Below are 56,846 nucleotides of genomic sequence, written 5' to 3'. Positions count from 1 at the left end.
GCTGGCGCACCGGCATCTGCAATATGGTCATGAAGGTGAGGAACTGGGCCAGCGTGCCGACGCTGATCTGACCCGCGATCACCTTCTGTCCGCCGAACCACAGCACCAGGCCCATGGCGGCGAGGAAGGAAAAATTCATGGCGCTGGTGTTCGAGACGCGGATGTCGACGCGCTCATTGGCTAGGTCCAATGCGTCCCGTTTGGCACGGTCGAATTTTGCCAGCTCATGCCGTTGAGCCGCGAAGGCGCGCACGACACGGATGCCGCCGAGATTCTCGTCCATCACCCGGCTCAGCACTGACAGCCGCTCCTGCAGCGTCAGCCAGGTGCTGCGCAGTCGGAGCTGCGTCACTGACGAGCGCCAGGCAACAAATGGCACGAAGCTGAGGCTCAACAATCCGAGCACGAGATCGGTGCTGATCAACAGATAGGCGCCGACACCGATCAGGACGCCAAGCAGCACCACGCGCAGGATACCGGTCGAAAAGAACATGCGCACGCCGTCGAGGTCGAGCAGCCCGAGGGTGATGAGATCGCCGGTATGGACCTTGTCGTGGAAGGAAAAGCTCAGCCGCTGGATCTTCTCGTAGAAGGCGAGCCGCAGCTCATAGCCTGTCCGGTGGCCGACGGCTTCGCCATAGTAATTCTGCGCCATGGTGAAGAGGCCGCGCAGGATGCTGACGACCAACAGCGTCAGCGCCGTATTCCACAGCGCCCGCTCGGCCGCGGTGCCGGCGCCCGCCGCCATCACCCCTTGCGCCTGGTCGATGGCGCGCCCCAGGAGACGCGGAATGAAAAGCTGCAGCGTCGCCGCGATAAAGGTCGAGATGAGGGTGATGGCAACCTGCCAGGGATGGCGCAGCGTCATGCGCACGATGCGCAGCAAGGTGCTGAGGCCCTTGCCCCAGGAGGCTTCCGCCACATGGGCAAATGATTTGCCGCGCTTGGCAGCGCTGGTCGCATCAGTGTGCAAGGAAATACCAGACCAATCCGGACATTAGCCCGAACGAATGTAGCAGACTCAATCAGATAGCGCGATTTTACGCGCGTCCGACCTGCCCGTTCAAGGGACCAATGGCGGCATCGCACTGTACCTGAAACCGGCAAGATCGTGTCGCAACTCGCCGCTGGTCTGCCGCCGGTGATCGATCTCGCGCCGTTCCCGGCGGATAGGTTCTGATTATTCAAAGCCTGCCGGACCAGCAGGACTCCGCTCTTGCACGAAGGAAACCGACGTGATCGCAAATGCCGACACCCGCGCCGTTGAACCGGTCGATACGCAACGCGCCTACACCGTGCTGGTCTGCGATCTGATCGGCCTGCGCTTCGACGCCGACGGAAAGCCCGACCCGTGGGAGGTGCGTGCGCATATCGAAGCCAAGGGCGGCCGCTTTCATACGGCTGCGCTTGGCGACAAGGCCGCTCTCGAATCTGGCCGCGTGCATTTCTTCTATCAGCCGGACCTCAGCACCCGCGAAGAGCTGATCGAAGTCGCCGGCGATGGACGCTATGATGCCGTCATTGCCGCCGCGACCTTCCTGCCCGCCGAAACCGTCTTTCCGCTCGCCGGCGTCCGCATCGGCGCCGGCACCGGCAATATGGGTTCGCACTCCTGGGGCGGCGGCAGCGGCGAAGGCGGTACGGCCGTGCTGATGAATACGCCCGGCATCAACAGCCGCGCCACGGCGCAGATGGTGATGAAGGCGATCCTGAAAGTGCTGCCGGATCTCCCGGTGGACTTGCTTCACAACCGGGTGGCGCGCGGCGCCTTCGACACCGGCAGGGAGCTGCGCGATTTCCCGACCGAAAAGCTCGAAGGCAAGACGATCGCGATCGTCGGCTACGGCAATATCGGCAGGGAGGTGGCCAAACTTGCCCAGGCCTTCGGCATGCGCGTGGTGATCCACGCACGGCCCCGGCATCGGGACTGGATAGAGGCCGAAGGCTTTGTCTATGCGGCGGACCTCCTCGATGCGGCTGATGGTGCCGATGTGTTGAGTGTTCATGTCGGCCTGGGCAAGCAGGATGCGCAGACCGGCCGCTACGCCAATGCCGGGCTCATCGGCGCGGATGTCCTGTCGCGCGTGAACAAAGGCGCGGTGCTGGTCAACTACGATCGCGGCGAGCTTGTCGACGTTGCGGCCCTCGGCGAAGCCTTGTCCTCGGGCAGGGTGCGTCATGCCGCGATCGATGCCGACCTGTTCAAGGATGCCGCGACCGGTCGCCTTTCCGGACCGATGCTGCCCTATCTCGGCCTCGTCGAGAAGCACAGCGGAAAACTCGAGCTTCTGCCGCATGCGGCAGCCGATACGGATCATCCCTCGCGCGTCGCCGGCGCCAAGCAGGCCGTCGACCAGATCTTCGATGTCATCTGCCGAAAGTCGGTGACGAACGCAAAAGGCAGCGTGCCGCCGGCCTATCTTTCCCTTGGAGCAACCACGCCTCCAGGCATTGGATTGGTGACCTCCGGCCAGCTCTTGAAACTGACCGCTAGCGAATGTTCCGAGCTGGCGGATCTCTGCGATCGGCAAGGCCGGTTGTGGAAGGCTCTCTCCGATAACTCGCCTGCCGAGCGAGGCGCCGTTGTCGCCGAGCAGGGCGAGGACCTTGTCCGGTTGATCGACCGCTTCTGCCTTCTGGCCGAGAACCTCAATCTCAGGGGACCTTTCCAGCGATAAGCCGGAACTCAGTCTCGGGGACCCGCCACCATCCGGGCGACCCGCGTCATGTCCGCGCTCATCTCGCGGTCATCGTCGAGCGGGCTGACGAGCGCACGCACGGCGGCATAGGTGCGCCGTGGTCCTTCGCCCATGCTGTCGACGACGCCGCGCAACTCCACGCCCGTCGCCGCGAAGATCAGCTCCATCGCCACGAGATAGCGCAGGCGTTCCACAATCTCGGCTGTCTTGGCCACCACCCGTGGTGCCATCGACGACTGGTCCTCGATCCCGTCCGATACGGCAAGCGGGCTGAGCGACATCGGGTTGGCCAGATGCCGGATCTCGGCCTCCAGCGCGGCAAGCGGTTTCTGCAATTCGGCGTAGCCCTGGCGGCTGCCGCCCCTGGCCGACAGGAAGCGCGGCAGTTCCGCCACCGTCGGCGACATCAGCTTCATGCAGCGGTTGGCGGTGCCCACGGCGCAATGCGCAAGCGCCTGGCCGAGCTGCTCCCAGGCCAGCGTCATCGCGGTGAGGTCGAAATTGCCGTTCGAGACGACGCGTCCGTCCTCGGGTAGGATCACCGGGTTGTCGCCGGAATGGGCCAGTTCGATCTCCGTTGCCAGCTTCGCCTGTTCGAACGCATGCAACAGGCCGCCCCACACCTGCGGCTCGCAGCGATAGCTGAGCGGATCCTGGAGCCGCCGCGCGGCGTTCTCCCTCCAGAGCCCGCTTCCAGCGAGTTCCGCCCGCAGCCGCGCCCCGATCTCCCGCTGGCCGAACGCCGGTCGCGCCGACAGCGCAGCTTCATCGATGGCGGTGAGTGACGAGCGGAACGCTTCGTGGTTGAGTGCCACCGCGGCCAGCGACCAGTCGATGAGGTGGGCGACATCCTCCAGGCAGAGGCAAGCCGTGCCGGTCGACAGGCTGTTGGCGACGATGATGGCATGGCCATCCTTCTCGCGCAGGTCGAGCCGTTCGAGCCCGGCGAGCGCGAGCGCCTCGGCCGACGGCATGATCCTGCCCTGGAACTCCGTCTCGCCGTCGCCGCGCAGCGCTCGCGCCATGTGGCCGAGATGGGCAAGGTCCGCCGCTCCGATCGATCCCCAGGTCGGGATCACCGGATGGACGCCGGCGGTGAGTGCCGCCACAAGGCCCATCACCACGCGTTCGGAAGTGCCGGTGCCGCCGGCGGCCATTCCCGAAATGCGCGCGGCCATCAGCGCGCGGACCGCCTCGGTGGGAAGGGCCGGGCCGATGCCCATGCTGTGGCTGAGCGGCACGCTGTGTTGGAAGGCGATCAGATCGGCCTGCGCGAGCGGCGTGTCGACGCAGGCGCCGAGGCCGGTGGTGACGCCGTACATCGGCTTGCCGAGTTGCGTCAGCTGCTCGATGAGCGCGCGGCTCGCCCGGATGCGGCGCATCGCCTCCTCGCCCAACATCAGCCGCGCGTTGCGCCGCGCGATCTCGGCGACATCCTCGATGCCAAGCGGCTTGGCGTCGAGCAGTATCATTCGGGCTGTCATGTCTCGCCTGTATCCGTGACCGTATGCCCGGGCCGACGGCGCGGCGGGCGTCGCCGTTTGTGGCGGCTTACCGGCTGGTCTGCAAGCCATTCCGATTGTGGCGGCAGCAGGCGAGGGGAGCTTCAGGCGAAATGCAGGTTTCGGCAGGTCACTTCGCGACGGCGTCGGGCACCACCACCAGCTTGCCGACGAAATCCTTGGCGACGAAATCGGCTTGTGCGCGGTGGAAATCGGAGAGTTTGTAGACGCCGCCGACAAGCGGCCGGATCTTGCCCTGTTCGATGTAGCGAACGATGCGGCGGAAATCGGCGCGCGTGCCCTGGCTCGATCCGTGCAGCTGCAACTGTTTCAGATACATGGTCCTGAGATCGAGCTGGACGACCGGACCTGCGATCGCGCCGGCCGTGGTGTAGCGGCCCTCGGGCCTCAGGATGCGCAGCAGGTCGTTGAAGATCGCGCCGCCAACGAGATCGGCGACCACATCGATCGGCTGGCCGCCGGTCGCCTCGCTCACGGCTTGCGGCAGGTCCGCGACGCCACGGGTGACGACCGCCTCGGCGCCGATGTCGAGCACCGCCTTTTCCTTGCCCTTGCCCACGACAGCAAAGGGAATGGCTCCACGCGCCCGCGCCAGTTGCACGATGCCGGAGCCGACGCCGCCCGACGCGCCGGTGACCAGCACGCGCTCGCCTGCCTTGAGGTTAGCCCGTTCCAGCATCTGTTCGCCGGTGAGATAGGCGCAGCAGAAGGTGGCGAGTTCGACGTCGCTCAAAATAGTGTCGACAACATGCGCGTTCTCGGCCGGCACGGTCTGATACTCGGCATAGCCGCCGTCGCGGCCATGGCCCATATAGTCGATGTCGGCCAGGGAATCGTCGTCGCGGTTGTAGATGGAGAAATCGACCATCACCCGTTCGCCGATTCGATCCGACGAAACGCCTTCGCCGACGGCAACGATGGTGCCGACAGTGTCGGTGCCCTGGATGCGCGGGAAGGTCAGCGTGTTGCCCTGGCGGCGCCAAGTCGAAACGGCGGCCGCGTCCTCTTCCGTGCCATAGGCGCCCTGGCGCACCCAGACATCGGTATTGTTCATGCCGCAAGCGGTGACTTTCACCAGCACTTCACCTGACGCAGGCGCGGGCACTTTCACATCGGTTCGGTAGACGAGCTTTTCCGGTCCGCCGTGCCCGGTGAGCAGCACGGCGGCCATGGTGGCGGGGACGGTTTTGGTCATGGCATTCATCGGTCGTCTCAGAGATTGGCAAATACGCTGTTCACGGCATCGGCGGTCTTGGCCACCACGATGTCGGCTTCCTCGCGGGTCAGGCACAGCGGCGGCGCGAAGCCAAGAATGTCGCCCTGCGGCATGGCGCGGCCGATGACGCCGCTTGCGGCAAGGGCCGTGGCGACCTGCGGCCCGATCTTCTGCGAAGCATCGAAGAAGACACGGTCGTCACGGTCTTTGACGAATTCCACCGCCGCCAGCATGCCGTCGCCGCGCACCTCACCGACGTGTTTGTGACCCCCGACGGCCTTGGCCAGTTCGGCACGGAAATAAGCGCCGGTCTCGCCGGCATTCCGCACCAGGTCCATCTCATCGATCAGTTCAAGATTGGCGACGCCGGCGGCAACGCAGATCGGATGCGCCGAATAAGTCCAGCCATGGCCGAGCGAGCCGAGCTTGTCGGAGCCTTGCACCAGCACCTGCCACATCTTATCGGCCACGATGACGCCCGACAGCGGCGCATAGGCCGAGGTCAGGCCCTTGGCGATGGTGATAAGGTCGGGCTTCATGCCGTAATGGTCGGAGCCGAACATGGTGCCCAGCCGGCCGAAGCCCGTCACCACCTCGTCGGCGACCAGGAGCACATCATACTTCTTCAGCACCGCCTGGATCTTTTCCCAATAGCCGGCGGGCGGCGGCACGATGCCGCCGGTGCCGAGGATCGGCTCGCCGATGAAGGCGGCGACGGTTTCGGGCCCTTCGGCGAGGATCATCTCCTCGAGCTTGTCGGCGCAATGCTGCGAGAACTGCTCCTCGCTCATCGAGCGGTCGGCGCGGCGGAAATAGTAGGGCGCCTCGGTGTGCAGGATCGGCGCGCGCGGCAGGTCGAAGGCATTGTGGAAGAGGTCCAGCCCGGTCAGCGAGCCCGTCATGACGCCCGAGCCGTGATAGCCGCGCCAGCGCGAGATGATCTTCTTCTTCTCCGGCCGCCCCAGCACATTGTTGTAGTACCAGATCAGCTTGATGTTGGTTTCGTTGGCGTCGGAACCGGAGAGGCCGAAATAGACCCTCGACATGCCCTTCGGCGCGCGGTCGATGATCATCTTGGCGAGCGTGATCGACGCCTCGGTGCCGTGCCCGACATAGGCGTGGTAATAGGCCAGGTTCTTCGCCTGAGTCGCGATTGCATCTGATATCTTCTGGCGGCCATAGCCGACATTGACGCAATAGAGGCCGGCGAAGGCATCGATGCTCTTCCTGCCATTGTTGTCCCAGACGGTGACGCCTTCACCGCCGGCCATGATCCGCGTCGGCGATTCACCGCGTGCGTGCGTGCCCATATGTGTTGAGGGATGGAAGAAATGGTCGCGATCCCATGCGGCGAGTTCGTTGGATTGGTCGAGCATTTTTTAACTCCTTGAAAGAGATCCGGGTGCGAGCCTACGCCACATCCAGGCAAAGGTATTTGAGGTCGGTGAAAGCTTCTAGCCCGTGGCGCGAACCTTCGCGGCCGATGCCGGACTGCTTGACGCCACCGAACGGGATCGGCGCGCCGGTGATCTTCACACGGTTGATGGCGACCATGCCGTAGTCGAGCGCGCGGCCCATGCGCTGCTGGAGCGCGCCGTTCTCGGTCACCACATAGGCGACCAGGCCATATTCGGTCGCATTGGCGCGTGCGATGACTTCGTCCTCGCTGTCGAAAGGCGTGACGGCGGCGACCGGACCAAAGGTCTCTTCGCGCATGATCAGCGCGTCGTCGGCGACATCGGCCAGCAGCGTCGGCTGGTAGAAGAGCGGTCCGGCCTGATGGCGCTTGCCGCCGGCGAGGCAACGCGCGCCGAGGACCACGGCGTCGGCGACCTGTTCCTCGACCTTCTTGACGGCGCGCTCATGCATCAGCGGCCCGATGTCGATGTCATCGGCCAAGCCATTGCCGGCCCGCAGCGCCTCGACGCGCTTGGCGAAAGCGGCGCAGAAGCGGTCATAGAGCGGACGCTGGACATAGATGCGGTTGGCCGCAAGGCAGTCCTGGCCTGATGTGGCGAATTTGGCGTCGATGGCAATGGTCACCGCTTTGTCGAGATCGGCATCGGCAAAGACGATCAGCGGCGCGTGACCACCAAGCTCCATCACCAGCCGCTTCATCGTCGGCGCGCTTTGGGCGGCGATCAGCCGGCCGATCTCGGTCGAGCCGGTAAAACTCATGGCGCGCACGCGCGAATCTTCGCACATGCGTCCAACGATCGTCGCGGCCTTGCCGGTGACGATGTTGAAAACGCCGGCCGGCAGTCCGGCGCGTTCGCCGAGTTCGGCCAGCGCCAGCGCCGAAAGTGGTGTCTCAGAAGACGGATGGGCAACGATGGTGCAGCCGGCGGCAAGAGCGGCGGCTGCCTTGCGGGTCAGCATCGCCGAAGGAAAATTCCACGGCGTGACCACGCCGACGACGCCGAGTGGTTCGCGCCGCACCATCATTTCCGCGTTCGGCAGATGGCTGGTGACGCTCTCGGCGTTGAGGCGTTTTGCTTCCTCGGCATACCACTCGATGAAAGAGGCGGCGTAGTCGATTTCGCCAAGCGACTCCTTGAGCGGTTTGCCCTGCTCAAGCGTCATCAGCAAAGCAAGGTCGTCTTTCGCTGCGATGATCAGCTCGAACCATTTTCGCAGAATTTTGGAGCGCTCCTGCGGCAGCAGCGCCCGCCAGGCCGGAAAGGCGCGCGCGGCGGCGTCGATGGCTTTTGTCGTCTGGCCGGCATCGAGCGCTGCGACGAAGGCCACGGTGGTGCCGGTCGCGGGATCGGTGACCTCGAAACTCTCGGCCGCCTCGCTTGCCGTCCAGTGGCCGTCGATATAGGCGAGTTCGCGCAGCAGCCGGCGGTCGGCGAGCCGGTCGAGCGCTTCGTGGCGATGCGAGCGGGCGAAATGCGCGGACATGGTCGAAGCCTCCCGGTTCGGTTTGATGCGGGGAGACTACCCATCACCGGCAGACAGAGAGGCTGTTTGGACGCCTGGCCGTAGAGAGAGTCTCTCTATTGCGGTGAGGGGGCAGTCGATCTCTCCGGTCTAGGTCGACGCCGGCAGCAGGTCCGCTATCGGCAGCGCGATGTCATCCTTCACCGTCTTGATGACGATGTAGGTGAAGTAGCGGTCGATGCCGATCTCGCGATCGAGCAAGCCGTCGACCAGCCGCTGATAGGCGTCGATGTCGCGCGCCATCACCTTCAGCACATAATCGACGCCGCCGCCCACCGACCAGCAGGCGACGATCTCGGGAATGTCGCGGACGACGCGCTCGAAGCGGTCGAAATCGGCCTGGCGATGGCTGGCCAGCGTCACCTCCATCAGTACGGTGGCGACTGGCGCCACAACGCGCATGGCGATCCGGGCATGATAACCCGAGACGATGCCGGCCTTTTCCAGCTTGCGCAGCCGCATCCAGCACGGCGTCGGCGACAGCCCGACCTGCTCGGCCAACGCCAGCTTGGTGATGCGTCCATCACGCTGGATGGCGTCGAGGATTTTGAGGTCGATCGCGTCGAGTTTCGCAGCAGTCATCAGCGCCTACTTTTTCGTCGATCGTACCATGACGGCGCATTATTTCGATTGTCAATTGCACTGATTTCGATCTCTAATAAGTCATGACATTGTGGCACCCAGATCCCGCGCTCATCCGGCGGCCGGCCTATCAATCGTTGGCCGACCAGTTCGCGCGCGCCATCCACGACGGCCGCCTCGCCAACGGCGCGCGGTTGCCGACCCACCGCCGCCTGGCCGACGACCTCAAGCTTTCAGTGCAGACGGTCAGTCGTGCCTATGAGGAACTGATCCGGCGCGGCCTGATTTCGGGCGAGATCGGCCGCGGCAGCTTTGTGCAGACGCAGCGCCGCGAACCGGAGCCGCCTTATCTGCCGGAGCGCCTGGGTGAAGTCATCGACCTGTCGATCCTGAAGCCGGTCTGCGAGCCGATGCACCTGGAGCAGATGAAGCAGGCGCTGGGCTGGCTCGCCGAAAACCTGCCTTCGAGTTCGGCACTGTCGTTCCGGCCAAACATGGTGTTCCCGCGCCACCGTGCCGTGGCGGTCGAATGGCTGAAGCTGTGCGGGCTGGACGCCTCCGCGCAGAACATCAGCCTCACCAATGGCGCCACGGCCGGCATGACGGTGGCGCTGATGAGCGTGGCGCCGCCCGGCTCCACCGTTGCCACCGAGGCGATCGGTCATCATACGCTGGTGCCGCTGGCGCGCTATCTCGGCTTCAATCTTCAAGGCCTGCCGATCGACAGCAATGGCCTGATTCCGGAAGCGCTGGACGAAGCCTGCCGGCTGTCCGACATCCGCGCCGTCTTCGTGCAGCCTTCGGTAATCAATCCCACGGCAACGCTCATGGATGCGGAGCGTCGCGAGCAGATCGCGGCGGTGGCGCGCAAGCACGACATCGCCATCATCGAGAACGACGTGCTGGGTCCCTTGGTCGAGGATCGACCGCCGCCGGTCGCCGCTTTCGCGCCGGAACGGACGCTCTACGTCACCTCCTTCACCAAGATCACCGTGCCCGGCCTGCGCATCGGCTATCTCGCCGCGCCCGACCGCTACGTTGCCGCTGTCGCCAATCGGCATCTAGTCTCGAACTGGATGGCGACACCGCTGGTGGCCGAGATCGCCACCAAATGGGTGACCGACGGCACCGCGATGGAGCTGGTGCGCTGGCAGCGCGCGGCGTTGCGGCGGCGACAGGACATCGCGGGCGAGGTGCTGGCCGGCGTCGACTACCGTGCCCGTCGCGACGGGTTGCATATCTGGCTGCAACTGCCGGCCGACCGTTCCGAGGAAAGCTTTGTCGCCCAGGCTCGGCTGCAAGGCGTGGCCATTGCGCCGGGCACCTCCTTCCGTATTTCGGATACGCCCTGGCATCCGGCGGTGCGCATTTCGCTGGGTTCGACCACCGAGGGGGAACTGCGCGCGGGTCTCGGCGTTGTCACCAAGCTCTTGCTTGGCGATCCGGAGCATCTGCTGCTTGCAATCTGAGCATGCCGCCCAATACACCAAGGCGTTCTGACAAAGGCCTGTCCAAAAAGCCGGCTGGGATTGACCGGAAAATGTGCGCAATCAGAATAATTGTCATGATATTATTTTCCCAATTGACATGATTTGGCGCGTTCCGCATCGTTAGGGCACCAGGCTTCTCCAGCACGGGGAAATTCATTTGTCCGCAACCGCGCCCATCATCAAGATCGACAGCATCTCGAAGAGCTTTGGCAGCTTCAAGGTTCTGGACGGCCTGTCGATGCAGGTCATGCCGCGTGAGAAGCTGGCGCTGATCGGCCCCTCCGGCTCGGGCAAGACGACGATCTTGCGCATCCTGATGACGCTGGAGCGTATCGACGGCGGTCACATCCAGATCGACGGCGAGCAACTCTACCACATGGAGCGCAACGGCCAGCTGCTGCCGGCCGACGAGCGCCACCTGGCGCGAATGCGCCAGAAAACCGGCATGGTCTTCCAGCTGTTCAACCTGTTTCCGCACAAGAGCGTCATCGATAATGTGACCCTAGCGCCGATGCTGACCAAGGGCACGCCGCGCGCCGCGGCGCAGAAGCGGGCGATGGAACTGCTCGAGATGGTCGGCATGGCCGACAAGGCGAAGGCGATGCCGGCGCAGCTGTCAGGCGGTCAGAAGCAGCGCGTGGCGATCGCCCGTGCGCTCGCTTTGCAGCCGAAGATCATGCTGTTCGACGAGGTGACGTCGGCGCTCGACCCGGAACTGGTCGAGGAGGTGCTCAACGTCTTGTGGCGGCTCTGCGCCGAGACCGACATGACCATGCTGCTGGTCACCCATGAGATGGGTTTCGCCCACGACTTCGCCGACCGGGTGCTGTTCTTCGATCGCGGCAGGATAGTCGAGGAAGGCAAGCCCGACGAGATTTTCCGCAATCCCAAGCAGGAGCGCACGCAAGGGTTCCTGAAGAAGATCATCGCGGCCGGACATCGTGTCTGACCGCATGCCAAAGGCGGCGATGCCGTCCCTATGGGCGGTTGAGCCGTCCTAAGATCACGCAAACCAAGACAAGAACAAGGAGTTGGGAACAATGAAGAAACTTGGCACTCTGGCCGGCGTCGCCGGTCTCGCGCTTTCGGCGGTTCTGGCCGCCTCGATCACGGGTTCGGCCGACGACAGCAAGCTTGAACAGCTGAAGTCGCAAGGCTTCGCTCGCTTGGCCATCGCCAATGAGCCGCCCTATACGGCTGTCGCCGCCGACGGCAAGGTTTCGGGTGCCGCGCCCGACGTCGCGCGCGAGATATTCAAGCGGCTGGGCGTTGCCGATGTCGCCGCCTCGATCTCGGAATATGGCGCCATGATTCCCGGCCTGCAGGCCGGCCGCTTCGACGTCGTCACCGCCGGCCTGTTCATGAAGCCGGAGCGTTGCGCCGCGGTTGCCTATTCCGAGCCGGTTCTGTGCGACGCCGAGGCGATGCTGGTGAAGAAGGGCAATCCGAAAGGCTTCAAGAGCTACGAGGACGTCGCCAAGGACACGTCCGCCACCATCGGCGCGCCGGGCGGCGGCACCGAGGAGAAGCTTGCGCTCAACGCCGGCGTGCCACGCGAACGCGTCATCGTCGTGCCGGACGGCCAGAGCGGCCTGAAGATGGTGCAGGACGGCCGCATCGACGCCTATTCGCTGCCTGTCCTTTCGATCAACGACCTGATGAAGAAGGCCGCCGATCCGAACCTCGAAGTCATCGCCCCGGTGCAGGGCGCGCCGGTCTATTGCGACGGCGCGGCCTTCAAGAAGGGCGACGAGGCGTTGCGCGATGCCTTCGACGTCGAACTCGCCAAGATGAAGAAGTCGGGTGAGTTCGCAAAGATCATCGAGCCCTACGGCTTCTCGGCGGCGGCGGCTATGTCGACCACGCGCGACAAGCTCTGCGCGGCGAAATAAGGGCGTCTTTCTTGCCTTCTCCCCGTTCACGGGGAGAAGGTGTCACGAAGTGACGGATGAAGGGCGGCGCCATATTTGGACAAGCTAGCGCTGCCCCTCATCTGCCTGCCGGCATCTTCTCCCCATAAACGGGGAGAAGGAAGCTGAAACCAACGTTGGAAACTTCAACTCAATGACCCAGTGGTCCGGCTATTTCGGCCTGATATTGCAGGGAGCGCTTGTCACCATCGAGCTGACGCTGATGGGGTCGGTGCTCGCCCTGATCATGGCCTTTCTCGCCGGCATGGGGCGCCTGTCGCGCTTCTTCGTGCTGCGGGCCCTGGCCACGGCCTATATCGAGTTCTTCCGCGGCACCTCGATCTTCGTGCAGCTGTTCTTCGCCTATTTCGTGTTGCCGCTGGTGGGTTTCGAACTGACCCCGCTGCAGGCCGGTGTGTTGGCGCTGGGCTTGAACGTGGGCGCCTATGCAGCCGAGGTGGTGCGCGGCGCCGTGCAGTCGATCGGCCGCGAACAGCATGAGGCCTGCGTCGCGCTCAATCTCGGCCGTTGGCAAGGCATGCGCCACGTCATCCTGCCGCAGGCGTTTCTGGTGATGCTGCCGACCTTCGGCAACAATGCCATCGAGCTGCTCAAGGCGACATCGGTGGTCTCGCTGATTTCGCTCGCCGACCTGACGTTCCAGGCACAGGTGGTGCGTGCCCAGACCGGCAACACCATGGTGCCGTTCACCACGATCCTCATCATCTATTTCATCCTGGCGCTGCTCATCTCGTGGGGTGTGCGCTCGCTGGAACACCGCATGGCGCGCGGCCTCGACGGAGTGCGCGTCTGATGGCCAGAGCATTCCTGATGAATTGGGTCCGCTGATGGATTGGGACTGGGACTTCGTCCGGCAGATCCTGCCGACCCTGATCCAGGGGGTGAAGATCACCATCCTGGCGACGCTGCTCGGCTCGGTGCTGGCCGCGATCGTCGGTCTGGGCATCGCGCTGGCGCGCCGCTCGCCCAACAAGGCGCTGTCGCGCACCGTCGGTTGGGTGGCCGAATTCATCCGCGGCACACCGCTCTTGGTGCAGCTCTATTTCATCTTCTACGTCTTGCCCGACATCGGCATTCTCTTGCCGCCGCTGGTCGCCGGCGTCATCGGACTTGGCCTGCACTACGGCACCTACACGGCGGAGGTCTACCGCGCCGGCATCGACAATGTGCCGCGTGGTCAGTGGGAAGCCGCCAAGGCGTGCAATCTCAGCGCGCGGCAGACCTGGTCCCACATCATCATCCCGCAGGCTATTCCGCCGATGATCCCGGCGCTGGCCAACTATTTCATCGCCATGTTCAAGGAGACGCCGCTGCTCTCGGCGATCACCGTGCTGGAGCTGATGAACCAGGCGAAAAGCGTCGCCAACACCTATTATCGCTACCTTGAGCCGATCACGCTGGTCGGCGCCTTCTTCCTTGCCATCAGCCTGATTTCGGTCGTGCTGCTGCGCTGGCTGGAACGCCGCTACGGCAAGATCGAAAGATAAAAGATGAAGCCCTTGTCCGAGATCAAGCTTGTGCCCGACCGGCCAGCGCTCGATGAGCGTCCGCTGGAGCGGCGTGTCGGGCTGATCATCCTGGCCACCGACCACACGACCGAGCCGGATTTTCGCCGCATGGTGGCGAGCGAACGGATCGGCGTCTATGTCGCGCGCATTCCCTACGCCAACCCGACGACGCCTGAGAACCTGCGCAAGATGCAGCCGGCGCTGACGGCGGGCGCTGCCTTGATCCTGCCTGACGAGCCGCTCGACGCCATCTGCTACTCCTGCACGTCGGCCTCGGTGGTGATTGGCGATCGCGAGATCGAGACGGCGATCCAGGCCGCCAAGTCAGGTATACCCGTTGTCACTCCTCCGATGGCTGGCGTGCGCGGGCTGAACGCCTTCGGCGTGCGCCGGATCAGCATCCTCACGCCCTATACCGTGGAAACCTCCAGATCGATGGCGACCTATTTCGCCGAACGTGGCTTCGAAGTCCTAAGCTTCACCTGTCTCGGCTTCGAGGACGACCGCGAGATGGCGCGCATTGCCCCGGCAGCCCTCATCGATCTCGCGCGCCAGGCGACACATCCGCAAGCCGACGCGCTGTTCGTCTCCTGCACGGCACTGCGCGGCGCGCTGGCGGTCACCGGCATGGAACAGGCGATCGGCCGCCCGGTGGTGACCAGCAACCAGGCGACCGCCTGGAATTGTCTGCGCCTTTGCGGTGATGAGACAGCCCATCCTGAATTCGGCCGTCTGATGACGCTGCCCTTGCCGCGCGGTTGACGACCATGGCGCCCGTGACCCTTGGCGATATCCGTGCCGCGCGCGAGCGAATTGCCGGCAAGATCGAGCGCACGTCGATCGTGCTTTCGGCAAGTCTCTCCGAAAGGCTGGGCGTACCGGTTCAACTCAAGCTCGAGCACCGCCAGACCACCGGCAGCTTCAAATTGCGGGGCGCTTCGAACGCCGTCGCTTCGCTCAGCGCAGGGGAGAAGGCGCGCGGCGTCGTCGCGGCATCGACCGGCAATCATGGCCGTGCGCTTGCGCATGCGGCAAAGCTCGAGGGCATGCGTGCTGTGATCTGCATGTCTCGACTGGTACCCAGGAATAAGCTGGACGAAATCCGCCGCCTCGGCGCGGAAATCCGTATCGTCGGCAACAGCCAGGACGATGCCCAGCACGAGGTCGAGCGGCTGGTGGCGGAGGAGGGACTTGTCATGCTGCCGCCCTTCGACCATCGGGCCATCATTGCCGGTCAAGGCACGCTCGGGCTGGAGGTGATGGACCAGGTCCCGGATGCCGCTCTGGTGCTGGTGCAACTCTCCGGAGGTGGGTTGGCCTCGGGTGTAGCGGCGGCCGTCAAAAGTGTCCGTCCCGGAACAAGAGTCGTCGGCGTGTCGATGGCGCGGGGCGCCGCGATGAAGGCCAGCCTCGATGCGGGCCGCCCTGTGCTGGTCGAGGAACTGCCGACGCTGGCGGATTCGCTCGGCGGCGGCATCGGCCTCGACAACCGGCTGACCTTCGCCATGTGCCGCGACCTGCTCGACGATGTCGTCCTGCTCAGCGAGGGCGAAATCGCTGCCGGCATTCGCCACGCCTATGAACAGGAACGCGAGATCGTCGAGGGAGCCGGTGCGGTAGGCATCGCGGCGCTGCTCGCCGGCAAGGTCAAGGCGGAGGGGCCGGTGGTGGTTCTGCTTTCCGGCCGCAACATCGACATGCAACTGCACAGGAAGATTGTCGGCGGGGAAATGCCATCGATTTCGGAGCGCGCCGAATGAGCAGGATGACCATCCTCACCGAAGCTGAACTGCGCGCAATCGTGACGCTCGATCTCGACGCCGTCGCCTGTGTCGAGAACGCTTTTCGTGCGCTCGCCACGCTGCCGGTGGCGATGCCGCCGATCCTGCGGCTCGATATCCCGCAGCATCGCGGCGAGGTTGACGTCAAGACCGCCTATGTGCCTGGTATCGATGGCTTCGCCATCAAGATCAGCCCCGGCTTCTTCGACAATCCCAAACTTGGCCTGCCCAGCGTCAACGGCATGATGGTGCTGCTGTCGTCGAAGACAGGGTTGGTCGAGGCTTTGCTGCTCGACAACGGCTATCTCACCGATGTTCGCACCGCTGCTGCGGGAGCCGTCGCGGCCAAGCATCTGTCGCGGCCGGACTCGTCGGTCGCCTCGATCTTCGGCGCCGGCGTGCAGGCTGGGCTGCAACTGCAAGCGCTGATGCTGGTGCGGCCGATCACGCAGGCCCGCATCTGGGCGCGCGATGCCGCTAAGGCCGAAGTGACCGCGGCCACCTTACGCGAAAGGCTCGGCATTGATGTGCGCGCCGAGACTGACGCAGCCAACGCTGTTGCCGGTGCCGACATCATCGTCACGACCACCCCCTCGACCGAACCACTGATCAAGGCAGGGTTTGTCTCGGCCGGCCAGCACATCACCGCCATGGGTTCGGACGCCGAGCACAAGAACGAGATAGCGCCGGCGATCCTGCGCATGGCCGATCTCTATGTCGCCGATAGCGCGAAACAGACGCGGCGCCTGGGCGAATTGCACCATGCCATCGCGGCGGGCGTGATGGCTGGAGACGCGGAGGTGACCGAGCTCGGCCAGATCATCGCCGGCGCGAGGCATGGCCGGCGCTCGGCCAGCGACATCACCATCGTCGATCTGACCGGCACGGGCGTGCAGGATACGGCGATCGCCACGCTCGCCCGCGACCGTGGGCTGGCCGCGAAAGCCGGAACGATCTTTGAAAGCTGACGCCGGCCGCAGGAGCATGATCCGGAAAATGGCAACCGGTTTTCCCCCGCAGATTATGCTCAATCAAAAAATTCCCTGGAGCCGGATTCAACGGAGTTGAAACCGGGCTCCAGCCCCAACAAACGAGGACCAACAAAATGCTGCCAAACCTGAAATTCTCGCGAAGCGAATATGCGGAACGCCTCGCCAAGACGCGGAAAGCCATGGGGGCGAAAGGCGTCGATCTTTTGATCGTCAGTGATCCCTCCAACATGGCCTGGCTCACCGGCTATGACGGCTGGTCGTTCTACGTCCACCAGGCGGTCATCGTGCCGCCATCGGGCGAGCCGGTCTGGTACGGCCGTGGCCAGGACGCCAATGGCGCCAAGCGTACCGCCTACCTCGCCCATGACAACATCGTCGGCTATGCCGACCACTATGTGCAGTCGACCGAGCGCCACCCGATGGATTTCCTGTCGAGTGTGCTGACCGATCGCGGCTGGGGCAAGCTCACCGTCGGCGTCGAGATGGACAACTACTGGTTCTCCGCCGCCGCCTTCGCCTCGCTGCAGAAGCATCTGCCCAACGCCCGTTTCATCGATGCCACCGCGCTGGTCAACTGGCAGCGCGCGGTGAAGAGCCCAACCGAGATCGACTATATGCGCAAGGCCGCTCGCATCGTCGAGGCGATGCACCAGCGCATCGTCGACAAGATCGAAGTCGGCATGCGTAAGAACGATCTCGTCGCCGAGATCTACGATGCCGGCACGCGCGGCGTCGACGGCATTGGCGGTGACTACCCCGCGATCGTGCCGCTGCTGCCCTCGGGCGCCGACGCCTCGGCGCCGCACCTGACCTGGGACGATAAGCCGATGAAGTCGGGCGAGGGCACTTTCTTCGAGATCGCCGGCTGCTACAACAGGTACCATTGCCCGCTGTCGCGCACCGTCTTCCTCGGCAAGCCGACGCAGGAATTCCTCGATGCCGAGAAGGCAACGCTGGAAGGCATGGAAGCTGGCCTTGCCGCCGCAAAGCCGGGTAATGCCTGCGAGGACATCGCCAATGCCTTCTTCGCCGTGTTGAAGAAATACGGCATCGTCAAGGACAACCGCACCGGCTATTCGATCGGGCTTTCCTATCCACCGGACTGGGGCGAGCGCACGATGAGCCTGCGCCCCGGCGATCGCACCGAACTCAAGCCCGGCATGACCTTCCATTTCATGACCGGCCTGTGGCTGGAGACAATGGGGCTGGAGATCACTGAATCCATCCTGATCACCGAAACCGGTGTGGAGTGCCTGGCCAACGTGCCGCGCAAGCTGGTGGTGAAGGATTGAGCCCGATGTCCAGTCTTCGCCCGTCGCCGGTCACGCCGACCGTCGATTTCGATCGTGACGGCGTCCAGCATGGTTTCCTGCGCCTGCCCTATAGCCGCGACGACTCGGCCTGGGGCTCGGTGATGATCCCGATCTGCGTCATCCGCAACGGCAAGGGGCCGGCGGCGCTGCTGACCGGCGGCAATCATGGCGACGAGTATGAAGGGCCGCTGGCGCTCTACGAACTCGCCCGCACGCTCGATCCCAGCCAGGTCAGCGGCACCGTCATCATCGTGCCGGCGATGAACTATCCTGCTTTTCGGGCCGGCACGCGCACCTCGCCGATCGACAAGGGCAACATGAACCGCAGTTTCCCCGGCCGGCCCGACGGCACGGTGACGCAGAAGATCGCCGATTATTTCCAACGCGAGCTGCTTCCCCACGCCGACATCGTCTTCGACTTCCATTCCGGCGGCAGGACGCTGGATTTCGTACCGTTCTGTGCCGCCCACACTTTGCCCGACAAGGCGCTGGAGCAGAAAGCCTTTGCCGCGGTGGCGGCATTCTCGGCACCATTCTCGATGCGCATGACCGAGATCGATGCGATCGGCATGTATGACACGGCGGCCGAAGAGATGGGCAAGGTCTTCGTCACCACCGAGCTCGGCGGTGGCGGTACGTCGCGAGCCGAGACGGTGCGGATCGCGCGCCGCGGCATCCTCAACGTGCTGCGTCATGCTGGTATCGTCGCCGGGGCGGTCGAGATGGGCAGAACGCAGTGGCTGGACATGCCCTCGGGCGATTGCTTCTGCTTCGCCGAGGATGACGGCATGATCGAAACCATGGTCGATCTCGGCGAACCTGTCGAAGAAGGCGCGGTGGTGGCCCGCATTCATTCCACCGGCCGCACCGGCGTCGCGCCGCGGGAAATCCGGGCCAAAATGTCGGGCATGCTGGCGGCGCGGCATTTCCCTGGCCTGGTCAAGGCCGGCGACTGCGCCGCGGTGGTCGCCGTAAAGGTCGATTGACTGATTTCTCCGCCCGGACCATGCCGGGCGGACCCACTCTTCTGCTCGAGCTGTCGAATCCGGATTATCGCACCCGCTCGCAGAGCGAACACCGCGATCTGCTGACCGCCTGCCGCCGGCGCGATGGCAAGAAGGCGGTGAGCGTTCTGAGACAGCATCTTCGCGAGGGAAGCGACACGCTGGTCAACGCGACGGATGGCGGCGGTTGTCGCGAAAATTCTAAGCCCGAAGGGCAGGGGGCCGCCCGCAAGCGTGGCGCGTGGTTGCCACCGCGCCGGTTCGCTGCCACATATTGCAACATCAATGCTCGACACGAGGATGCCATGTCTCCCGTCAGCCGCCTGCCGGCACGTGCCCTTGCCCCGCGCCGCCATGACGAGATCCTGCGGCGGCTGGGCGCCCAGGGTTCCGTTAGCGTCGCCGAACTGGCTGGGTTCTTCGACGTCTCGCGCGAAACCATCCGCCGCGATTTGAAGCTGCTTTCCGACCAGGGCAGGCTCGGCATCGTGCATGGCGGGGCCGCCCGCTTCGAACCGAGCGAACCCGCGATGAGCCAGCGCAGCCAGGAAAATGCCCAAGGCAAGGCCGCGATCGGCAGGGCGGCCGCCGGGCTGGTCCGGGATGGCATGGTGGTCTTTCTCGATTCCGGCACCACCACTTTGGCCATCGCGCATGCAATGACGGAACTGCGCGATCTGACGATCTGCACGGCCAGCCTGAAGATAGCGCTGCACCTATGCCATGTTCCCGGCATGCGCGTGCACATGCTGGGCGGCGAAGTCGACCCGGGCGAGGAGGCGGCTTCCGGCATCGACACGCTCGATGCGATGGCGCGCTTTCGCGTCGATATGGCCTTTCTGGGTGGCGGAGCGCTGTCTCCGGTCGGCGAGGTGACCGATTTCACCCGCGCCGGGGCCGAACAGCGGGGCCGGATGATCAGCCTCGCCGGCAAGGCCTATTTCGTGCTCGACAGCAGCAAATTCGGCAAGCTGACACCGCTCAGAATTCCGAATTTCGAACGTGCCGCTGGGGTAATCGTCGACACCGACCCCGAATTCGCGCTTGCCGAGGCGCTTTCGCACAGGGGGCCTGAACTCATCGTTGCAGCTTGATGTGATATTTTGTGATATTATGAGTTGATATTTGGTTTTCCCATGGTAATGTCTCGGCCATCCCTCAAATGGCGGAACGCTCATGGCACATGAATTTCCCACCCAGGCTCGAATTGTCATTGTCGGCGGCGGCATCATCGGCTGCTCGGTCGCCTATCATCTGACCAAGCTGGGCTGGAGCGATGTGGTGCTGCTTGAGCAGGGACAGCTCAGCGGCGGCACCACCTGGCACGCGGCCGGTCTTGTCGGTCAGCTGCGCAGCCATTCCAACATGACCAGCCTGATCCGGTACTCCACGCAGCTCTACAGCGAACTGGAGGCCGAGACCGGCCTCGCCACCGGCTGGAAGAACTGCGGTTCGCTATCCGTCGCGCGCACCACCGACCGCATGGCGGTGTTGAAGCGCACGGCCGCGTCGGCGCGTGCCCAAGGGGTCGAGATCGACGTCATCTCGCCTCGCGAGGCAGCCGAGCTCTGGCCGGTGATGGCGACAGACGATCTGGTCGGCGCCGTCTGGCTGCCCGGAGACGGCAAGGCCAATCCCACCGATCTCACGCAATCGCTGGCCAAGGGCGCACGCAATGGTGGCGTCAAAATCTTCGAGCGGGTGCAGGTCACCGGCATCACGGTGAAAAACGGCGTCGCCTGCGGCGTCGAGACGGACCGCGGCGACATCGCCGCCGAGATCGTCGTCAACTGCGCCGGCCAATGGGCCCGCAAGGTCGGGCTGATGTGCGGCGTCTCGGTGCCGCTGCATTCGGCCGAGCACATGTACATCGTCACCGGCCGGATCGAGGGTGTGCATCCGGACCTGCCCGTGATGCGCGACCCCGATGGCTTCATCTACTTCAAGGAGGAGGTCGGCGGTCTGGTGATGGGTGGCTTCGAGCCGCACGCCAAGCCGTGGGGCATGAACGGCATTCCCGAAAATTTCGAATTCGCTCTGCTGCCCGACGACTGGGACCAGTTCGAGATCCTGATGGAAAACGCGCTGGTGCGCGTGCCGCAGTTGGCGCGGGCCGAAGTCAAGAAATTCTACAACGGTCCCGAGAGCTTTACGCCGGACAACAATTTCCTCCTCGGCGAGGCGCCGGAGTTGAAGAATTTCTATGTCGGCGCCGGCTTCAATTCGATGGGCATTGCCAGTGCCGGTGGCGCCGGCAAGGCACTGGCCGAATGGATCGTCAACGGCGCGCCGACCATGGATTTGTGGCCGGTCGACATCAGGCGCTTCGCCGCTTTCAACAACAATCCGCGCTGGCTGCATGACCGCGTCAAGGAGACGCTCGGCCTGCATTACGCCATGCCGTGGCCGAACCGCGAATTGGATACCGCGCGGCCGTTCCGCCGCTCGCCGCTCTATGATCGGCTCGCCGCCAAGGGCGCCTGCTTCGGTTCCAAGATGGGCTGGGAGCGTGCCAACTGGTTCGCGGCGCCGGGAGAGAAAGCCGGGAACGACTATGCCTTCGGTCGCCAGAACTGGCACGAGGCCGTGCGGCGCGAGATGAAGGCGACGCGCGAAGCCGTCGCCATCTTCGACCAGACCTCCTTCGCCAAGCTTCTTGTCCAGGGCCGCGATGCCTGTGCCGTGTTGAACCGCATCTGCGCCGGCGACATCGATGTGCCGGTCGGCACATCGATCTACACCGGCGTGCTCAATGCGCGCGGCGGCTACGAAAGCGATCTCACCGTGATGCGGCTTGGCGCGGAAAAATTCCTCATCGTTACCGGTTCCGCCCAGGCGGTCCACGACGCCGACTGGATCGTCAAGAACATTCCGCCGGATGCGCATGCCGTCCTGACCGACGTCACCTCGGCCTATGCGGTGCTGGCGTTAATGGGGCCGCGTTCGCGCGATCTCCTCGGCAAACTGTCGTCGGCCGATCTTTCCAACGCCGGCTTTCCCTTCGCCACTATCCGCGAGATCGATATCGGCTACGCCACTGTCTATGCCAACCGCATGACCTATGTCGGCGAACTCGGCTGGGAACTGATCGTGCCGGCCGAATTCGCCGTCGGCGTCTACGAGGCGTTGCATGAGGGCGGCCGCGAATTCGGTTTGGCCGACGCCGGCTACTACGCGCTCGATGCCTTGCGCATTGAAAAGGGTTTTCGGGCCTGGGGTCGGGAACTGACGCCTGATATCAATCCCTGGCAGGCGGGGCTTGGCTTCGCCGTGGCGATGGACAAGCCAGGTGGCTTCATCGGCCGCGATGCGCTTGCCGCCGCGAAACCCTCGTCGTCGGCACCGGCAAAGCGTATCGTACTCCTTACGCTCGACGACACCGAGCCGATGCTGTGGGGCGGCGAGTTGGTCCTGCGCGACGGCAAGCCGGTCGGCGAGGTCCGCTCGGCCGCCTATGGCCACACGCTTGGCCAGTCAGTGGCGCTCAGCTTGATCGAAAACGAAACCGGCGTGGATGCTGTGTTCCTGAGCGGCGGCCATTTCGAGATCGATCTAGCCGGCGTACGCTATGCGGCCACCGCGCATCTGCGCAGCCCCTACGATCCGAAATCGGAGCGGGTGAAAGCCGATGTGGTGGAGATTCGTGCCGCCGCTTAGTCCGTCGACATCGAGCGCGCCATGTCGAGAAAGGCGCGCACCAGTTTGCCGCCGCTGCGCTCGCGCAGGCAGATCAGCGCCTCGTCCATCAAGGTCTCGGGCGCGTCGATGGTGATTGGGATGAGCCGCGAATCCTGGCCGAATTCGGCCGCCGAGACAAAGCCGATACCGGCGCCAGAGGCGACGATCTCGCGCACGGCTTCCCGGCCTTCTGCCTCGATCACAGGCCTGAGTTCGATCTTCGACGCGGCGGCCAGGTCTTCGAGCTTCTGGCGCGTCTTCGAGCCGCGCTCGCGCATGACCAGGGATTCCTGTGCGAGCTGCTTGAGCGTCAGCGATTTCTTCCCCGACAGCGGATGGTCGATCGAGGTGAAGGCGATGATCGGCGTCGAGTTCAGTTTCAGCACTTCGAAGTCGCGTCCGGCGGGCACCTCGCCCAGCACGCCGATATCGGCATCGTAGCTGTAGAGGCTGCTGATCACCCTCTCGGTGTTTCCGGCTCGCACCGAGACCTGCACTCCGGGATAGCGGGCGCGGAAGCTGCCCAGAATGTGAAGCAGATGATGCGCGGCGTCGGCGACGATGCGCAGCGTGCCGGAACGCAGGGCGCGTGATTCCGTCAAGAGTTCGAGCGCCTGCTGCTCGGTGTCGAACATGCGGTGGGTTATTTCGAGCAGTTTCTGGCCGGAATGGGTCAACGTGACCTGCTTCTTGTTACGATTGAACAGCAGGACATCATACTCTTCCTCAAGCTTGCGCACCTGGTCCGATATCGCCGGCTGGGTCAGGAACAGCGCTTCGGCCGCCCGCGAAAAGCCGCCGGAGATCGCCACCTGATGAAAGGCCCGCAACTGAACATAGCGCATCTTCTTCGTTCCCGAGCCTCTCTGGTTACCAGCAGCCTATCATAAGCCCTGCTATGCAAAAGCCGGAAACAAACGATTCGGTTTATGTCTTGGAATGGGCCTGCCGGGTTTCACGAAGCTGTCACGAGCGCCATGCAGCTTCTGCTGTCTGTATCGGATCATCACTGAAATCGATACATCGATACAAAATAACGATTTTACAAATATGTGCCCTCAGCCAACAATGGCGCCAGATAAAAAAGCAGCGACCTGTCGGAGGACATCATGCTCGCCGAAACGAAATTTGCCGCGGAGCCGCTGGCCAGGCCGGCGCTGGGCGAGCCCTATCTGTTGACCCCCGGGCCGCTCACCACGGCCTATTCGGTCAAGCAGGCGATGCTGCGCGACTGGGGATCGTGGGACGGCGACTTCCGCGCCATGACATCAGACATGCGCCGCCGCCTACTGGCGCTGACCGGCGACACCAACGGCGAGTTCGACTGCGTGCCGATGCAAGGCTCAGGCTCGTTCTGCGTCGAGGCGATGCTGGGGTCGTTCGTGCCCAGGGATGGCAAGGTTCTGGTGCTGGCCAATGGTGCCTACGGCCTTCGTGCCGCCCAGACCATGCAGTATCTCGGCCGGCCCTATACGCTGATCGACAAGGGCGATTACCTGCCGCCTCGCGGCGACGAGGTGGCGGCAGCGCTCGAAGCCGACCACGCCATCACCCACGTCATCGCCATTCATTGCGAGACCAGCTCAGGCATTTTGAACCCGGTCGCCGAGATCGCCGCGGCCGTCCATGCCAAGGGCCGCAAGCTGCTGGTCGATTCCATGAGTGCGTTCGGCGCCGTCGCGCTCGACGTCAACGAGATCCGCTATGAGGCGATGGTCTCGTCGGCCAATAAATGCATCGAGGGTGTGCCCGGCTTCGGCTTCATCATCGCCCGCAAGAGCGAACTCGAGGCAGCCAAGGGGCGCAGCCATTCCCTGTCGCTCGACGTCCACGCCCAGTGGGCGCATATGAACAAGACCGGCCAGTGGCGCTACACGCCGCCGACGCATGTCGTCGCCGCTTTCCTGGAGGCGCTGCGCCAGCATGAGGCGGAAGGCGGCGTTGCCGGCCGTGGTGCCCGCTACACCAGGAACCGCGACGTCATGGTGTCGGGCATGCGCGAACTCGGCTTCGAGACATTGCTCAAGGACCGCTGGCTGTCGCCGATCATCGTCACCTTCTTCAACCCGGCCCACGCCAACTTCGCCTTCGATCGCTTCTACGAACTGATGAAGGACAAGGGCTTTATCATCTACCCCGGCAAGCTGACGGTCGTGGACTCCTTCCGTGTCGGCTGCATCGGCCAGATGGACGAACATGTCATGCACCGCGTCGTCGAGGCGGCGGCGCAATCGCTTGATGAAATGGGCGTCGACACCGCAGCTCCGCCCGCCGCGGCAATCGCCGAGCGCGCCAAACTCGCCGCCTGAAGCGGCCGATTTCGAGGATACCAGATGAACCAGATGTCTCCCATCAACGTCGCGGTCAACGGCCGCACCTACGCCTGGCCGCGCGTGCCGGCGATCGCCATCTGCCTCGACGGCTGCGAGCCGGCCTATCTCGATGAAGCGATCAAGGCCGGGCTGATGCCGGCCCTGGTCAGGATCAAGGAGAAGGGCACGGTGCGTTTCGCACACTCGGTCATTCCGAGCTTTACCAATCCCAACAATTTGTCGATCGCCACCGGTCGCCCGCCCTCGGTGCACGGCATTTGCGGCAACTATCTCTACGAGCGCGAGACCGGCAAGGAAGTGATGATGAACGACCCGCGCTTCCTGCGCGCGCCGACCATTTTTCAGGCCTTCTATGATGCGGGCGCCAAGGTTGCCGTTGTGACCGCCAAAGACAAGCTGCGTGCGCTGCTCGGCAAGGGTCTGTCTTTCGACGAAGGGCGCGCGCTGTGCTTTTCGGCGGAGAAGTCCGATACCACCACGGTTGGCGAGCACGGCATCGACAATGCCTCGAAGCATTTCGGCCTGCCTGTGCCAGAAGTCTATTCGGCCGAACTGTCGGAATTCGTCTTCGCCGCCGGCGTCCAGTTGCTGAGGGAATTCCGCCCCGACATCATGTACCTGACGACGACGGACTATGTGCAGCACAAATACGCACCGGGCGTGCCGCAGGCCAACGCCTTCTACGAGATGTTCGACAAGTACCTGACCGAACTCGATGCGCTGGGCGCCGCGATCGTTGTCACCGCCGACCATGGCATGAAGCCCAAGCACAAGGCCGGCGGTGCGCCCGACGTCGTCTACGTCCAGGACCTGCTTGACGAATGGCTGGGCAAGGATGCCGCCCGCGTCATCCTGCCGATCACCGACCCCTATGTCGTGCACCATGGCGCGCTGGGCTCTTTCGCCACCGCCTATTTGCCTGATGGCGCCGATCAGGCCGGCATCATGGCGCGGCTGGCCAAGGTCGACGGCATCATGCTGGTCGTCGATAGCCGGACGGCCTGCGAGCGCTTCGAACTGCCGGCTGACCGCATCGGCGACATCGTGCTGGTCTCGACCGAGAACAAGACGATCGGCACATCGGAACATCGCCATGATCTGGCGGCGCTGAACGAGCCGCTGCGCTCGCATGGCGGACTGACCGAGCAGGAAGTGCCGTTCATAGTCAACCGCGTGCTGCCGGATTTGCCTGATGAGCCGGCGCTGAGGAACTTCGACGCCTTCTACTACGCCACGCTTGCCGCGGCGCTCGCGTGACGGATGGGTCGGGTGCCGGTAGGTGTCGCCTCCATGATGGCGCTGGTCGACCCCCACTCCGTCGAGCTTCGCTCGACACCTCTCCCCCGATCGACGGGGGAGAGGAAATCAGGCGAGGTCGGCGCCACCACGCTTTTAGGCTAAGCCGCCGCTAGCCCTGGCGGCCTTCCTCTCCCCCGTCGATCGGGGGAGAGGTGGCCCGAAGGGCCGGAGTGGGGGTCGACCCCTCGCCGCGACGTACCCAAGAATCTGCTGGAGCAGAGCACATGACCCAACTTGACCCCGCCATCAAAGTTCGCCACGAGCCGATGCGTATTGCCGGCAGGAAGGTCGATGCCGATGGTGTCGTCGAGGTGCGCTACCCCTGGAACGACACCGTCATCGGCACCGTCCCTGCCGGCCGCGCCGAACACGCCCGCCAGGCCTTCGAGATCGCTGCAGGCTACAAATCGAAGCTGACGCGCTACGAGCGCCAGCAGATCCTGTTCCGCACGGCGGAAGCACTGGCGTCGCGCCGGGAAGAGATATCCGATCTGATCACGCTCGAGCTCGGTATCTCCAAGGCCGACTCGCTCTACGAAGTCGGCCGCGCCTATGATGTATTCACGCTGTCGGCGCAGATGTGCATCCAGGACGATGGCCAGATCTTCTCCTGCGACCTCACCCCGCACGGCAAGGCGCGCAAGATCTTCACCACGCGCGAGCCGCTGAAGGCTATCTCGGCGATCACGCCATTCAACCATCCGCTCAACATGGTCTCGCACAAGGTGGCGCCGGCCATCGCCACCAACAATTGCGTGGTGGTGAAGCCGACCGAACTGACGCCGATGACGGCGTTGGTGCTGGCCGACATTCTTTATGAAGCCGGCCTGCCGCCGGAAATGCTTTCGGTGGTGACCGGCTGGCCGGTCGACATCGGCAACGAGATGATCACCAACGAGAATATCGACTTGATCACCTTCACCGGCGGCGTGCCGGTCGGCAAGATGATCGCCCGCACCGCCGGTTACAGGCGCCAGGTGCTGGAACTCGGCGGCAACGATCCGCTGATCATCCTCAACGATCTCTCCGATGACGATCTGGCCAAGGCCGCCGATCTCGCGGTCGCCGGTGCGACCAAAAACTCCGGCCAGCGCTGCACGGCGGTCAAGCGCATCCTCGTCCAGGAAAGCGTCGCCGACCGCTTCGTGCCGCTGGTGCTGGAGCGGGCCAAGAAGATCCGCTTCGGCGATCCGATGGACCGCTCGACCGATCTCGGCACCGTCGTGCATGAGAAGGCGGCGGCGTTGTTCGAAGCGCGCGTCCACATGGCGGCCGAGCAGGGGGCAGAGATCCTCTACAATCCGGGTCGTCAGGGTGCGCTGCTGCCGCCAATCGTCGTCGACCGCGTGCCGCACACATCCGAACTGGTGATGGAAGAAACGTTCGGGCCGATCATCCCGATCGTGCGCGCGCCGGATGACGATGAAGCACTGATCGCGTTGTCCAACTCGACCGCCTTCGGCCTGTCGTCGGGCGTCTGCACCAATTCGTTTCCCCGCATGCAGAAATACATCGCCGGCCTGCAGGTCGGCACGGTGAACATCTGGGAAGTGCCGGGCTACCGCATCGAGATGTCGCCCTTCGGCGGCATCAAGGACAGCGGCAATGGCTACAAGGAAGGCGTCATCGAGGCGATGAAGAGCTACACCAACGTGAAGACATTTTCGCTCCCTTGGTCCTGACCGGATCACATAAGCGGGCAGAACGAACCGAGGGAGCGCCCACGCTCCCTCATTCGCATTTCGGAGACAATGATGGCCGCGATATCAGAGCTTGTGCATACCGAAGGCGATTCCAACACGACGGCGGCGCGCGGCCGCTGGGATGCCGGCCAGGACGATCCCCGCATTCGCGGCCTGCTCGATCGCGACGCCGCCGCCTTCATGCACCAGAGCCTGTCCAGCCCCTGTCTTTCGACGATCGCTAGGGCGGAGGGCATCTGGATCGAGGATACCGCCGGCCGTCGCTTCATGGATTTCCACGGCAACAGCGTGCATCACCTCGGCTACGGCCACCCAAAACTGGTGGCGGCGATCAAGAAGCAGCTCGACGACCTCTGCTTCGCGCCGCGCCGTTTCACCTGCGAGCCCGCCGTCGAGCTGGCCGAAAAACTGGCCGCGCTGGCTCCCGGCGATCTCGGCAAGGTGTTGTTCACCACCGGCGGCTCCGATGCCATCGAGGTCGCGTTGAAGATCGCGCGGGCGGCCACCGGCCGTTTCAAGACGGTGTCGTTCTGGGATGCTTTCCATGGCGCCGGCTTCGGCGCGGCCAGCGTCGGCGGCGAGGCGACGTTCCGCTCGCATATATCAGGCCCAATGATGACCGGCACCGAGCACGTCGCGCCCTGGGATGGCTATCGTTGCCCCTATGGCCACGATTCCCTGGAGGCATCGGGGCTCGCTTGCGCCAACATGATCGCCTATGTGCTCGGCCGCGAGCAGGACGTGGCGGCTGTCGTTGCCGAGCCGATGCGCGCGACGCCCAATCCGCCGCCAGCCGGCTTCTGGAAGCGGGTGCGCGAGGCCTGCGATATGCACGGCACGCTGCTGATCTTCGACGAGATCCCGACCGGCCTCGGCAAGACCGGAAAATTTTTCGCCCATGAGCATGACGGCGTAACGCCCGACATCGTTGTCCTCGGCAAATCACTCGGCGGCGGCATCCTGCCGATCGCCGCCGTCATCGCGCGCCGCGACCTCGACGTCACTGGCGGCTTTGCCATCGGTCACTACACCCATGAGAAAAACCCGGTCACGACGCGTGCGGCGCTGACGACCATCGACATCATCCTGGAGGAGGGGCTGGTCGAGCGTTCGGCTGAGCTTGGCGGCCATATGCTTGCACGTATGCAGGACCTGATGGCGCGCTCGCCCCATGTCGGCGACGTCAGGGGCAGGGGGCTGATGGTCGGCGTCGAACTCGTCGAGGACCGTGCTTCACGCCAGCCGGCGCGGGACCTCGCCGAACGTGTCTTCTACGCTTGCCTGGAACAAGGCCTGAGCTTCAAGGTCAGCCACGGCAACGTGCTGACGCTCTCGCCGCCGTTGGTTATTTCCAAGACCGATCTCGACCGCGCGCTCGACATTGTCGAGGACGCCGTGATGGCCGCCTGATCATGAAGGCCGTCCGCACCGACCGCGAACTCGAATGCCCTGAAATTGATGCCGGCTTGCGGGCGAAGGGCGTCGACCTGGTGACGCTGCCGGATGGCATTCCCGAAGCCGATCTCGCCAACGCGGTCGCCGACGCGGATCTCCTGCTCATGTGCTACACGCCGATCACGGCGCGGGTGATCGATGCCGCTCCCAGGCTGAAGGGTATCGTCAAATACGGCGTCGGCATCGATGCCATCGATATTCCCGCAGCGATGCGGCGCGGCATTCCCGTGGTCAACGTGCCCGACTATGCCGAGGAAACCGTCGCCGAAGGCGCCTTCGCGCTGATGATTGCGCTCGCCAAGCGGCTGCCGGGGATCACCCAGGCAATGACGCGAGACGGCTGGATCTGGCCCGAACAGCGCTGGCTGGGACGCGATATATCAGGCGCCACGCTTGGGCTGGTCGGCTGCGGCAAGATTGGCCGCAGCATGGCGCGCATGGCCGGCCGGGGATTTCGCGCGCGCGTCGTTGGTTTTGATCCCGGTGTCGATGCCGCGACGATGCGCGCCGCCGGCATCGAGAAGGCCGACGACCTGCACGCCATGTTGCGTGCCTGTGATTTCGTTTCGTTGCATTGCGTGCTGAACGACCAGACACGCGGCCTGATCGGCAAGCATGAGCTCGCCTGCCTGAAACCGTCGGCCATCATCGTCAATGTCTCGCGCGGCGCGCTGATCGATGAGGCGGCGCTCGTCGAGGCGATCGTTGCCGGTCGCATCGGTGGTGCCGGGCTCGATGTCTATTCGGTCGAGCCGCTGGCGAGGTCAGGCCATCCGATGAGCGCATTGTTCGGTCGCGACAATGTGATCCTGTTTCCGCATCTTACCTTCTTCACCTACGAGGCGATGCGCCGGCTGGAAGACGACACGCTCGCGCGCTGTTTCGAAATTCTCGAAGGCCGGCCAGTGACCATCCGCTCGCATGATCCGCGATTGCGGGCACAGACCGCAGGCGTGGCGTTCGGCCGATAACCTGTATTTTCAAGCGGATAGCCGCCATCGGGGCAGCACATTTGTGTCCACGACACCGATGCGACAGTTCCATGACAAATATCAGAGAAAGTTTGTCTCTCATAAAATAAATAGATTTTACTTATCGATGCCCAATCCCCAGAGTTGTCACAACGAAGACATCCAACCGGCTCAACGTCCGCCAGAGACCCAAAGGCCGGTTGGTCCTAGTGCATCGCAGAATGTGCCTTCAATCAAAGGGGAACTGGTTATGAAATCAAGCAACACAACCATGGTCGCGGCTTTCGCCGCATTGCTCGCGTCGGCGGCTCTCATTGGGCCAGCACTCGCCGATGGCGTCGTCACCGTCTACTCCGCCGATGGGCTGCATGATGGCAATGGCAGCTGGTACGAGACCGAATTCGCAGCCTTCACCAAGGCCACCGGCATCACCGTTCAGTATATCGAGGCAGGCTCGGGCGGCGTCGTCGAGCGCGTCGCCAAGGAAAAGTCGAACCCGCAGGCCGACGTGCTGGTGACCTTGCCGCCCTTCATCCAGCGCGCCGCCGCGGACGGTCTGCTGCAGGATTACAAACCCGAAGCCGCATCCCAGATCGACGGCGGCACCGACAAGTATCGGCCGCTGGTCAATAACTACATGAATTTCATCTACAACAGCGCCGTGCTGTCCGAAGCGCCGAAGAGCTATAACGATCTGCTCGATCCGAAGTTCAAGGGCAAGATCCAGTACTCGACCCCCGGCCAGGCTGGCGACGGCACGGCCGTCATGCTGCAGATCATCCACGCCTTTGGCGGCGAGGATGCCGGCTTCGAGTTCATGAAGAAGCTGCAGGACAACAATGTCGGCCCGTCCGCCTCGACCGGCAAGCTGACCGCGCTGGTCAACAAGGGCGAGCTGCATGTGGCCAATGGCGACCTGCAGATGAACATGTCGCAGATGGCAGACAATCCCAACATCAAGGTGTTCTGGCCCGCTGGCCCCGATGGCACCCGCTCCACCTTTGCGCTGCCCTATGAAATCGGCCTGGTCACCGGTGCGCCAAATAGCGACAACGGCAAGAAGCTGATCGACTTCCTGCTGTCCAAGGAGGCACAGTCGACTGTAAGTTCCGTTGCCCTCGGCATGCCGGCCCGCAAGGACGTGACGCCGTCCGACGCCAATTTCGCCAAGCTGCAGGAGGCGATGAAAGGCCTGACCATCTGGTCGCCGAACTGGGACGAGGCGCTGAGCAAGCTTCCCGACTACGTCAAGAAGTGGAACGAAGCGACCGGAAGTTGATCCGCACGGGAAGCAATCCGGAGAACAATGCCATGTCGGCCGCCGCCTTCACGGGTCCTAGTGTCACGGACATCGACGCCGCGAAGGTTCGCGGCGCCGGCTCGAACGTCCACTTCGACAAGGTCGTTGTCGCCTATGGCGCCCATGTCGTCCTGCATCCGCTGACCCTCGACATCGCGCCTGGCGAAATCCTGGCGATGATAGGCCCGTCCGGCTCCGGCAAGACGACAGCTCTGCGTGCCGTTGCCGGCTTCGTGCGGCCAGCAAGCGGCCGCATCCGCATCGGCGCCACTGACGTCACCGATCTGCCGCCCTATGAGCGCGGGCTCGGCATGGTGGTGCAGAACTACGCGCTGTTCCCGCATATGCGGGTCGAGGACAACGTCGCCTTTGGCCTCAGGGCACAAGGCGCCGACAAGGCGCTGATCGGCGAACGGGTGAAAGATGCGCTCGCCACCGTCGGTATGGCGACGTTTGCCCGGCGTTATCCGCGCGAGCTTTCCGGCGGCCAGCAGCAGCGTGTCGCGATTGCGCGCGCTCTTGCCGTGCGGCCGCGTGTGCTGCTGCTCGACGAACCGCTTTCGGCGCTCGACGCGCAGATCCGCCGCAACATGGTCGAGGAGATCGCCCGTCTGCACCGCAGCCTGCCGGGCCTGACCATCCTCTACGTCACCCACGACCAGACCGAGGCGCTGACGCTTGCCGACAAGATCGCCATCATGCGCGACGGCAGGGTCTGTTCGCATGGGCCGACGACCGAACTCTACCGCCGTCCGCCAAACCGCTTTACCGCCGAGTTTCTCGGCCGCGCCAACCTTCTGCCGGTGACGGTTGCCGAGGCTGCCGGCCCGAAAGGCTTTGCCACGGCCAGGCATGGCGATGCCGTGCTCGCCGGTGCCGGTCGCGGCGAGAAGGTTGGCGACAAGAGCCTGCTTTGCATCAGGCCGCAGCACCTGAGCCTGACGGCCGACAGCGAGCACACCAACCGCATTGTCGGCACGCTCAGGGAAGTGCACTGGCAGGGTGAACTCACGCATCTGGTGCTCGATGTCGACGGCACGCCGGTGCGCGTCTCGGCAACGAAACTGCCGATGGCCTTGCCGGAACCCGGCACAGAGGTACCGCTGTTCTTCGCGCCGGCCGATACGTCGCTTCTTCCGGAAGACGCCGGTGTCTGAAGCGCTCGCCATTGGTATGCCGACGGCCAGCAAGCGGGAGCCGGGCCGGCTGTGGATCGTGCCGCCGGCGGCCTTGCTGGCACTGCTGTTCTTTTATCCGCTGGCGCTGATTGTACGTCAGGCCTTCCTCGACGACAGCGGTGTCGCCAATGTCGCCGAGATCGTCCGCGTCCTGCATTCGCGCTTCTTCCTCAACGCGCTGGTCAACACGGTGACGATCTCGGTCACGGCGACGGCCGGATGCCTGGTCGTCGGCCTGGTGCTGGCGCTGATCCTCGCCTTCGTGCCATTTCCCGGCAGCGGCTTCATCGCCAGGCTGATCGACACTTTCATCGCCCTGCCGACCTTCCTGGTGACGCTGGCCTTCACCTTCCTTTACGGCTCCGCCGGTATGCTCAACTCCGGGCTGATGGAAGCCTTCTCGCTGCCGCTGCCGCCGGTCGACTTCCTTTATTCGACATGGGGCGTCGTGCTGGCCGAGGTCACGGTCTACACGCCCTTCATCCTGCGGCCGCTGCTTGCCGCCTTTTCGCTGGTCGATCGCGGCCAGATCGAAGCGGCAAGCGTGCTTGGCGCGCGACCGTTCCGCATTGTCCGCCAGGTCATTCTGCCGGCGGCGGTCCCCGCGCTCATCGCCGGCGGCAGCCTCTGCCTGCTCCTCACCGTCAACGAATTCGGCATCGTCCTGTTCATCGGCGCCAAGGGCGTCATCACGCTGCCGCTGCTGATCTATGGCAAGGCGATCCAGGAATCGGCCTACCAGGTCGCCTGCATCATCGCCGTGGTCAACATAGCCCTGTCGCTCGGCCTGTTCGGTCTCTACCGGTTCGCCGCCGGCCGGTTGGGAGTCTAGCGATGCTGGTCTGGTCGCGTTCCGGTCGCTTCGTCATCTGGGTGATCTTCGCGCTGATCTTCGGCGTGCTGTTCCTGGCGCCGCTGGCGGTGATCCTGCTGTCCAGCTTGGCCGACCAGTGGAACGGCGTGCTGCCCAATGGCTTGACCACGGAGCACTACACCGATGTCGCCAAGGGCGCGGCCTGGAACGCGGTCAAGGCCAGCCTCGTCACCGGCTTCCTGGCCAGCGCGCTGGCGCTGGTCAGCGGCACCTGGGCAGCACTTGCGCTGCGCATCCAGGGCGCCACGCTGGCGAGGGCACTCGGCCTGCTGTTCTTCATCCCGAGCGCTGTGCCTTCGGTGTCGGTCGGCCTTGGCCTGCTGGTTGCGTTCAGCCATCCGCCGCTGTTGCTCAACGGCACGATCGCAATCGTCATGATCGCGCATTTCGTGCTGATCTCGGCTTTCACCTTCGGCAATGTCTCGGCCGGGCTTGCGCGGCTGTCGCCCGACTTCGAGCAGGTCGCGTCGAGCCTTGGCGCACGCCCTGCCTATCGGCTCCGGCATGTCACGCTGCCCTTGCTCGCACCCTATCTGGTCGCGGCCTTCGGGCTGAGCTTCGCGCTGTCCATGGGCGAGCTTGGCGCGACCGTGATGGTCTATCCGCCGGGTTGGGTGACGCTGCCGGTGTCGATTTTCTCACTGACCGATCGCGGCGACATCTTTGCCGGGGCGGCGCTCACCATGATCCTGGTGGCGGCAACGCTGGTCCTGCTGCTCGGTCTGGAGCGCATCACCAAGCGCGCTACCGGCGCATAGCGGACATTGCCTCAGGCCTGCTGGCGTTCGACGATGTAGATGTGGTCGGCCGCCAGCACCACCTCGCCGCGCTGGTTGATCACTTCGCAGCGCTCGATCACGCGTCCGGAACCCGGTCGCTTGGGGTCGTCCTCCTTGGCCGCGATGGTGGTGCGTGTGCGGATCGTGTCGCCGATGAACACGGGCTTGATGAAGCGCAGCCGGTCGTAGCCATAGGAAAAGGCGACGGGATTGATGACCGTTGCCGTCAGCCCGATGCCGACCGAGAACACCAGCGTGCCATGCGCGATGCGCTGGCCGAACGGTGTTGTCTTCATGAACTCGGCGTCCATGTGGTGCGGGAAGAAATCGCCGGTGTGACCGGCATGGACAATGAAGTCGGTCTCGGTAATCGTGCGGCCGTTGGTCAGCCGCGTCGAGCCGATCTCGTACTCCTCGAAATACTGGATCTGTTCCATCAGGGCCTTTCCGCGATCGGCGTCGCCGGCGCCGCGCTCGAACGATAGGCGGCTTCCACCAGCGCCATTGTGTTCCATGCATCCTCGACCGAACTGATCAGTTCGGCGTCTTCGCCGGATGCAAAGCGCTGGACATTTGCCATGCGCCCGACAAAGGCGTCGGGAAACCACTCGCCGGCCAAGGGCACCGCGATCCAGTCCGATCCGCCCTTCGGATAGATTTCCAGAATGTCAGGCTCGCCCCGGGGATAATCGAGATTGAGACCGAGCTTGAGATAGGCGGCACCCTCGGTGCCGCAGACGCGAAATTCGCAGGCCTGATGCCGGCGCCCGAACCTGTGGTCGTGGTTGATCGACAGGGCGCAGCGCACGGTGTCGCCATAGTCGAGAATGGCGCTGGTGCGCGTCTGCGCCACGGAATGACTGGGATGGCCGAGCGTCTTGGCATGCACACCCTTGGGGTCACCGAGCAACTGCCGGATCAGGTCGAGATAGTGGATCGAGTGCATGGCGATCTCGACGCGCGGCGCCTTGAGCAGGAATTCCCACAACTGCCAAGGCGTCGCCAGCGCCAGCCAAGCATCGAAGTCGACGACTTCGCCGAGCCAGCCCTTGGCGATGGCCTCCTTCAGCGCCAGCATCATCGGCGCGAAACGGAGCTGGAAATTCACCGCCGCCTTGAGCTTCTTGGCGCGGCAGATTTCGAGGATTTCGCTTGCCTCCCCGAGATAGTTGCCCATCGGCTTTTGGATCAGGGCGACCGCGTCGTCGGGCAGCGCCTTCAGGATGTCGGCGTGCCGCCCCGGTGGCGTTGCCAGATCGAAGATCGCGTCCTTAGCTCCAGCGGCTTCTTGCACCGATCCGAACGCCTTCACGTCCCATTTATCGGCCAGGGCCTGCGCCTTGGCCTGGTCCGGATCGTAAAGACCGGCGATCGGAAACCCCGCTTTTCGGTAGGCCGGGAAATGCGCGTCGCCGACAATCGACCCTGCACCGAAAGTGACGATCGGTCGGGGTCGTGAGGGTTTGGCCCAGGCCTGGACGAGTGAGGCAGGGTCGAAACCGGCCTCAGTCATGATGGAAGACCTCGTCCATCGAAGCCCACCATTCACCCTCCTTGCGGGTCGCAAGCGGCTCCTGGCAAGGTATGCAGACGGCCCACCATTCCTGCGTCTTCGGATCGGCCGCCATCTTGGCCATGTCGGCCTCGTAGTCGATGCCGTGGTATTCGAAGGTGCTGAACAGCAGGTTCTCCGGCCGCTTCAGGTAAATGGAATAGTTCTTGATGTTGCATGCCGAAATCATGGTCAGCACGTCCGGCCAGACGGCGGCATGGAGGCGAACATAGTCCTCGACCTTCTCCGGCTTCAGCCCAAGCACAAATCCCATCCGCTGCATATCAGCTCCTTATCTCGTGATCGCCGTGGTGAATTCGGCGATGCTCATGGCCTTGACCGCGTCCCAGTCCCAATCGATGCCGATACCGGGCTCGTCGGGCGCCAGCGCATGCCCATCCTCGATGCGCATGTGCTTGCCGGTCAACTGGTCGAGTTGCGGAATGTACTCGACATACCTGCCGTTCTGAACAGCGCAGGTCAGGCTGACATGCAATTCCATCAGGAAATGCGGGCAGACTGGAATGTCGAAGGCCTCCGCCGCATGGGCGATCTTGAGCCAGGGCGTGATGCCGCCGATGCGGCCGACATCGACCTGCACGATCGAGCAGGCGCCTTTCTGCATGTATTCGCGGAAGTGCCTGACGGAATAGAGCGACTCGCCAATGGCGATCGGCGTCGGCGTCGAATTCGACAGCCTGATATGCCCGTCTATGTCGTCGGCCGGCAGCGGCTCCTCGATCCAGGCGAGATCGAGTTCTCGAAGCCTCGCCGCACGCCGGATTGCCTCGTCGACGGAGAAACCCTGATTGGCGTCGGTCATGATCTCGTAGCCGTCGCCCACCGCCTTGCGCACCGCCGACAGCCGCGCGAGATCCTCGGAGCCATGCGGCCTGCCGATCTTCACTTTCGAGCCGCGAAACCCCTTGGCCTTGGCGGCCACCGCATCGTCGACCAGCGCCTGCGTCTCGATGTGCAGCCAGCCGCCTTCTGTCGTGTAAAGCGGGCAGCGGTCCTTGGCGCCGCCAGCGAGCTTCCATAGCGGCAGGCCCTGTTTCTTCGCCCTGAGGTCCCAGAGCGCCGTGTCGATCGCCGCGATGGCGATTGCCGTGATGGCGCCGATCGTGGTGGCGTGGGTGGCGAATTCGAGATCGTGCCAGATCGCTTCGATCATATCAGGATCGCGGCCGATCAGGCGCGGCGCCAAGTGATCGGACAGGAGCCGCATCACCGACGAGCCGCCGGTGCCGATCGTGTAGCTGTAGCCGGTTCCGACCGCGCCGTCGGAATCGGTGATGGTGACGATTGGCGTCTCTTGGCTGACGAAGCTCTGGATCGCGTCGGTGCGCTTGACCTTGGGCACAAGGTCGACCATGCGCAATTCTATCTTTTCGATCTTGGCCATGTCGGTCAGCTCCGCAATGTCTTTCCGGTCTCAGCGGCAAACAGATGCGCCTGCGACAGGTCGAGGCTCATGGCGACGCGCTCGCCTGGCTTCAGCGGCCTGGGGTTCAGCATGCGAGACACCCAGTCACTGCCGTTGAACTCGACGAACACCAACGTCTCGTTGCCGAGCGGCTCGGTGACGGTGATCGGCAGTTCGATCTGATGCACGTCGGCCGCGCCGCCGGAGCTGATACCATGGCCGGTCGGATAGATGTCGTCTGGCCGCAACCCGAACACGACCTTGGCGCCGCCAGCGACGTTGGCCTTGAACTGACCGGGCAGGGGCAGCTTGGCGCCGCTGGCGAAAACCAGCTGGCCGTCGTCGACCGTCGCCTCGTGCAAATTCATCGGCGGTGAGCCGATGAAGCCGGCAACGAAGCGCGTGGCTGGCCGGCGGAACACTTCATCTGGGGTGCCAACCTGTTCGATATGTCCGTCGCGCATGATAACGATACGATCGGCAAGCGTCATCGCCTCGACCTGGTCGTGGGTGACGTAGATCACCGTCGATTGCACCTTGGCGTGCAGCTTCTTGATCTCGGTGCGCATCTGCGTTCTGAGCTTGGCATCGAGATTGGAAAGCGGCTCGTCGAACAGGAAGACGTCGGGGTCGCGCACGATGGCACGACCCATGGCGACGCGCTGGCGCTGGCCGCCGGACAGTTGCGACGGCCGACGGTCGAGCAAAGCATCGAGCCCCAGGATAGCCGAGGCCTCGGCGACGCGGCGATCCATGTCGTCCTTGGCGGCGCCGGCGATCTTCAAGGAGAAGCCGAGGTTTTCGCGCACCGTCATATGCGGGTAGAGCGCATAGGACTGGAACACCATCGAGATGTTGCGCGAACGCGGCGGCAAATCGTTGACGACGCGCCCGCCAATCTCGATCGAACCGGCGCTGATCTCTTCCAGCCCGGCTATCATGCGCAGCGTCGTCGACTTGCCGCAGCCGGAAGGACCGACCAGCGCGATGAATTCGCGGTCGGTGATGTCGAGGTCGATGCCATGCACGATCTCGATATTGCCGTAGCGCTTGGTCAGCTTTTTGAGGGAAACCGTTGCCATGAGATCAGCCTTTCACCGCGCCGGAGGTCAGGCCGCCGACAAGGTGCTTCTGGACGATGAAAGTGAGGGTGAGCGCCGGAATGATCATCACCACGGCGAGCGCGCACATGCCGCGCCAGTCGATGGTGAACTCGGCCGTGTAGTCGAGCAGGCCTACCGGCAGCGTCTTGGCGCTGACCGAGCGCGTCAGTTGGGAGGCGAGCGCGAACTCGTTCCAGCAGGTCAGGAAGGCGAAGATCGCGGCTGATGCGATGCCTGGTCCGGCGAGCGGGAACTCGACCTGCCAAAAGGCCTGCCAGCGCGTGCAGCCGTCGATTTGTGCGGCTTCGGCGAGATCCTTCGGCACCTGGCGGAAGAAGCCGTCGATCAGCCAGATGGTGAAAGGCACGTTGAGCGCGACATAGGCGAGGATCAGCCCGAAATGCGTGTCGATGATACCGAGCCGCACATAGAGGAAGAACAGCGGCAGCGACAGCGCGATACCGGGCACCGTGCGTGTCAGCATCAGGCCGAGGAAGGCGCTCGATTTACCGCGAAAGCGATAGCGCGCGAAGGCATAGCCGCCCGCCATGCCGATGGCGACCGCGATCACCGTCGAAGTCACCGATATGATCAGCGAGTTGCGGAAATATTCGATGACAGGGATGCCGCCCTTGCCGATGCCTGAGAACATCGCGACATAGGCGTCGAACGAAATATCCTGCGGGATCCACACCGGCGGCTTGGCCATGATCTCGACCGTCGGCCGCAGCGACGACAGCACGATCCACAGGCCCGGCAGGCAGATGGTCAGCATCGCCAGGAACAGGCCGATGCGATAGACGATATCAAGCAGCCTGCGCTTAAGGCGGGCGGAAGAATTCTCGTCCATCTTCACCACTCCGCGCCGATTTGCGTGCGCGCCGCGGCGAGCTTGTTGAAGAAATAGACGGTGAAGGCGATCGACAGCAGGATCGAGAAATAGGCCATGGCGTTGGCCATGCCCATGCGCCCGTCGCTGTAGGCGGTGCGTGCGACCAGAGTCCACAAAAGCTCCGTGCGGCCGGCCGGACCGCCATCGGTCATGATCTTGACGATGTCATAGGCACGCGCCACGTCGAGCGAGCGGATGGTCATGGCGATGTAGGCGAAGGGCATGACGAACGGCCAGGTCACATAACGGAAGGTCTGCCACGGCGTGCAGCCATCGACGCGCGCCGCCTCGATCGGCTCTTTGGGCATGGCCAGCAGCCCGGCGAGGATCAGGATGGCGAAGATCGCCGTCGACGACCAGATCTCGGCAACCGAGATGGCGATGAAGGCGAGGTGACCCTCGATCAGCCACGGGATGGCGTCCCTGGTGATGCCAAGCGACTGCAGCGCATTGTTCACCAGGCCGATATTGTCGTTGAACATGAACTTGAACTGGAAGCCGACGAGGATCGGCGAGAACATCATCGGAAACATCATCAGCGTGCGCAGGATGCGCTGGCCGCGCGTCGCCTTCTCAACCAGCATGGCGAGACCAAGGCCAAGCAGCATTTCAAGATTGAGCGCGATCGTCAGCAACAGAACGGTACGGCCGAATGCCCACCAGAAATCGGTGTTGGCCAGGATCGACAGGTAATTCCTGAGGCCGATGAAGACGAAGAACGTCTCGGGCTTGGTCAGGCGGAACGGCGTGAAGCTTGAATAGAGCGACAGAAGCAGCGGCACCACGACGACGACCGCCAGAACGACGATGGCCGGAAGCAGCAACAGGAACGGCGCGGGTGGCTTGAGGCCCTTCATCGGGCTCCTCTGGTGTCTGGCATTCAGATTTTGGCCCGAGGCCCGATATGATGAAACGGACAACGCCGGCAAAAGGCGATTACCTCCCCCATTGAGGATGAGGGAGGCAATCTTGTGAGCAATGCTTACAGTTTGCCTGCGTCCTGCAGGATCTGCGTCGCCTTGTCGGCGGCTTCGTCCAGTGCCTGCTTGGAGGTCTTGTCGCCGAGGATCGCGGCCTGCAACTCGGGATAGACGGCGTTCGAGATCTCGATCCACTCAGGCGTCTGCGGCACGGCAAAGGCGTGCTTGGCTTCTTCCTGGAAAGCCGACAGAACCTCCTTCTTGTAAGGGTCGTTGGCGGCCTGCTGCAGGTCCCAATCCCAGACCGCGGTGCGCGTTGGCAGCGGGCCGGCGGTGGCCTCGAGCTTCTGGCTGTCCTCGTTGGTCAGCCACCATACGAGCGATGCCGCTGCCTCCTTGTTCGGGCAGTTCTCGGTCACCGAGAAGCCATGGAAGCCCGACCAGCCGGTGCGCACCCCGGCGGAGCCTTTCGGCGCGACCTTGACGCCGACATTGCCCGCGACTTTCGACGATTTCGGATCGTTGAAGAAGCCGGCCCAGCCCGGCCAGTCCAGATTGATGGCGACGGTGCCTGAGGCAAAGCCCTGGCCGAGATCGTCCCAGAGGTAGTTGGTGGTTCCGGCCGGCACGGCCTTGGCCTTGTAGAGGTTGACGAACCAGTCGAGCGCCCGGATGCCGGCTTCGGAATTGAAGACCGGCTTGCCGTCCTTGTCGAGATATTCGCCGCCCTCGGCGACGACCATTTCGTAGAAGCGGCCATTGATCGCCTCTTCCTTGCCGGCAAACTGCGTGCCGTAGAAATTGGGCGGGTTGGCGAAGAACTCAGCCTGGTCGGTGACTTCCTTCCAGGTGTCCGGCGGCACCAGATCATAGCCGTATTTGGCCTTGAACTTGGTCTTGTTGTCGGCGTTCTCGTACAGGCTCTTCTGGTAGTAGAGCGCCGAGACGTCGAACTGCGCGCGCGGCAGCATTTCCAGCTTGCCGTCGATGGTCGCCGCCTTGATTGTCGACGGCACGAAGGCGTCGATCTCCGACTTCGGCAGGAGCTTGCTGAGGTCGGTGTAGAGGCCGGTGTATTGCGGCGCGAAGGAGGAATGATTCCAGCCGACGCACCAGTTGGTGCTGCCCGAGGCGATGTCGGACTTCAATTCCTTGTCGATGTCGAAGCCGTTCTTCTTGGTCAGGATGTTGACCTTGGCGCCTGTCGCCTTCTCCCATTCGGGAATGCGCTCGTAGAGCTTCTCATATTGCTGGCCGCCGATCAGCTTCACGTCGACGGTCACGCCGTCGAACTTGCCGGGCAGGTCGCTGGCAAGGGCGGTGCCTGCGCCTGACGCAAGCATCAATGCGCCGGCGCATACGCCGGAAAGCAGTCTGTTCATTGGTATCCTCCCTGGGTGCGCCTCGGTGGCGCCCGCAACTCGTCACGTGACAAGAAATGCTACATTTATATACAAACAAAACATTCATCCGTACGTCAAGGCGAAATTTGTTTCCGCCGGCCGCGTTCCTGCGTATATGAAGAGTTGAATTCACTGGAGGGATGAACCATGGACGACAGCGAAGACGAGCGTTATCGCGCGCCGGCGCTCGACAAGGGGCTCGACATCCTTGAGCTTCTAGCGGGCGTGGACGGTGGCCTGACCCAGGCGGAAATCGCCAAGAAGCTCGACCGCAGCCCCAATGAATTCTACCGCATGCTGGACCGGCTGGTACGGCGCGGCTACGTCACGCGGCTCGATGGCGACCGTTATTCGCTGACGCTCAAGCTGTTTGGCCTGGCACAATTGCACGCGCCGGTGCGGCGGCTGGTTTCCTATGCGACGCCGCTGATGCGGGAGCTGGCCGAGACCTCGCAGCAGGCCAATCAACTCGTTGTTTTTGATCGTGGTTCCGCCGTGGTGATAGGCCAGCAGGAAGCGCCAAACTACTGGGGGATTTCGATCCGGGTCGGCTCCCATATCAGCCTGTTCGACACCGGTTCGGGACATGTGCTGCTCGCCTTCCGTTCGCAGGAGGAGCGCCAGATGATGATCTCGGAGCACGTCCGCAGCACCGACAAGACCGCGCAGCCGGCCGAGTTCTTCGCCCGTCTCGACCAGATCCGCGACCGCGGCTACGAGATGATGGCTTCCATGCAGACCGCGGGCGTCTTCAACCTTTCCGCTCCGGTGCGTGGTTCCGACGGCAAGGCCATAGCGGCGCTGTCGATCCCCTACATTACGGTCGTCAACGCGCCCTCGGCACCCGACATCACCCGCACCATCGAGTTGCTGCTCGCAACCTGCGAGAAGCTGTCGCACCTCGCTGGGTCGGCCGTCGGTTCATCGGCCTGAATTCTTATTTGAATGAAGAATTCCTCCGTGAGAGGATCGAAAAAGCTACAGGGAGGAGCCCGCCATGATCATCGACACCCATTTGCATCTCATCGATCGCTCGGCGCTTCGCTACCCCTGGCTTGCCGGCGTACCGGCACTGAACCGCGATTTCTCCTATGAGGAATACGCCACGGAGGCAAAGCGTGCCGGTGTCGAACGCGTGCTGCACATGGAGGTCGATGTCGACCCGGCCGACATCGAGGCGGAGACCGCCCGTGTCGAGGGCCTCTCGCGGCAAGCGGGCAGCATGCTCTCTGGGACAATAGCATCCTGCCGTCCCGAAGACGCTGACTTTGCCGCTTATCTCGAACGCCAGCGGACAAACCCCTTCGTCAAGGGTTTCCGCCGCGTCCTTCACGTCGTGCCGGACGATCTTTCGGAAGGCGCGCTGTTCCGTGACAACATCAAGCGGCTTGGCGGCACCGGCCTGACCTTCGACCTCGTCGTGCTGCCGCATCAGATTCCCAAGGCGATCGCGCTCGCCGAACTGGCGCCCGACGTCCAGTTCGTCCTCGACCATTGCGGCGTTCCCGACATCAAGGGCGGAGCCGAGCATCCCTGGCGCGAACACATGAGCGAGATCGCACGGCGCCCGAACGTGATGGCCAAGATTTCCGGCGTGGTCGCCTATACCGACGCCGCCAATTGGACCGTCGATACGCTGCGGCCCTACGTCGAACACACCATCAATTCGTTCGGCTGGGACCGTGTCGTCTGGGGCAGCGACTGGCCGGTCTGCACGCTTGGTGGCGGTCTCTCGACCTGGGTGGCGGCGACCCATGCGCTGCTCTCGGGTTGCAGCGTTTCGGAGCGTGACAGGCTGTTGTCGGGCAATGCCCGCAAGCTTTGGCGGTTGAAATAGCGACCTCGCTCAGCTCTCGCCAGGCGAGGGGGAACTGGCCCGGAACAGGCTGATGAGATCGGCGACGACCCGGCCGGCAGGATGGCCGGAGGTCAGGCCGGAATTGATGCGGTCTGACGCCGCCTGCTGGAACGCCATGTAGCCGTCATGGCGCGGCCGCACCCAGGCGCCCTCCAGCGTCGCGCGCGTGCCTCGATAGAAGTTGCCGGCCACTTCATTGATAGTCTGGTCTTCCCAGGCAGCCGCATGGCCCGGCTGGCCGCCGGCGGCGGCATAGATGCCACGCTGGACATCGCCGCTGGCGACCCAATAGGCAAAATCGATCGCTGCCTCTTTAGCCTTGGAGAAGGCTGATACGGCTATGCCTGTGCCGCCGAGCGCCGAGCCGATCGGACCATTGGAACCGACCGCCGGGATGTCGGCAAAAGCCAACCTGTTGGCGCGAAAACCCGACGCCGCATAAGAGACGTAGCCATAGATCAGCGGCGCGCAGACAATGCGGGAACCAGCCTCGGCCATGCGTTCCGAAACGGCGATCGGGTCCATGTCGAAGCACGTCGGGTCGACCAGCGCGGCGATCTCACGCATCGTCTCGAAGACTTCGCAGCCCGTCTCGACAGCGATGAGATCGCCCGACGGATCGGTCGCGCAGGGATGCCCGAGATTACCGACCAGCGTGTAGAAGGTCATCAGGCAATGCGGCGGTCGCAGCGGCAGCAGCACGCGGCCTTGCCGGGCGAGATCGAGCACTTCGCTCCACGTCGCTGCCGGCGCATCGAGCGCGTCCGGCCGCCAGGCCTGCACTTGGCTGGCCGCATCGATCGGAAACGCCCATTGCCGGTCTTGCCATGTGTAACTCGGATAGGACTGGCCAACGCTCCCCGACGCAAGCGCGGCGCGTTCCGCCTCGCGGCCGGCGACGTCGAGAGGCTCGAGGCAGCGCTCCGCGGTGATCTGGCCGACATGCGGATGGTCGATGACGATGAGGTCGTAGGCGCGCGCCAACTCCTCGACCGGGAAGGACTCGAAATCCTGCAGCGAACGCTTGTCCCATTCGATGGCAACTCCTGTCCGCTCGCGCCATAGAGCCGAGCAGGCAACCATGGGATCATAGCCACGCGGATGGCTCCAGGTCATACCCCTAAGCTTGAGGCTCACAGGTCGAACTCCTCGCGGATTTTTGCGCTGTGCTCCCCGATGCGGGGTGCCGCGCGGTCGACCTTGGCCCTGATACCGTCGACCCTCAGCGGCGAACTGGTGGTGAGGATCGAGACGTCGTCCTCGCGCGTCACCGTCTGCAGCATGTCGAGGGCCTGAAAACCCTCGCTTGCCAGCATCTCCGGCCAGGTCAGCACCTTGGCGCACCAGATGTCGGCGGGTTCGAGAATGGCCAGCCAGTCGTCGATGGTCTTGGTCGCGATCCTCTGGGCGATGATTGCCTTGATATCGTCGCGCGCGGTGAACCAGGATGCCGGCTTGTCGCGATAGGGAGCCAATTCATCGAGCGACAAAAGGTCGGCCAACTTGGGGATCGGCGTCATGGCGATGGCGAGATAGCCGTCCTTGGCCGGATAGACTCCGTAAGGCGCCGAGAGATAGGCATGCGCGCTGCGGAAGCTCGAGCGCCTAGGCAGGCGGCGCCCGTCATTGAGATGCGTGGTCAGCACCTCGAACTGGAAGTCGACCAGCGCTTCCAGAAGGCTGGTCTCGATATGGCTGCCCTGGCCTGTGATGCCGCGCCGCACCAGTGCGGCCAGGATGCCTTGCGCGCAGGCCGCACCCGCCAGCATGTCGCCGATGGCGAGGCCGAACGGCACCGGTCCCTGGTCTTCGTCGCCGTTCAGCCACATCACGCCGGAGCGCGACTGCGCCAGCAGATCCTGGCCCGGGCGCTTCACCCACGGGCCATCCTCGCCATAGCCGCTGATCGAGGCATAGACCAGGCGCGGATTGATCTGGCGGACGGTCTCGTAGTCGAGCCCAAGGCGCTCGATGACGCCCGGTCGGAAATTCTGGATCAGCACATCGGCCTTGGCCAGCAGCCCGCGCAATGTATTGAGGTCCGCCTCGTTCTTCAGATCGATGGCGAGGCTTTCCTTGGCCCGGTTGATGGCATGGAAGATGGTGGAATCGCCGCCGATCTCGGTGTCGCTGAGATAGAGCCGGCGCGACAGGTCGCCGCCGTCAGGACGCTCTATCTTGATGACGCGGGCGCCGAGATCGAGCAGCCTGAGCGAGCAGTAGGGTCCGGACAGGAATTGGCTCATGTCGACGACGACGAGACCGGCAAGCGGCAATTCGGCTGCTGCCGGCATTTCTACTTCTCCGTCTTGCCGACGAAATCGGCAGGGTTGCGGTACTTCACCGTCTGCAGATGCTCGCAATAAAGAACGAGCTCGCCTTCGCCCTTGAACACCTCGTAGCTGGCGCGGATCAGCCCCATCTCCTTGTAGCGGGGGTGTTTGTCGAGGTGGGAACGGATCGAATAGATCGTGTCGCCGATGAAGACAGGCTTTATGAATCGTAGCTTGTCATAGCCATAGGAAAAAGCGTTGACGCAGTTGGTGGCGACCAGCCCGAGGCCCGCCGAGAAGACGAACGCGCCGGCAATCAGCCGCTTGCCGAAAATGCCCTCGCTCTCGGCAAACATCTGGTCCTGCACGTAAGGATGGATGTCGAGCACCAGCGTGTTGAAAAGGTGACTGTCGCCCTCGGCCATGGTGCGACGCAGCGAGCGGATTTTCTGGCCGACCGGCCAGTCCTCATAGAACCAGTTCTCGGCGTTCCACACCGGCAGGGCGGCATGATCGGCGGGCATATTCCTGGGATGCGTCGAGACAACGCCAACGGTTGGCGCGAAATCGCTCATGGCGTAGTCCACCGGGCTCGCGAGAGCGCCCATCCAGCCATTCGAGCACGCTTCAAAGCGCCTGGGTGCACGACGTCTCCTCCCGTCAATCTTCTTTTGTAAATACTATTTTCACATATGGGGTTGCGTTGCAAGCGAGGACAAGCGAAATTTTGGCGGTCCCACGGTACTGAGCACCGGCGGGCAGGGAGGGAAAACATGCGCAAAGCCTGTCTGGTCTTCGTCGGCAGCCTGAACCGCGAAGCGCCTTATTTTCAGGGTGCGCGAGGCGTCGGCCTTGGTGTCTACGGCTTCGACGAGGAAACGCTGGAAACAAGAAAGCTGGCCGAGACGAATGATATTGACAACCCGACCTTCCTGTCGTTGACGCCGGATGGCTCGCGCATCTACGCCAATTCGGAAGTCTTCTCCTGGCGCGAGGGCACGGTCTCGGCCTACAGCTTCGATCGCGGCTCGGGCACGCTCGCCTATTTGAACAAACAGCCATCGCTGGGCAGCATCACGGCGCACAATACCATCACGCGCGACGGCACCAAACTCCTCGTCGCCAATTACGGCATGGGCGAGGGTGGTCCGGACCGAGCGGTGGCTGTGTATGGTTTCGACGGGGAGGGCGCACTGTCCGCGCCATTGGCCAGCGTTTCGCACAAGGGCACCGGCCCCAACGCGGCGCGGCAGGAACGCTCGCATGCCCACAGCGTCACCGAAACCATTGCCGGTGGAACGGCAATCGTCGCCGATCTCGGCATCGACCGGCTGGTGTCCTATCGGATCGGACAGGACGGAAGTCTGGTGAAGCTCGCAGAGTCCGCGCTCCCTCCGGGTGCCGGCCCGCGTCACATTGCCTTGCACCCGAACGGCCGCTTTGTCTTTGTCATGAACGAGCTGGATTCGACCGTCGTGTCGTTGGCGCTCGACAATGCGACCGGCAGGCTATCGATCATCGACACCAAGCCGGCGGTGCCGGCCGAGGCCCGCGACAGCAATCACTGCGCCGATATCCAGATCTCGCCGGACGGCCGTTTCGTCTATGGCGGCAACCGTGGCCACGACAGCGTCGTCATCATGGCGGTCGACCAGCAGACCGGCAGCTTAAGTCTTGTCGGCTATGTCCCTTGCGGAGGCGCCACGCCACGCAACCTGGCGCTGACGCCTTCGGGCGGCCATCTGTTCTCCGCCAACCAGAATGCCGACCGCATTTCGATCTTCGTCCGCGACGCCGGCAACGGCATGCTGACCAATACCGGCCGCAGCATCGAGATCGGCACGCCGATGTGTGTCAAGATCGTCGCGTGACCGCCGGCCAGCAGACTAGCCGGGCTCAAGCCTCTTGGATGGCCGAGAGCTTCCAGGTCGAGCCATTCTGGCGCGTGAACGTCCACAACTCGGTCGTCTCCGTCGGATGCTCTTCGTCGCCCTCGACGACCTTGCCGCTCGCCCGTTCGCGCATCACGTCGCGAGACTCGTAGCGCAACGCCGCGGTGGCGTAGTCGCGGTCATCCTCGCGCCAGCTTTCCGCGATGTCGGCCTGCAGCAGGGTGACGTCGAACACTTCGTTCCTGAGACCTTTCCGGGCATTGTCGGCCAGCTCTTCCGAGAGATAGGATACCATTTCGGGCGTGACCGACCGGCGCAATGCCGCATGGTCTTCGCGCCCGAACGCTTCCTGGACATCGGTCAACAGCTGCTGGAACGCGTCAAGGTCGGCCTGGGCCAGCGTGATCTCTTCGGATCGGGTGGTCTCGTAGCCTCCGCCCGATCCCCCGCCAAACCCGGGAATTGTGAAGGAGCCAGCGCTGCTCGTGTTCTGCTGTGCCGTTGCGCGGTTCTCGAACCGTGAAGCTTGGGCATCGCCCATGCCGGCGAGCGCGGGCGCGGGGCCACGCGCGGATTGCGACCGGAAGAACCTGATGGCCAGCATGATCGCGCCACCGATGAGCAGGGCCTGGAGCAGGAATCCGAACATGCCGGCGAGGCCGCCGAAACCTTGGCCAAGGAGCAGTCCGATCAGGCCGCCGATCAGCAGGCCGCGCATCATCGTTCCACCGAAGCCGCTCATGAAGCCGGGCCTCTGCAGGCCGGCCTGCGGTTGCCGGGCAGCATTGTTGACGCCGGTGTTGGGTGTCATCGAACGCTCGACCGGCGCGGTCGGCGCCGGCGCGGTCCGGGTCGGCGGTGCCGATTGGAATGTGCGTGTGCCGCGGCTGCCGAAACTGCCGCCGCGCCGCGCCTCGGCATGATCGATCGCGACCATGGAGAATGCAAGGAACAGGCCGGCAAAGAGGGTGGCAAATCGGCTTGTGCGGGAAATCATCGGGGTGACCTTTATCGCTGTGGTTTCGGGCGTTTTCGGCAAAGGGCCGGCCTTGGAAAGACCGGCCTCATATGGTCAATCGAACAGCTCTTCGAAAAATGATTTCTTTCGCTTCGGATAGCGGTGGCCATGCGAGCGGGAATAGTCGTCATCGCGGTCCCGGCCGTGTTGCGGCTGGGCAAACGGCGCCGGCTGTGGCTGCGGCGCGGGAGACGCGTCCCTGGTGGACCGTTCGATGATCTTGTCGAGTTCGCCACGATCGAGCCAGACGCCGCGGCACTGCGGACAGTAGTCGATCTCGATCCCCTGGCGTTCGCTCATCACGAGGGCGACGCGGCAGGAGGGGCAAACCATGCCAAGGAGGGAAGATGTCATGTGGGGCTCCTAACCAGAAAGGAATGAGCCCGCTTAACCGAAAGGAATGGAAACGGGCCCGTTGAAGCGGTCCGACATCACGGTCGCCAAAGCGACAGTCAGAGGGGCCCGGCCCGCACACGGGAGTTAGGAATGCGGGGCGAAGCCTTCAAGGGGCAATGTTGCCGGTGAGAACGATTTGCTGCTCAAACAGTCACCACGATCTTGCCGAACTGCCCGTTCGATTCGAGATAGCGATGCGCCTCGACGATCCGGTCGAAGGGAAAGATCCTGTCGATGATCGGCCTGAGCGCGCCGTCCGCGAGGCCTTCGAGGATGAATGCCTTGGCCGCCTCCAACTTCTCCGGGTTGCCGGTGATCTCGTGCACGAGATAGCCGCGCAATGTCAGGGCCTTGCCCAGTACCGCAGGCAACGGGAACGGCGTCGGCTGGCTGCTGAGGCCGCCATATTCGATCAGAATGCCGCCGCGCGACATCGCCGCCGTCAGCGGCTCGAAGATCGGCCCGCCGATCGCATCCAGCACCACGCGCACGCCTTGCGGCCCGGCGATCTGGTTCAGTCTGTCGGCAAGTTCCTCTTCCTCAAGGACCACGACATGCGCCGCGCCGGCGTCGAGCAGAGCCTGCCTCTTCACCGATGTCCGCGTCACCGCGATCGTTATCGCGCCAACGCTGTTGGCGATCTGGATCGCCGCAAGCCCGACGCTGCTCGAAGCCGCCGTGATGACGACGACCTCTTCGCGGCGCAGCCTGGCGATGTCGATCAGGGCGCCGTAGGCGGTGAGGTACGGCATCCAGACCGCCGCCGCGGTTTGCCAGTCGAGGGACGCCGGATGCTTGACGATGAGCCCCGCGGGAAAGGTGACAAGCTCACCGTAAGCCGGCCAGCGAACCATCGATTGCGGCGGGATGACGCTCACGGCGTCACCATGTGCCAGCCCCATCACGCCTTCGCCAATTGCCTCGATGACGCCCGCCGCTTCCAGCCCAAGCCCGGAGGGCAGGACGGGTGTCTCAATGTAGCTGCCCGCGCGCAGCAGCGCCTCGGCGCGGTTGAGGCCGAGCGCCTTGACGCGGATCTGAACCTCGCCCGGACCCGGTGGCGGAAGGTCGACCTCCTCGATGCGCAGGACCTCGGGACCGCCATGCTGGTGGAAGCGAATGATACGGGCCATTTGGCTCACTCCAAAATATTTGACACTGAATGAGCTATGACGCGAAAGCTTTGTGCGATAAACGGCTGTTTGGATTGTTCAGTAGAAACCATGAGTTTCGAATTTGGATAGGCTCGAGAGCATGGCCGTGTTCGTCAGGGCGGTCGATCTTGGCTCGTTCGCGGCGGCGGCCACCGCGCTCGATCTATCCGGACCGATGGTCGGCAAGCATGTCCGGTTTCTCGAGGAGCGGCTTGGCATGCGTCTGATTAACCGGACCACGCGCCGCCAGAGCCTGACCGATTTCGGCCGCGCCTATTATGAGCGGTGTCGCCTGGTGCTGGCCGAGGCCGAAGCCGCCGATGCGCTCGCCGCCGACCAGCTCTCGGAGCCGCGCGGAAAATTGCGCGTCACCATGCCGGCGCATTTCGGGCGCCACTGCGTCACCCCTGTGCTGCTGAGGCTGGCAGGGCAATATCCAATGCTGGAACTCGACCTGTCGCTCAGCGACCGTTTCGCCGATCTCGCCGAGGACGGTTTTGACCTCGCCATCCGGACCGGCGATCTGGACGACAAGGCCGGCGTGATCGCGCGTCGCCTTGCACGCCAGGACATGGTCGTTTGTGCCGCGCCTTCCTATCTGGAAATTCATGGCGAACCACGGCGGATCGAGGACCTCGCCGATCACCAGGCGATTGTCTACCACCGGCCCGGCATGATCGTTCAGCCGTGGCTATTTCCGCGCGAGGGACAGACTGCGCTCGAGGTCACCCCAAACGGCCGGCTGCGGCTCGACGATCTGGATGCCATCGCCGATGCGGCCGTCGACGGCATGGGGCTGGCGTGGTTGCCTTACTGGCTGGCTCGCAAGCGCATCCAGGCCGGCACGCTGGTCGAGCTGTTGCCGGACCAGCCACGCTATCCCTACGATTGCCATGCGCTCTGGCTGCGGACGCCGCATCTGTCGCTCAAGGTCCGGTTGGCCGTCGACGCACTGGCGGCCGCCTTGCCGAAAATGATGGCGCCAACAGACGGCTTGCGCTCTTTGAGGCGTGACGTTCCGGTGCCATATGAAGGTGGCTGATGGGTGTGCGCATCGCAGGAGAGACGGTTGATGACCAAGGGTTCGGATCTGTTCGTGGCGGCCCTCGAAAATGAAGGGGTCGAACGAATCTTCGGCATTCCGGGCGAAGAAAATCTCGACATCGTCGAATCCATCCGCCGCTCGTCGATCCAGCTGATCCTGACGCGCCACGAGCAGGCGGCGGCCTTCATGGCCGCCACCTATGGCAGGCTCACCGGCAAGCCGGGTGTGTGCATCACCACGCTTGGCCCCGGCGCGCTCAATCTGACCACCGGCTCTGCCTATGCGCTGCTCGGCGCGATGCCGATGATCATGATCACCGGCCAGAAGGGCATCCTGTCGTCCCGGCAGGCGCGCTTCCAGATCGTCGACATCGTCGCGGCGATGAAGCCGCTGACCAAGCTGTCGCGCCAGATCGTCTCGCCTAGGATGATCCCGTCGCTGGTGCGCGAAGCCTTCCGCGTCGCCCAGGAAGAGCGCCCCGGCCCCGTGCACCTCGAACTGCCGGAAGACATTGCGGCGGCGGAATGCGAGCCGATCGCGCTGGTGCCGACACATCCGGTCGAATTGCCCCTGGCCAGCGCTGGCGCGCTCGATCGCGCCGCCCGCATGATCATCGAGGCCAAGCGTCCGCTGCTGATGTTCGGCGCCGCGGCGTCGCGCCCGCGGGTGACTCCCGATGTCGCCCAGTTCGTGCTGCGAACGCAGATTCCCTATTTTACCACGCAGATGGGCAAGGGCACGGTGCCCGGCGGCACCGAACTCTACATGGGAACGGCGGCTCTTTCGGAACGCGACTACGTGCACGAGGCCATCGAACAGGCCGATCTGATCATCACCATCGGCCACGACACGGTCGAGAAGCCGCCCTTCATCATGGGGGCGAAGGGGCCGAAGGTCATTCATGTCGGCTACCAGACGGCTGATGTCGAGCAGGTCTATTTCCCGCAAGCCGAGATCGTCGGCGACCTCGGCCCGTCGCTGGCGCTGCTGGCGGACCGCGTCGAGGGCAGGATTCCCAACGCGCAGGCCCTGCTGCCGCTGCGCGAAGGCATTTTGAGCCGCATCGCCGCCCGCGCCACCGAAGACCGTTTCACGCCGCAGCGCATCGTACATGACGTGCGCGCCGTGATGCCGGCGGATGGGATCCTCGCGCTGGACAACGGCATGTACAAGATCTGGTTCGCGCGCAACTACCGCACGCGCATGGCCAACACGCTGCTGCTCGACAATGCGCTGGCCACCATGGGTGCCGGCCTGCCGTCGGCGATGATGACGGCACTGCTCTATCCCCGACGCCGTGTCATGGCCATTTGCGGCGACGGCGGTTTCATGATGAACAGCCAGGAACTGGAGACTGCTGTCCGGCTCAAGCTCAATCTCGTCATCCTGCTGCTGGAAGACCACGCTTATGGCATGATACGCTGGAAGCAGGCTGTCGACGAATTCCCGGATTTCGGCATGACCTTCGGCAATCCCGACTTCGTCAAATACGCCGAAGCCTATGGCGCCAGGGGCACCAGGGTTGGCGCGATAGCCGACCTGCAACCGGCGTTGGAACAGGCCTTCGCCGGCGGCGGCGTGCATCTCGTCGTGGTGCCCATCGACTATTCCGAAAACACCAGGGTGCTCGTCGACGAATTGCGAGAGCGACTGCCGGCGCCAAAGGCACCCTGACGGCAGCGGCAAAGCCGCCGTCAGGATCGGTTGATGCCTACAGCTTGCAGTAAGGCGTTACCGGCGCGATCGTGCCGAAATCCTTGACGATCTCGTAGCCGATGCCGTCCGCCGCCGCCTTGCCGACATAGGAATGGCAGAGTGTGTGGTTGTTGCTGGCATCGACCCGGATCTTGCCTTGTGGCGCATCGAACTCGATCGTCGGCAGCGCCTTGAGCACATCGTCGTCCTTCAGCGAGCCGGCCTTCTCCGCCGCCAGCGCGTAGAGATGCAGGCCGTTATAGCCGGCCTCGCCGATGCCATTGACCATCTTCTCCTGGCCGAATTTTTCGCGGAAGTTCGCGATGAACTTCTTGTTGACCGGGTTGTCGAGCGCCATCCAGTAGGGCTGCGGCGCGTAGGTGCCGGCGGCGACGCCAGGCGGCAGCGCGTCCTTGTTGAAGACCTCGTCGAGCGGTGCGATCAGAGGCTGCTTGATGTCGAAGCTGCGATACTGCTTGAGCTGCGTGACGGCGTCGTTGCCGACCACCATCGACCACACGACGTCGGGCTTCAGCGACTTGATCTTCTGGAAGGCCGGGCCGAAATCCGTGGTGCCGAACGGATAATAGTCGGCGCCGACAATCTTGCCGCCGGCCTTTTCATAGGCGGCTGTGATCGCCTCGGTCATTTTCTGCGGCCAGGCATAGTCGGACGCCATGATGTAGATGGTCTTGCCGAGGTTTTCGGCCACCCACGGCATCATCGGGTCTACCTGCTGCATCGGGATAGGTCCGGTGGCGACGAAGTAGCGATTGCATTCGCCGCCCTCGAAATTGGTCGGGTAGAAGAACAGCTTCTTGGCCTTCGAGGTGACGGAAAGCGTGGCGCTGCGCTCGGGCGAAATGATCGTTCCCATGATCACGTCGACCTTGTCCTCGTTGAGGAGCTTGCGGGCCTTGTCGATGGAGCCCTTGGTCGTGGTCTGGTTGTCCTCGATGAAGAGCTCCACCTGGCGCCCGCCAATGCCGTTGGCGGCGTTGAGTTCGGCGGCGGCGAGCTTGTAGCAGTTGAGCAGCGTCTCGCCGAGGATCGCCTGCAGCCCGGTGATCGGGATCGACAGCCCGACCTTGACCGTGTCTGCGGCGCGCAGGATTCCCGGCGCGCCGACCATTGCGAAGGCGGCCGCGGCGCCGCCGGATTTCAGAACAGTTCTTCTGTTTATCATTGTTGTGTTCCCTTCCAGTCCAGGCGCGCCCCATGCACGCCTTACAAAGCCAAGAGGTCCTTCAGCAGGGTCTCGTCGGCGAATGCTTCCGGCGTGCCCTCATGCACGATCCTGCCCTTCTCCATCACCAGGCAGCGGTCCGCCGCCTTGAGGACGAGATCGAGATTCTGCTCGACCAGGACGATGGCGATGCCGCGCTCGCGCGCGATGCGCGGCACCAGCTCGGCGATCGACTGCACGATGTTCGGCTGGATGCCTTCCGAAGGCTCGTCGAGCAGCAGCACCGACGGCAGGCCGCACAGCGCGCGGCCTATCGCCAGCATCTGCTGCTGGCCCCCCGAGAGCGTACCGGCGGTCTGCGCCTCGCGCTCGCGAAGGATGGGAAAATAGCCAAAGATGTCGGCTGGAATGTCGCCGTCGCCACGATCCTTGGCGGCGCGCGTGCCGACTTCCAGGTTCTGCCGCACCGTCAGCTGGTTGAAGATACCGCGGCCCTGCGGCACATGGGCGATGCCCGCCCGCGCGCGGCGGAAGGCCGGGGCGTTGGTGAGATCCTGGTCGCCGAGAACCACCGCACCGCCGCTCGCCTTCACGCCGCCAGCGATGACGCGCAGCAGCGTTGTCTTGCCGGCGCCGTTGCGACCAAGCAGGCCGATGACCTCGCCTGATGCCACGCTGATGTCGATGCCGTTCAGCACCGGGAGCAGGCCATAGCCGGCCGAAACGGCAAGTGTCCGCAGCATGGTCAGCGCCTCCCCAGATAGACGTCGCGGACCATCTCGTCGGCCTCGATGTCGTGGAAGGGACCGCTGCGAAGCCGGCGACCCTGGTGCAGCACCAGCGTTTCGCAATTCAGCGCCCGCACGAAGCGTATGTCGTGCTCGACGGCGACGATCGAGAACTCGCCCTTCAGCCGCAGCAGCATTTCGGCCGTCGCCAGCGTCTCCTGCGGCGTCATGCCGGCGGTTGGCTCGTCGAGCAAAAGCAGCCGTGGCTCGATGGCCAGCGCCATGCCGATCTCCAGCCATTGCTTCTGGCCGTGCGCCAGTTCGCCGGCCAATGTGGCGGCACGATTGGTCAGCGCGACCAGTTCCATCAATTCACCGATTGGCCGCGCCGGGGAGGGGGCACCCCATCGTGCGACCTTGAGGTTGTCCTCAACCGAGAGGCTCGGGAAGACCGACGGGATCTGGAACTTGCGGGCAATGCCGAGCCGGGCGATGCGATGCAGCGGCAGGCCGGCAATGTCGCGGCCGAGGAAATGGACGCTGCCGCTGGTCGGGCGCAACGTGCCGGTCAGCACGTTGAGGAAGGTACTCTTGCCGGCGCCGTTCGGGCCGATGATGCAGCAGAGCGCCTTGTCGCGGACCGTCAGGTTCAATCCTTCGAGGGCCTGCAACCCTCCGAAGCGGATGCCGACATTTTCGGCTTGGAGCAGGACGTCGCTCATCAGGCCTGGCTCCTGCCTTTGAACAGGCTCTTCAGCCGCGCATAGATCGACAGGATGCCGTCCGGCAGGACAAAGACGATGATGACGAAGACGCAGCCCAGCAGCAGCGGCCACAGGCTCGGATTGAAGCTGCTGATCGTCTGCTGTGCGCGCTGGATGAAGATTGCGCCCAGCACTGGGCCAAGCAGCGTGCCGCGCCCGCCGACCGCCACCCAGACAATGACCTCCGTCGACAGAAGCAGTCCGGACAGATCGGGGGCAACCAGCCCGGCCATGCAGACATAGAGCGCGCCAGCAAGCCCGGCGATGGCTGCCGAAAGGATGAAGGTGACGAGCAGCCGTAACGGCGCATTGTGGCCGAGTGCCGCCGCCCGGACCTCATTGTCCTGGATGGCGGTCAGCACCGTGCCCCAGCGGCCACGGCCGATCGACCACAGTGTCAGCACGGCCACCGCCACGATGGCCGCGACGAAGATATAGCTCGACAGGTCCTGGCTGAGATCGACATGCCGGCCGCCAAGATCGAATTCGATCGGCGGGATCCCGATCAGGCCGCTATCGCCGCCGGTGACCGAACTCCAGGAGATGGCCGCCTGCTGGCAGATGACGCCCATGGCCAGCGTGACGATGGTGAAGTAGCTGCCGCGGATGCCGCCGAAGAACAGGAAGTAACCGATGATGGCGGCGACGAAGGCAGCCCCCGCAATGGCGCCCACGATGCCGAGCAGGCTGCCGAAAGGAATCGCGTCATTGAGCGTGACCAATGCCATGATGTAGCCGCCGATGCCAAAGAAGGCGGCGTGGCCGAAACACAGGATTCCGGTGCGGCCCCAGAAGAAGTCGAGGCTCGCCGCGAACAGGCCGAAGATCAGCGCGTCGCGGATCACCGTCAGTTGGTAGCCGTCGGCGAAGAAGGGATAGGCGATGGCAAGCGCCACGCAGACGGCGAAGATCAGCAGCCAGTTGCGGTCCCGGGCGATCATCGCGACGCCCCGTTGAACAGGCCGTTGGGCCGCACCCGCACGGCGACG

General features: G+C 63.9%; 53 protein-coding genes (2 of these 53 running past the window's edge). 27 read left to right on the top strand and 26 right to left on the bottom strand.

All coding sequences use genetic code 11. From position 1 onward, the window contains the following. On the bottom strand, positions 1-973 hold the 5' portion of the coding sequence (locus FJW04_RS16430) for an ABC transporter ATP-binding protein (RefSeq protein ID WP_140715323.1). Its footprint begins 881 nt before the window's first position; 973 of the gene's 1,854 nt are visible here — the first part of the coding sequence; the start codon lies at positions 971-973; its stop codon lies beyond the left edge, outside the window. Between the two features lie 262 nt (positions 974-1,235). Here FJW04_RS16430 and FJW04_RS16425 point away from each other — a divergent pair, with 262 nt between their 5' ends. Continuing rightward, positions 1,236-2,678 (top strand): NAD(P)-dependent oxidoreductase, encoded by a 1,443-nt coding sequence (locus FJW04_RS16425; RefSeq protein WP_140715321.1) that lies wholly within the window; start codon positions 1,236-1,238, stop codon positions 2,676-2,678. A gap of 8 nt (positions 2,679-2,686) precedes the next feature. On the opposite strand, the gene hutH is transcribed toward FJW04_RS16425, so the two are convergent. The 5 genes from hutH to FJW04_RS16400 all read right to left on the bottom strand — a co-directional run bounded on the left by hutH (position 2,687) and on the right by FJW04_RS16400 (position 8,963). After that, positions 2,687-4,183: a histidine ammonia-lyase gene (gene hutH / locus FJW04_RS16420; protein ID WP_140715319.1), complete on the bottom strand. Its 1,497-nt coding sequence runs from the start codon at positions 4,181-4,183 to the stop codon at positions 2,687-2,689. 148 nt (positions 4,184-4,331) lie between these two features. Continuing rightward, entirely contained in the window at positions 4,332-5,426 is a 1,095-nt protein-coding gene (locus FJW04_RS16415) for an alcohol dehydrogenase family protein (protein WP_140715317.1), read from the bottom strand. 8 nt (positions 5,427-5,434) lie between these two features. Then, complete coding sequence (locus tag FJW04_RS16410; RefSeq protein WP_140715315.1) at positions 5,435-6,814, bottom strand: aspartate aminotransferase family protein; 1,380 nt, start codon at positions 6,812-6,814, stop codon at positions 5,435-5,437. Positions 6,815-6,848: 34 nt separating this feature from the next. Next, on the bottom strand, positions 6,849-8,342 hold the full coding sequence (locus FJW04_RS16405; protein ID WP_140617496.1) for an NAD-dependent succinate-semialdehyde dehydrogenase: 1,494 nt from the start codon (positions 8,340-8,342) through the stop codon (positions 6,849-6,851). A 129-nt stretch (positions 8,343-8,471) separates the two neighbouring features. Continuing rightward, the gene (locus tag FJW04_RS16400) at positions 8,472-8,963 is read right to left on the bottom strand and encodes an Lrp/AsnC family transcriptional regulator (protein ID WP_140617495.1); all 492 of its coding nucleotides are present in this window, start codon (positions 8,961-8,963) and stop codon (positions 8,472-8,474) included. Between the two features lie 83 nt (positions 8,964-9,046). Between FJW04_RS16400 and FJW04_RS16395 the strand changes: the two genes are divergently transcribed. From FJW04_RS16395 to FJW04_RS16340, 12 genes are all read left to right on the top strand, one after another. Then, complete coding sequence (locus FJW04_RS16395; protein WP_140715313.1) at positions 9,047-10,432, top strand: PLP-dependent aminotransferase family protein; 1,386 nt, start codon at positions 9,047-9,049, stop codon at positions 10,430-10,432. Between the two features lie 178 nt (positions 10,433-10,610). Further along, positions 10,611-11,402 carry an ectoine/hydroxyectoine ABC transporter ATP-binding protein EhuA gene (gene ehuA / locus FJW04_RS16390; protein WP_140617493.1) on the top strand — a complete coding sequence of 264 codons (792 nt, stop codon included), beginning with the start codon at positions 10,611-10,613 and terminating at the stop codon, positions 11,400-11,402. Positions 11,403-11,493: 91 nt separating this feature from the next. Next, the gene (gene ehuB, locus FJW04_RS16385) at positions 11,494-12,345 is read left to right on the top strand and encodes an ectoine/hydroxyectoine ABC transporter substrate-binding protein EhuB (protein WP_015319079.1); all 852 of its coding nucleotides are present in this window, start codon (positions 11,494-11,496) and stop codon (positions 12,343-12,345) included. 172 nt (positions 12,346-12,517) lie between these two features. Then, positions 12,518-13,177, top strand: coding sequence for an ectoine/hydroxyectoine ABC transporter permease subunit EhuC (gene ehuC, locus FJW04_RS16380; protein ID WP_140715311.1), 660 nt, complete (start codon positions 12,518-12,520; stop codon positions 13,175-13,177). Positions 13,178-13,211: 34 nt separating this feature from the next. Further along, positions 13,212-13,871 carry an ectoine/hydroxyectoine ABC transporter permease subunit EhuD gene (gene ehuD, locus FJW04_RS16375; RefSeq protein ID WP_015319077.1) on the top strand — a complete coding sequence of 220 codons (660 nt, stop codon included), beginning with the start codon at positions 13,212-13,214 and terminating at the stop codon, positions 13,869-13,871. 3 nt (positions 13,872-13,874) lie between these two features. Continuing rightward, on the top strand, positions 13,875-14,654 hold the full coding sequence (gene eutA / locus FJW04_RS16370; protein ID WP_140715309.1) for an ectoine utilization protein EutA: 780 nt from the start codon (positions 13,875-13,877) through the stop codon (positions 14,652-14,654). A 5-nt stretch (positions 14,655-14,659) separates the two neighbouring features. Next, positions 14,660-15,652, top strand: coding sequence for a hydroxyectoine utilization dehydratase EutB (gene eutB, locus FJW04_RS16365; RefSeq protein WP_140715307.1), 993 nt, complete (start codon positions 14,660-14,662; stop codon positions 15,650-15,652). Further along, positions 15,649-16,641 (top strand): ectoine utilization protein EutC, encoded by a 993-nt coding sequence (gene eutC, locus FJW04_RS16360; RefSeq protein WP_140715305.1) that lies wholly within the window; start codon positions 15,649-15,651, stop codon positions 16,639-16,641. The genes eutB and eutC overlap by 4 nt, the downstream gene beginning before the upstream one ends. Before the next feature lie 137 nt (positions 16,642-16,778). Then, the gene (doeA, locus tag FJW04_RS16355; protein ID WP_140715303.1) at positions 16,779-17,957 is read left to right on the top strand and encodes an ectoine hydrolase DoeA; all 1,179 of its coding nucleotides are present in this window, start codon (positions 16,779-16,781) and stop codon (positions 17,955-17,957) included. A gap of 5 nt (positions 17,958-17,962) precedes the next feature. Beyond that, positions 17,963-18,964 (top strand): N(2)-acetyl-L-2,4-diaminobutanoate deacetylase DoeB, encoded by a 1,002-nt coding sequence (doeB, locus tag FJW04_RS16350; RefSeq protein WP_140715301.1) that lies wholly within the window; start codon positions 17,963-17,965, stop codon positions 18,962-18,964. Between the two features lie 323 nt (positions 18,965-19,287). Then, a complete protein-coding gene (locus FJW04_RS16345) occupies positions 19,288-20,076 on the top strand; it encodes a DeoR/GlpR family DNA-binding transcription regulator (RefSeq protein ID WP_041163907.1) in 789 nt (262 codons plus the stop codon). Between the two features lie 82 nt (positions 20,077-20,158). After that, on the top strand, positions 20,159-22,639 hold the full coding sequence (locus FJW04_RS16340) for an FAD-dependent oxidoreductase (protein ID WP_140715297.1): 2,481 nt from the start codon (positions 20,159-20,161) through the stop codon (positions 22,637-22,639). On the opposite strand, the gene FJW04_RS16335 is transcribed toward FJW04_RS16340, so the two are convergent. Continuing rightward, on the bottom strand, positions 22,636-23,505 hold the full coding sequence (locus FJW04_RS16335; protein ID WP_140661582.1) for a LysR substrate-binding domain-containing protein: 870 nt from the start codon (positions 23,503-23,505) through the stop codon (positions 22,636-22,638). The genes FJW04_RS16340 and FJW04_RS16335 overlap by 4 nt on opposite strands. Before the next feature lie 264 nt (positions 23,506-23,769). Here FJW04_RS16335 and FJW04_RS16330 point away from each other — a divergent pair, with 264 nt between their 5' ends. The 9 genes from FJW04_RS16330 (at position 23,770) to FJW04_RS16290 (ending at position 34,531) form a co-directional block, all read left to right on the top strand. Next, on the top strand, positions 23,770-24,969 hold the full coding sequence (locus FJW04_RS16330) for a 2-aminoethylphosphonate--pyruvate transaminase (RefSeq protein ID WP_140715295.1): 1,200 nt from the start codon (positions 23,770-23,772) through the stop codon (positions 24,967-24,969). Between the two features lie 24 nt (positions 24,970-24,993). Further along, entirely contained in the window at positions 24,994-26,250 is a 1,257-nt protein-coding gene (gene phnA, locus FJW04_RS16325; RefSeq protein WP_140715293.1) for a phosphonoacetate hydrolase, read from the top strand. Between the two features lie 266 nt (positions 26,251-26,516). Continuing rightward, entirely contained in the window at positions 26,517-27,974 is a 1,458-nt protein-coding gene (phnY, locus tag FJW04_RS16320) for a phosphonoacetaldehyde dehydrogenase (RefSeq protein ID WP_140715291.1), read from the top strand. A 72-nt stretch (positions 27,975-28,046) separates the two neighbouring features. Further along, positions 28,047-29,405: an aspartate aminotransferase family protein gene (locus FJW04_RS16315; RefSeq protein ID WP_140715289.1), complete on the top strand. Its 1,359-nt coding sequence runs from the start codon at positions 28,047-28,049 to the stop codon at positions 29,403-29,405. Positions 29,406-29,407: 2 nt separating this feature from the next. After that, positions 29,408-30,421, top strand: coding sequence for an NAD(P)-dependent oxidoreductase (locus FJW04_RS16310; protein WP_140715287.1), 1,014 nt, complete (start codon positions 29,408-29,410; stop codon positions 30,419-30,421). A 250-nt stretch (positions 30,422-30,671) separates the two neighbouring features. Further along, a complete protein-coding gene (locus FJW04_RS16305) occupies positions 30,672-31,700 on the top strand; it encodes a 2-aminoethylphosphonate ABC transporter substrate-binding protein (RefSeq protein ID WP_140661576.1) in 1,029 nt (342 codons plus the stop codon). Between the two features lie 32 nt (positions 31,701-31,732). Next, complete coding sequence (locus FJW04_RS16300; protein ID WP_140715285.1) at positions 31,733-32,878, top strand: ATP-binding cassette domain-containing protein; 1,146 nt, start codon at positions 31,733-31,735, stop codon at positions 32,876-32,878. After that, positions 32,871-33,731 (top strand): 2-aminoethylphosphonate ABC transporter permease subunit, encoded by an 861-nt coding sequence (locus FJW04_RS16295; RefSeq protein WP_140715283.1) that lies wholly within the window; start codon positions 32,871-32,873, stop codon positions 33,729-33,731. Before FJW04_RS16300 ends, FJW04_RS16295 begins: the two co-directional genes overlap by 8 nt. A 2-nt stretch (positions 33,732-33,733) precedes the next feature. Next, positions 33,734-34,531, top strand: coding sequence for an ABC transporter permease subunit (locus FJW04_RS16290; protein WP_140715281.1), 798 nt, complete (start codon positions 33,734-33,736; stop codon positions 34,529-34,531). Between the two features lie 11 nt (positions 34,532-34,542). Here FJW04_RS16290 and FJW04_RS16285 read toward each other — a convergent pair whose 3' ends face one another. From FJW04_RS16285 to FJW04_RS16250, 8 genes are all read right to left on the bottom strand, one after another. Then, positions 34,543-34,992 (bottom strand): MaoC/PaaZ C-terminal domain-containing protein, encoded by a 450-nt coding sequence (locus tag FJW04_RS16285; RefSeq protein WP_181172963.1) that lies wholly within the window; start codon positions 34,990-34,992, stop codon positions 34,543-34,545. Then, positions 34,989-36,065, bottom strand: a complete 1,077-nt coding sequence (locus FJW04_RS16280) for a Gfo/Idh/MocA family oxidoreductase (RefSeq protein ID WP_140715277.1) — start codon at positions 36,063-36,065, stop codon at positions 34,989-34,991. The genes FJW04_RS16285 and FJW04_RS16280 overlap by 4 nt, the downstream gene beginning before the upstream one ends. Then, entirely contained in the window at positions 36,058-36,387 is a 330-nt protein-coding gene (locus FJW04_RS16275; protein ID WP_140715275.1) for an L-rhamnose mutarotase, read from the bottom strand. The genes FJW04_RS16280 and FJW04_RS16275 overlap by 8 nt, the downstream gene beginning before the upstream one ends. Positions 36,388-36,396: 9 nt before the next feature. Further along, complete coding sequence (locus FJW04_RS16270) at positions 36,397-37,509, bottom strand: mandelate racemase/muconate lactonizing enzyme family protein (RefSeq protein WP_140617474.1); 1,113 nt, start codon at positions 37,507-37,509, stop codon at positions 36,397-36,399. A gap of 5 nt (positions 37,510-37,514) precedes the next feature. Next, a complete protein-coding gene (gene ugpC / locus FJW04_RS16265; RefSeq protein WP_140715273.1) occupies positions 37,515-38,612 on the bottom strand; it encodes a sn-glycerol-3-phosphate ABC transporter ATP-binding protein UgpC in 1,098 nt (365 codons plus the stop codon). 4 nt (positions 38,613-38,616) lie between these two features. Beyond that, complete coding sequence (locus tag FJW04_RS16260) at positions 38,617-39,483, bottom strand: carbohydrate ABC transporter permease (protein ID WP_015319054.1); 867 nt, start codon at positions 39,481-39,483, stop codon at positions 38,617-38,619. A gap of 2 nt (positions 39,484-39,485) precedes the next feature. Further along, complete coding sequence (locus FJW04_RS16255) at positions 39,486-40,382, bottom strand: sugar ABC transporter permease (protein ID WP_015319053.1); 897 nt, start codon at positions 40,380-40,382, stop codon at positions 39,486-39,488. 125 nt (positions 40,383-40,507) lie between these two features. Then, positions 40,508-41,827: a sugar ABC transporter substrate-binding protein gene (locus tag FJW04_RS16250; RefSeq protein ID WP_015319052.1), complete on the bottom strand. Its 1,320-nt coding sequence runs from the start codon at positions 41,825-41,827 to the stop codon at positions 40,508-40,510. A gap of 168 nt (positions 41,828-41,995) precedes the next feature. On the opposite strand from FJW04_RS16250, the gene FJW04_RS16245 reads away from it, so the two are divergent. Then, positions 41,996-42,781 (top strand): IclR family transcriptional regulator, encoded by a 786-nt coding sequence (locus FJW04_RS16245; RefSeq protein WP_140715271.1) that lies wholly within the window; start codon positions 41,996-41,998, stop codon positions 42,779-42,781. A 64-nt stretch (positions 42,782-42,845) separates the two neighbouring features. Next, entirely contained in the window at positions 42,846-43,685 is an 840-nt protein-coding gene (locus FJW04_RS16240) for an amidohydrolase (RefSeq protein ID WP_140715269.1), read from the top strand. A 9-nt stretch (positions 43,686-43,694) separates the two neighbouring features. Here the strand turns inward: FJW04_RS16240 and FJW04_RS16235 are convergent, their stop codons facing one another. Genes FJW04_RS16235 through FJW04_RS16225 form a run of 3 tightly spaced genes read right to left on the bottom strand, consistent with a single transcriptional unit; the run spans position 43,695 to position 46,554 of the window. Continuing rightward, the gene (locus tag FJW04_RS16235; RefSeq protein WP_015319049.1) at positions 43,695-44,843 is read right to left on the bottom strand and encodes an extracellular solute-binding protein; all 1,149 of its coding nucleotides are present in this window, start codon (positions 44,841-44,843) and stop codon (positions 43,695-43,697) included. After that, on the bottom strand, positions 44,840-46,000 hold the full coding sequence (locus tag FJW04_RS16230) for a CaiB/BaiF CoA-transferase family protein (RefSeq protein ID WP_015319048.1): 1,161 nt from the start codon (positions 45,998-46,000) through the stop codon (positions 44,840-44,842). Before FJW04_RS16230 ends, FJW04_RS16235 begins: the two co-directional genes overlap by 4 nt. 2 nt (positions 46,001-46,002) lie before the next feature. Next, on the bottom strand, positions 46,003-46,554 hold the full coding sequence (locus FJW04_RS16225) for a MaoC family dehydratase (RefSeq protein WP_140715267.1): 552 nt from the start codon (positions 46,552-46,554) through the stop codon (positions 46,003-46,005). Between the two features lie 198 nt (positions 46,555-46,752). On the opposite strand from FJW04_RS16225, the gene FJW04_RS16220 reads away from it, so the two are divergent. After that, entirely contained in the window at positions 46,753-47,850 is a 1,098-nt protein-coding gene (locus FJW04_RS16220; protein ID WP_140715265.1) for a lactonase family protein, read from the top strand. A 25-nt stretch (positions 47,851-47,875) separates the two neighbouring features. Here FJW04_RS16220 and FJW04_RS16215 read toward each other — a convergent pair whose 3' ends face one another. The 3 genes from FJW04_RS16215 to FJW04_RS16205 all read right to left on the bottom strand — a co-directional run bounded on the left by FJW04_RS16215 (position 47,876) and on the right by FJW04_RS16205 (position 50,418). Continuing rightward, positions 47,876-48,868 carry a Tim44 domain-containing protein gene (locus FJW04_RS16215; protein WP_140715263.1) on the bottom strand — a complete coding sequence of 331 codons (993 nt, stop codon included), beginning with the start codon at positions 48,866-48,868 and terminating at the stop codon, positions 47,876-47,878. Between the two features lie 75 nt (positions 48,869-48,943). Continuing rightward, positions 48,944-49,243, bottom strand: coding sequence for a zf-TFIIB domain-containing protein (locus tag FJW04_RS16210; protein ID WP_015319044.1), 300 nt, complete (start codon positions 49,241-49,243; stop codon positions 48,944-48,946). Positions 49,244-49,428: 185 nt separating this feature from the next. Continuing rightward, a complete protein-coding gene (locus FJW04_RS16205; protein WP_015319043.1) occupies positions 49,429-50,418 on the bottom strand; it encodes a zinc-dependent alcohol dehydrogenase family protein in 990 nt (329 codons plus the stop codon). A gap of 103 nt (positions 50,419-50,521) precedes the next feature. Here FJW04_RS16205 and FJW04_RS16200 point away from each other — a divergent pair, with 103 nt between their 5' ends. Beyond that, on the top strand, positions 50,522-51,481 hold the full coding sequence (locus tag FJW04_RS16200) for a LysR family transcriptional regulator (RefSeq protein ID WP_140715262.1): 960 nt from the start codon (positions 50,522-50,524) through the stop codon (positions 51,479-51,481). Positions 51,482-51,511: 30 nt separating this feature from the next. Next, positions 51,512-53,158, top strand: coding sequence for an acetolactate synthase large subunit (locus tag FJW04_RS16195; protein WP_140715260.1), 1,647 nt, complete (start codon positions 51,512-51,514; stop codon positions 53,156-53,158). 37 nt (positions 53,159-53,195) lie between these two features. Here the strand turns inward: FJW04_RS16195 and FJW04_RS16190 are convergent, their stop codons facing one another. The 5 genes in view from FJW04_RS16190 to urtB are tightly spaced (at most 41 nt apart) and all read right to left on the bottom strand, a layout consistent with a single transcriptional unit that may run on beyond the window. Then, a complete protein-coding gene (locus FJW04_RS16190; protein ID WP_140661558.1) occupies positions 53,196-54,365 on the bottom strand; it encodes a substrate-binding protein in 1,170 nt (389 codons plus the stop codon). A 41-nt stretch (positions 54,366-54,406) separates the two neighbouring features. Further along, positions 54,407-55,108: an ABC transporter ATP-binding protein gene (locus FJW04_RS16185; protein WP_140715258.1), complete on the bottom strand. Its 702-nt coding sequence runs from the start codon at positions 55,106-55,108 to the stop codon at positions 54,407-54,409. 2 nt (positions 55,109-55,110) lie between these two features. Continuing rightward, positions 55,111-55,815, bottom strand: coding sequence for an ATP-binding cassette domain-containing protein (locus FJW04_RS16180; protein ID WP_140617462.1), 705 nt, complete (start codon positions 55,813-55,815; stop codon positions 55,111-55,113). After that, the gene (locus tag FJW04_RS16175; protein ID WP_140715256.1) at positions 55,815-56,798 is read right to left on the bottom strand and encodes a branched-chain amino acid ABC transporter permease; all 984 of its coding nucleotides are present in this window, start codon (positions 56,796-56,798) and stop codon (positions 55,815-55,817) included. The genes FJW04_RS16180 and FJW04_RS16175 overlap by 1 nt, the downstream gene beginning before the upstream one ends. Next, positions 56,795-56,846 carry the 3' end of an urea ABC transporter permease subunit UrtB gene (gene urtB, locus FJW04_RS16170; RefSeq protein ID WP_140715503.1) on the bottom strand. Its footprint extends 806 nt past the window's final position, so the window shows 52 of its 858 coding nt (coding positions 807-858); its start codon lies off the right edge, out of view; its stop codon occupies positions 56,795-56,797. Before urtB ends, FJW04_RS16175 begins: the two co-directional genes overlap by 4 nt.

The organism is Mesorhizobium sp. B2-7-3, from assembly GCF_006440715.1.
Taxonomy (GTDB): domain Bacteria; phylum Pseudomonadota; class Alphaproteobacteria; order Rhizobiales; family Rhizobiaceae; genus Mesorhizobium; species Mesorhizobium australicum.
Note: the sequence above shows the minus strand (reverse complement) of the source record. Positions and strands in the feature narration are given on the sequence as shown.

Excerpts from the sequence above, each read along its gene's own strand:
- FJW04_RS16205 (WP_015319043.1), bottom strand. The coding sequence starts at position 50,418 with ATGGCCCGTATCATTCGCTTCCACCAGCATGGCGGTCCCGAGGTCCTG.
- FJW04_RS16340 (WP_140715297.1), top strand. The coding sequence starts at position 20,159 with ATGGCACATGAATTTCCCACCCAGGCTCGAATTGTCATTGTCGGCGGC.
- FJW04_RS16335 (WP_140661582.1), bottom strand. The coding sequence starts at position 23,505 with ATGCGCTATGTTCAGTTGCGGGCCTTTCATCAGGTGGCGATCTCCGGC.
- FJW04_RS16185 (WP_140715258.1), bottom strand. The coding sequence starts at position 55,108 with ATGCTGCGGACACTTGCCGTTTCGGCCGGCTATGGCCTGCTCCCGGTG.
- FJW04_RS16290 (WP_140715281.1), top strand. The coding sequence starts at position 33,734 with ATGCTGGTCTGGTCGCGTTCCGGTCGCTTCGTCATCTGGGTGATCTTC.
- FJW04_RS16275 (WP_140715275.1), bottom strand. The coding sequence starts at position 36,387 with ATGCAGCGGATGGGATTTGTGCTTGGGCTGAAGCCGGAGAAGGTCGAG.
- FJW04_RS16405 (WP_140617496.1), bottom strand. The coding sequence starts at position 8,342 with ATGTCCGCGCATTTCGCCCGCTCGCATCGCCACGAAGCGCTCGACCGG.
- FJW04_RS16220 (WP_140715265.1), top strand. The coding sequence starts at position 46,753 with ATGCGCAAAGCCTGTCTGGTCTTCGTCGGCAGCCTGAACCGCGAAGCG.
- doeA (WP_140715303.1), top strand. The coding sequence starts at position 16,779 with ATGCTGCCAAACCTGAAATTCTCGCGAAGCGAATATGCGGAACGCCTC.
- hutH (WP_140715319.1), bottom strand. The coding sequence starts at position 4,183 with ATGACAGCCCGAATGATACTGCTCGACGCCAAGCCGCTTGGCATCGAG.
- eutA (WP_140715309.1), top strand. The coding sequence starts at position 13,875 with ATGAAGCCCTTGTCCGAGATCAAGCTTGTGCCCGACCGGCCAGCGCTC.
- FJW04_RS16400 (WP_140617495.1), bottom strand. The coding sequence starts at position 8,963 with ATGACTGCTGCGAAACTCGACGCGATCGACCTCAAAATCCTCGACGCC.
- FJW04_RS16315 (WP_140715289.1), top strand. The coding sequence starts at position 28,047 with ATGGCCGCGATATCAGAGCTTGTGCATACCGAAGGCGATTCCAACACG.
- phnY (WP_140715291.1), top strand. The coding sequence starts at position 26,517 with ATGACCCAACTTGACCCCGCCATCAAAGTTCGCCACGAGCCGATGCGT.
- FJW04_RS16410 (WP_140715315.1), bottom strand. The coding sequence starts at position 6,814 with ATGCTCGACCAATCCAACGAACTCGCCGCATGGGATCGCGACCATTTC.
- FJW04_RS16255 (WP_015319053.1), bottom strand. The coding sequence starts at position 40,382 with ATGAAGGGCCTCAAGCCACCCGCGCCGTTCCTGTTGCTGCTTCCGGCC.
- eutC (WP_140715305.1), top strand. The coding sequence starts at position 15,649 with ATGAGCAGGATGACCATCCTCACCGAAGCTGAACTGCGCGCAATCGTG.
- FJW04_RS16225 (WP_140715267.1), bottom strand. The coding sequence starts at position 46,554 with ATGAGCGATTTCGCGCCAACCGTTGGCGTTGTCTCGACGCATCCCAGG.
- FJW04_RS16300 (WP_140715285.1), top strand. The coding sequence starts at position 31,733 with ATGTCGGCCGCCGCCTTCACGGGTCCTAGTGTCACGGACATCGACGCC.
- FJW04_RS16180 (WP_140617462.1), bottom strand. The coding sequence starts at position 55,815 with ATGAGCGACGTCCTGCTCCAAGCCGAAAATGTCGGCATCCGCTTCGGA.
- FJW04_RS16270 (WP_140617474.1), bottom strand. The coding sequence starts at position 37,509 with ATGGCCAAGATCGAAAAGATAGAATTGCGCATGGTCGACCTTGTGCCC.
- ehuB (WP_015319079.1), top strand. The coding sequence starts at position 11,494 with ATGAAGAAACTTGGCACTCTGGCCGGCGTCGCCGGTCTCGCGCTTTCG.
- FJW04_RS16280 (WP_140715277.1), bottom strand. The coding sequence starts at position 36,065 with ATGACTGAGGCCGGTTTCGACCCTGCCTCACTCGTCCAGGCCTGGGCC.
- FJW04_RS16175 (WP_140715256.1), bottom strand. The coding sequence starts at position 56,798 with ATGATCGCCCGGGACCGCAACTGGCTGCTGATCTTCGCCGTCTGCGTG.
- FJW04_RS16330 (WP_140715295.1), top strand. The coding sequence starts at position 23,770 with ATGCTCGCCGAAACGAAATTTGCCGCGGAGCCGCTGGCCAGGCCGGCG.
- FJW04_RS16305 (WP_140661576.1), top strand. The coding sequence starts at position 30,672 with ATGAAATCAAGCAACACAACCATGGTCGCGGCTTTCGCCGCATTGCTC.
- FJW04_RS16240 (WP_140715269.1), top strand. The coding sequence starts at position 42,846 with ATGATCATCGACACCCATTTGCATCTCATCGATCGCTCGGCGCTTCGC.
- FJW04_RS16195 (WP_140715260.1), top strand. The coding sequence starts at position 51,512 with ATGACCAAGGGTTCGGATCTGTTCGTGGCGGCCCTCGAAAATGAAGGG.
- FJW04_RS16230 (WP_015319048.1), bottom strand. The coding sequence starts at position 46,000 with ATGCCGGCAGCAGCCGAATTGCCGCTTGCCGGTCTCGTCGTCGTCGAC.
- FJW04_RS16215 (WP_140715263.1), bottom strand. The coding sequence starts at position 48,868 with ATGATTTCCCGCACAAGCCGATTTGCCACCCTCTTTGCCGGCCTGTTC.
- FJW04_RS16245 (WP_140715271.1), top strand. The coding sequence starts at position 41,996 with ATGGACGACAGCGAAGACGAGCGTTATCGCGCGCCGGCGCTCGACAAG.
- doeB (WP_140715301.1), top strand. The coding sequence starts at position 17,963 with ATGTCCAGTCTTCGCCCGTCGCCGGTCACGCCGACCGTCGATTTCGAT.
- FJW04_RS16395 (WP_140715313.1), top strand. The coding sequence starts at position 9,047 with ATGACATTGTGGCACCCAGATCCCGCGCTCATCCGGCGGCCGGCCTAT.
- FJW04_RS16190 (WP_140661558.1), bottom strand. The coding sequence starts at position 54,365 with ATGATAAACAGAAGAACTGTTCTGAAATCCGGCGGCGCCGCGGCCGCC.
- FJW04_RS16260 (WP_015319054.1), bottom strand. The coding sequence starts at position 39,483 with ATGGACGAGAATTCTTCCGCCCGCCTTAAGCGCAGGCTGCTTGATATC.
- FJW04_RS16415 (WP_140715317.1), bottom strand. The coding sequence starts at position 5,426 with ATGAATGCCATGACCAAAACCGTCCCCGCCACCATGGCCGCCGTGCTG.
- ehuC (WP_140715311.1), top strand. The coding sequence starts at position 12,518 with ATGACCCAGTGGTCCGGCTATTTCGGCCTGATATTGCAGGGAGCGCTT.
- FJW04_RS16250 (WP_015319052.1), bottom strand. The coding sequence starts at position 41,827 with ATGAACAGACTGCTTTCCGGCGTATGCGCCGGCGCATTGATGCTTGCG.
- ehuD (WP_015319077.1), top strand. The coding sequence starts at position 13,212 with ATGGATTGGGACTGGGACTTCGTCCGGCAGATCCTGCCGACCCTGATC.
- FJW04_RS16210 (WP_015319044.1), bottom strand. The coding sequence starts at position 49,243 with ATGACATCTTCCCTCCTTGGCATGGTTTGCCCCTCCTGCCGCGTCGCC.
- ugpC (WP_140715273.1), bottom strand. The coding sequence starts at position 38,612 with ATGGCAACGGTTTCCCTCAAAAAGCTGACCAAGCGCTACGGCAATATC.
- FJW04_RS16345 (WP_041163907.1), top strand. The coding sequence starts at position 19,288 with ATGTCTCCCGTCAGCCGCCTGCCGGCACGTGCCCTTGCCCCGCGCCGC.
- eutB (WP_140715307.1), top strand. The coding sequence starts at position 14,660 with ATGGCGCCCGTGACCCTTGGCGATATCCGTGCCGCGCGCGAGCGAATT.
- phnA (WP_140715293.1), top strand. The coding sequence starts at position 24,994 with ATGAACCAGATGTCTCCCATCAACGTCGCGGTCAACGGCCGCACCTAC.
- FJW04_RS16310 (WP_140715287.1), top strand. The coding sequence starts at position 29,408 with ATGAAGGCCGTCCGCACCGACCGCGAACTCGAATGCCCTGAAATTGAT.